The 57,671-nt window shown below is 73.7% G+C and carries 46 protein-coding genes (2 of these 46 only partly in view); 18 read left to right on the plus strand and 28 right to left on the minus strand.

Annotated elements, in window-relative coordinates; all coding sequences use genetic code 11:
- The 3 genes from FHX32_RS03730 to FHX32_RS03740 form a co-directional block, all read left to right on the plus strand.
- Positions 1 to 238: the 3' portion of a carbohydrate ABC transporter permease gene (locus tag FHX32_RS03730; RefSeq protein ID WP_167179467.1), read on the plus strand. The gene continues 728 nt to the left of window position 1, outside the view; only the last 238 of its 966 coding nucleotides appear in the window; its start codon lies beyond the left edge, outside the window; its stop codon occupies positions 236 to 238.
- Between the two features lie 66 nt (positions 239 to 304).
- A complete protein-coding gene (locus tag FHX32_RS03735) occupies positions 305 to 1,354 on the plus strand; it encodes a LacI family DNA-binding transcriptional regulator (RefSeq protein WP_167179468.1) in 1,050 nt (349 codons plus the stop codon).
- A 68-nt stretch (positions 1,355 to 1,422) separates the two neighbouring features.
- Positions 1,423 to 3,087 carry a glycoside hydrolase family 13 protein gene (locus FHX32_RS03740; protein WP_167182185.1) on the plus strand — a complete coding sequence of 555 codons (1,665 nt, stop codon included), beginning with the start codon at positions 1,423 to 1,425 and terminating at the stop codon, positions 3,085 to 3,087.
- Positions 3,088 to 3,256: 169 nt separating this feature from the next.
- On the opposite strand, the gene FHX32_RS03745 is transcribed toward FHX32_RS03740, so the two are convergent.
- From FHX32_RS03745 to xylA, 4 genes are all read right to left on the minus strand, one after another.
- Complete coding sequence (locus FHX32_RS03745) at positions 3,257 to 4,681, minus strand: MFS transporter (RefSeq protein ID WP_167179469.1); 1,425 nt, start codon at positions 4,679 to 4,681, stop codon at positions 3,257 to 3,259.
- A 19-nt stretch (positions 4,682 to 4,700) separates the two neighbouring features.
- Entirely contained in the window at positions 4,701 to 5,099 is a 399-nt protein-coding gene (locus tag FHX32_RS34860) for a DUF5925 domain-containing protein (RefSeq protein ID WP_486480897.1), read from the minus strand.
- A 78-nt stretch (positions 5,100 to 5,177) separates the two neighbouring features.
- On the minus strand, positions 5,178 to 6,674 hold the full coding sequence (locus tag FHX32_RS03750) for an FGGY family carbohydrate kinase (RefSeq protein WP_167179470.1): 1,497 nt from the start codon (positions 6,672 to 6,674) through the stop codon (positions 5,178 to 5,180).
- Between the two features lie 10 nt (positions 6,675 to 6,684).
- Entirely contained in the window at positions 6,685 to 7,872 is a 1,188-nt protein-coding gene (gene xylA, locus FHX32_RS03755; protein ID WP_167179471.1) for a xylose isomerase, read from the minus strand.
- Between the two features lie 48 nt (positions 7,873 to 7,920).
- On the opposite strand from xylA, the gene FHX32_RS03760 reads away from it, so the two are divergent.
- Both FHX32_RS03760 and FHX32_RS03765 read left to right on the plus strand, forming a co-directional pair.
- On the plus strand, positions 7,921 to 9,186 hold the full coding sequence (locus tag FHX32_RS03760; RefSeq protein WP_167179472.1) for an ROK family transcriptional regulator: 1,266 nt from the start codon (positions 7,921 to 7,923) through the stop codon (positions 9,184 to 9,186).
- Positions 9,187 to 9,314: 128 nt separating this feature from the next.
- Complete coding sequence (locus FHX32_RS03765) at positions 9,315 to 9,494, plus strand: hypothetical protein (RefSeq protein WP_167179473.1); 180 nt, start codon at positions 9,315 to 9,317, stop codon at positions 9,492 to 9,494.
- 47 nt (positions 9,495 to 9,541) lie between these two features.
- Here FHX32_RS03765 and FHX32_RS03770 read toward each other — a convergent pair whose 3' ends face one another.
- Complete coding sequence (locus FHX32_RS03770) at positions 9,542 to 10,108, minus strand: MarR family transcriptional regulator (RefSeq protein WP_208417936.1); 567 nt, start codon at positions 10,106 to 10,108, stop codon at positions 9,542 to 9,544.
- Between the two features lie 57 nt (positions 10,109 to 10,165).
- On the opposite strand from FHX32_RS03770, the gene FHX32_RS03775 reads away from it, so the two are divergent.
- The gene (locus FHX32_RS03775) at positions 10,166 to 11,296 is read left to right on the plus strand and encodes a PP2C family protein-serine/threonine phosphatase (RefSeq protein WP_167179474.1); all 1,131 of its coding nucleotides are present in this window, start codon (positions 10,166 to 10,168) and stop codon (positions 11,294 to 11,296) included.
- A 15-nt stretch (positions 11,297 to 11,311) separates the two neighbouring features.
- Here FHX32_RS03775 and FHX32_RS03780 read toward each other — a convergent pair whose 3' ends face one another.
- From FHX32_RS03780 to FHX32_RS03815, 8 genes are all read right to left on the minus strand, one after another.
- Positions 11,312 to 12,796, minus strand: a complete 1,485-nt coding sequence (locus tag FHX32_RS03780) for a sugar transferase (protein WP_167179475.1) — start codon at positions 12,794 to 12,796, stop codon at positions 11,312 to 11,314.
- Between the two features lie 220 nt (positions 12,797 to 13,016).
- The gene (locus FHX32_RS03785) at positions 13,017 to 14,777 is read right to left on the minus strand and encodes a VWA domain-containing protein (RefSeq protein ID WP_167179476.1); all 1,761 of its coding nucleotides are present in this window, start codon (positions 14,775 to 14,777) and stop codon (positions 13,017 to 13,019) included.
- A gap of 143 nt (positions 14,778 to 14,920) precedes the next feature.
- Complete coding sequence (locus FHX32_RS03790) at positions 14,921 to 15,958, minus strand: lactonase family protein (protein ID WP_167179477.1); 1,038 nt, start codon at positions 15,956 to 15,958, stop codon at positions 14,921 to 14,923.
- Between the two features lie 143 nt (positions 15,959 to 16,101).
- The gene (locus FHX32_RS03795) at positions 16,102 to 16,698 is read right to left on the minus strand and encodes an ATP/GTP-binding protein (protein ID WP_167179478.1); all 597 of its coding nucleotides are present in this window, start codon (positions 16,696 to 16,698) and stop codon (positions 16,102 to 16,104) included.
- A complete protein-coding gene (locus tag FHX32_RS03800) occupies positions 16,679 to 17,068 on the minus strand; it encodes a DUF742 domain-containing protein (protein WP_109899572.1) in 390 nt (129 codons plus the stop codon). Before FHX32_RS03800 ends, FHX32_RS03795 begins: the two co-directional genes overlap by 20 nt.
- Positions 17,058 to 17,483: a roadblock/LC7 domain-containing protein gene (locus FHX32_RS03805; protein WP_208418281.1), complete on the minus strand. Its 426-nt coding sequence runs from the start codon at positions 17,481 to 17,483 to the stop codon at positions 17,058 to 17,060. Before FHX32_RS03805 ends, FHX32_RS03800 begins: the two co-directional genes overlap by 11 nt.
- Positions 17,480 to 20,065: a nitrate- and nitrite sensing domain-containing protein gene (locus FHX32_RS03810; RefSeq protein WP_167179480.1), complete on the minus strand. Its 2,586-nt coding sequence runs from the start codon at positions 20,063 to 20,065 to the stop codon at positions 17,480 to 17,482. The genes FHX32_RS03805 and FHX32_RS03810 overlap by 4 nt, the downstream gene beginning before the upstream one ends.
- 217 nt (positions 20,066 to 20,282) lie before the next feature.
- Positions 20,283 to 21,389 (minus strand): catalase, encoded by a 1,107-nt coding sequence (locus FHX32_RS03815; protein ID WP_486481074.1) that lies wholly within the window; start codon positions 21,387 to 21,389, stop codon positions 20,283 to 20,285.
- A 227-nt stretch (positions 21,390 to 21,616) separates the two neighbouring features.
- Here FHX32_RS03815 and FHX32_RS03825 point away from each other — a divergent pair, with 227 nt between their 5' ends.
- The 3 genes from FHX32_RS03825 (at position 21,617) to FHX32_RS03835 (ending at position 23,872) form a co-directional block, all read left to right on the plus strand.
- Entirely contained in the window at positions 21,617 to 22,210 is a 594-nt protein-coding gene (locus FHX32_RS03825; protein ID WP_167179482.1) for a hypothetical protein, read from the plus strand.
- Between the two features lie 10 nt (positions 22,211 to 22,220).
- Entirely contained in the window at positions 22,221 to 23,177 is a 957-nt protein-coding gene (locus tag FHX32_RS03830) for a hypothetical protein (protein ID WP_167179483.1), read from the plus strand.
- 314 nt (positions 23,178 to 23,491) lie between these two features.
- A complete protein-coding gene (locus FHX32_RS03835) occupies positions 23,492 to 23,872 on the plus strand; it encodes a hypothetical protein (RefSeq protein WP_167179484.1) in 381 nt (126 codons plus the stop codon).
- 227 nt (positions 23,873 to 24,099) lie between these two features.
- Here FHX32_RS03835 and FHX32_RS03840 read toward each other — a convergent pair whose 3' ends face one another.
- Positions 24,100 to 25,881 (minus strand): glycoside hydrolase family 6 protein, encoded by a 1,782-nt coding sequence (locus FHX32_RS03840; protein ID WP_167179485.1) that lies wholly within the window; start codon positions 25,879 to 25,881, stop codon positions 24,100 to 24,102.
- 579 nt (positions 25,882 to 26,460) lie between these two features.
- On the opposite strand from FHX32_RS03840, the gene FHX32_RS03845 reads away from it, so the two are divergent.
- Together FHX32_RS03845 and FHX32_RS03850 are read left to right on the plus strand one after the other, a co-directional pair.
- On the plus strand, positions 26,461 to 27,507 hold the full coding sequence (locus FHX32_RS03845; protein WP_167179486.1) for a putative sodium/potassium/calcium exchanger: 1,047 nt from the start codon (positions 26,461 to 26,463) through the stop codon (positions 27,505 to 27,507).
- A 1-nt stretch (position 27,508) separates the two neighbouring features.
- Positions 27,509 to 28,186 carry a class F sortase gene (locus tag FHX32_RS03850; protein WP_167182191.1) on the plus strand — a complete coding sequence of 226 codons (678 nt, stop codon included), beginning with the start codon at positions 27,509 to 27,511 and terminating at the stop codon, positions 28,184 to 28,186.
- Positions 28,187 to 28,252: 66 nt separating this feature from the next.
- Here FHX32_RS03850 and FHX32_RS03855 read toward each other — a convergent pair whose 3' ends face one another.
- Positions 28,253 to 33,310: an NAD-glutamate dehydrogenase gene (locus tag FHX32_RS03855; RefSeq protein ID WP_167179487.1), complete on the minus strand. Its 5,058-nt coding sequence runs from the start codon at positions 33,308 to 33,310 to the stop codon at positions 28,253 to 28,255.
- Between the two features lie 289 nt (positions 33,311 to 33,599).
- Here FHX32_RS03855 and FHX32_RS03860 point away from each other — a divergent pair, with 289 nt between their 5' ends.
- Complete coding sequence (locus tag FHX32_RS03860) at positions 33,600 to 35,549, plus strand: penicillin-binding transpeptidase domain-containing protein (protein WP_167179488.1); 1,950 nt, start codon at positions 33,600 to 33,602, stop codon at positions 35,547 to 35,549.
- A 534-nt stretch (positions 35,550 to 36,083) separates the two neighbouring features.
- On the opposite strand, the gene FHX32_RS03870 is transcribed toward FHX32_RS03860, so the two are convergent.
- From FHX32_RS03870 to FHX32_RS03895, 6 genes are all read right to left on the minus strand, one after another.
- Entirely contained in the window at positions 36,084 to 37,307 is a 1,224-nt protein-coding gene (locus FHX32_RS03870; RefSeq protein ID WP_486480898.1) for an arginase family protein, read from the minus strand.
- A 66-nt stretch (positions 37,308 to 37,373) separates the two neighbouring features.
- Complete coding sequence (locus tag FHX32_RS03875; RefSeq protein WP_167179489.1) at positions 37,374 to 38,282, minus strand: tetratricopeptide repeat protein; 909 nt, start codon at positions 38,280 to 38,282, stop codon at positions 37,374 to 37,376.
- Between the two features lie 199 nt (positions 38,283 to 38,481).
- The gene (icmA, locus tag FHX32_RS03880; RefSeq protein ID WP_167179490.1) at positions 38,482 to 40,170 is read right to left on the minus strand and encodes a coenzyme B12-dependent isobutyryl-CoA mutase large subunit; all 1,689 of its coding nucleotides are present in this window, start codon (positions 40,168 to 40,170) and stop codon (positions 38,482 to 38,484) included.
- A 108-nt stretch (positions 40,171 to 40,278) separates the two neighbouring features.
- Complete coding sequence (locus tag FHX32_RS03885; RefSeq protein WP_167179491.1) at positions 40,279 to 40,692, minus strand: Asp23/Gls24 family envelope stress response protein; 414 nt, start codon at positions 40,690 to 40,692, stop codon at positions 40,279 to 40,281.
- 210 nt (positions 40,693 to 40,902) lie between these two features.
- Positions 40,903 to 41,838 carry a methylmalonyl Co-A mutase-associated GTPase MeaB gene (meaB, locus tag FHX32_RS03890; RefSeq protein ID WP_208418282.1) on the minus strand — a complete coding sequence of 312 codons (936 nt, stop codon included), beginning with the start codon at positions 41,836 to 41,838 and terminating at the stop codon, positions 40,903 to 40,905.
- Positions 41,839 to 41,918: 80 nt separating this feature from the next.
- Positions 41,919 to 43,118, minus strand: a complete 1,200-nt coding sequence (locus tag FHX32_RS03895) for an acetyl-CoA C-acetyltransferase (RefSeq protein WP_167179492.1) — start codon at positions 43,116 to 43,118, stop codon at positions 41,919 to 41,921.
- A 62-nt stretch (positions 43,119 to 43,180) separates the two neighbouring features.
- Between FHX32_RS03895 and mce the strand changes: the two genes are divergently transcribed.
- The 5 genes from mce to FHX32_RS03920 all read left to right on the plus strand — a co-directional run bounded on the left by mce (position 43,181) and on the right by FHX32_RS03920 (position 50,810).
- Positions 43,181 to 43,651 carry a methylmalonyl-CoA epimerase gene (gene mce / locus FHX32_RS03900; protein ID WP_167179493.1) on the plus strand — a complete coding sequence of 157 codons (471 nt, stop codon included), beginning with the start codon at positions 43,181 to 43,183 and terminating at the stop codon, positions 43,649 to 43,651.
- Positions 43,652 to 43,991: 340 nt separating this feature from the next.
- Complete coding sequence (gene ccrA / locus FHX32_RS03905; RefSeq protein WP_167182197.1) at positions 43,992 to 45,347, plus strand: crotonyl-CoA carboxylase/reductase; 1,356 nt, start codon at positions 43,992 to 43,994, stop codon at positions 45,345 to 45,347.
- Positions 45,348 to 45,636: 289 nt separating this feature from the next.
- Positions 45,637 to 46,893, plus strand: a complete 1,257-nt coding sequence (locus FHX32_RS03910; protein WP_167179494.1) for a cell division protein DivIVA — start codon at positions 45,637 to 45,639, stop codon at positions 46,891 to 46,893.
- 173 nt (positions 46,894 to 47,066) lie between these two features.
- Positions 47,067 to 49,274: a hypothetical protein gene (locus FHX32_RS03915; RefSeq protein ID WP_167179495.1), complete on the plus strand. Its 2,208-nt coding sequence runs from the start codon at positions 47,067 to 47,069 to the stop codon at positions 49,272 to 49,274.
- Between the two features lie 285 nt (positions 49,275 to 49,559).
- Entirely contained in the window at positions 49,560 to 50,810 is a 1,251-nt protein-coding gene (locus FHX32_RS03920) for an AI-2E family transporter (RefSeq protein ID WP_486480899.1), read from the plus strand.
- Between the two features lie 61 nt (positions 50,811 to 50,871).
- Here FHX32_RS03920 and FHX32_RS03925 read toward each other — a convergent pair whose 3' ends face one another.
- The 7 genes from FHX32_RS03925 to FHX32_RS03955 all read right to left on the minus strand — a co-directional run bounded on the left by FHX32_RS03925 (position 50,872) and on the right by FHX32_RS03955 (position 57,333).
- Complete coding sequence (locus FHX32_RS03925) at positions 50,872 to 51,681, minus strand: alpha/beta hydrolase family protein (protein ID WP_167179496.1); 810 nt, start codon at positions 51,679 to 51,681, stop codon at positions 50,872 to 50,874.
- A gap of 66 nt (positions 51,682 to 51,747) precedes the next feature.
- A complete protein-coding gene (locus FHX32_RS03930) occupies positions 51,748 to 52,080 on the minus strand; it encodes a hypothetical protein (RefSeq protein ID WP_167179497.1) in 333 nt (110 codons plus the stop codon).
- A gap of 61 nt (positions 52,081 to 52,141) precedes the next feature.
- Positions 52,142 to 53,209 (minus strand): hypothetical protein, encoded by a 1,068-nt coding sequence (locus FHX32_RS03935; protein ID WP_167179498.1) that lies wholly within the window; start codon positions 53,207 to 53,209, stop codon positions 52,142 to 52,144.
- The gene (locus FHX32_RS03940; RefSeq protein ID WP_167179499.1) at positions 53,206 to 53,700 is read right to left on the minus strand and encodes a SigE family RNA polymerase sigma factor; all 495 of its coding nucleotides are present in this window, start codon (positions 53,698 to 53,700) and stop codon (positions 53,206 to 53,208) included. The genes FHX32_RS03935 and FHX32_RS03940 overlap by 4 nt, the downstream gene beginning before the upstream one ends.
- Before the next feature lie 40 nt (positions 53,701 to 53,740).
- Positions 53,741 to 55,531 (minus strand): 3-hydroxybutyryl-CoA dehydrogenase, encoded by a 1,791-nt coding sequence (locus FHX32_RS03945; RefSeq protein ID WP_167179500.1) that lies wholly within the window; start codon positions 55,529 to 55,531, stop codon positions 53,741 to 53,743.
- A 160-nt stretch (positions 55,532 to 55,691) separates the two neighbouring features.
- Entirely contained in the window at positions 55,692 to 56,753 is a 1,062-nt protein-coding gene (locus tag FHX32_RS03950; protein WP_167179501.1) for an alpha/beta fold hydrolase, read from the minus strand.
- 85 nt (positions 56,754 to 56,838) lie between these two features.
- Entirely contained in the window at positions 56,839 to 57,333 is a 495-nt protein-coding gene (locus FHX32_RS03955; protein ID WP_486480900.1) for an FHA domain-containing protein, read from the minus strand.
- A 324-nt stretch (positions 57,334 to 57,657) separates the two neighbouring features.
- Between FHX32_RS03955 and FHX32_RS03960 the strand changes: the two genes are divergently transcribed.
- Positions 57,658 to 57,671, plus strand: partial view of an aldehyde dehydrogenase family protein gene (locus FHX32_RS03960; RefSeq protein WP_167179503.1) — the 5' end (the start) only. It continues 1,483 nt past the right edge of the window; 14 of the gene's 1,497 nt are visible here — the first part of the coding sequence; the start codon lies at positions 57,658 to 57,660; its stop codon lies off the right edge, out of view.

The following is a 57,671-nucleotide window of genomic DNA, read 5'->3' on the forward strand; positions in this document are numbered from 1 at the left end:
CATCTTCCAGTTCCTCTGGGTCTGGAACGACCTGCTGGTCGCGCTGATCTTCGCCGGTGGCACCGACGAGACCGCCCCGCTCACCGTCCGGCTGGCCGAGCTGGCCGGCACCCGGGGCAACGAGTGGCAGCGGTTGACCGCCGGCGCGTTCGTCTCGATCGTCGTACCGCTGCTGGTCTTCCTCTCCCTGCAGCGCTATTTCGTGCGAGGCCTGCTCGCCGGCAGCGTCAAGGGCTGACCCGCGGCCGCGCCGCCGCCGGGTGACCGGCGGCGGCGCGCGTGGGTGGGTGGGGAGCGCGGAACCATGACGAAGATCGACGATGTCGCCCGGTTGGCCGGGGTCTCCACGGCCACCGTCTCGCGGGCGTTGCGGGGCCTGCCGACGGTCTCGGCGGCGACCCGCCGCCGGGTGCTGGCCGCCGCCGAGCAACTGGAGTATGCGGTCTCCCCCAGCGCCTCCCGGCTGGCCGGCGGCCGGACCGGAACGGTCGCCGTGGTGGTCCCCCGGATCACCCGGTGGTTCTTCGGCGTCATCGTCGAGACGGTCGAGGAGTTCCTCCACCAGGCCGGCTACGACCTGCTGCTGTACAACCTCGGCGGGCGGGAGCGGATCCGCCAGCGGGTGCTGCGGACGGCCAACCTGCACAAGCGGGTGGACGGCATCATGCTGGTCGCCACCCCGCTGCGGGCGCCCGACCTGACCGCCCTGGCCGCGCTGGACCTCCCCGGGGTGATCGTCAGCTCCGGCACCGGCGTGCCCGGCTGGCCGTCCGTACGCATCGACGACGTGGCCGCCGCGCGGACCGCCACCCGGCACCTGCTCGACCTCGGCCACCGCCGGATCGCGCACATCTCCGGCGACCCCGACGACGAACTCGCCTTCACCACCCACCTGGACCGGCGCCGCGGCTATCAGGACGCGCTGCGAGCGGCCGGGCTGCGCCCGGACCCGAGCCTGGACGTCGAGTCGCAGTTCACCATCGACGGCGGCACCCGGGCCGCGGAGGAACTGCTGCGCCGGGGCGACCCGCCGACGGCGATCTTCGCGGCCTGCGACGAGATGGCGATGGGTGCCATGACCGCGCTGCGCGAGGCCGGGCTGCGGGTGCCGCAGGACGTGAGCGTGGTCGGCATCGACGACCACGACCTGGCCGGCGCGCTCGGGCTGACCACGATCGCGCAGCCCGCGGCGGAGCAGGCCCGGCTCGCCGCACGGCTGCTGCTCGACCCGCTCGGCGGCCGGGTCCTCGATCCGCTCGCCGCCCCGCCCGGCGACGGCCCGCCGGGATCTCCGGTGATCCTGCCCACTCGGCTGGTCGTCCGCGAATCGACCGCGCCACCCCGGGCACACTGAACGGCAGCCGTCCCGCCCCGGCGGGCGTCCACCGCACCGACGACCGGCTCGACGCACAGGAGAAGACCCTGAACAACAACCCGACGCAGCAGGAACCGTCCACCCCCGGCTGGTGGACCGAGGCCGTCATCTACCAGGTCTACCCGCGCTCCTTCGCCGACTCGGACGGCGACGGGATCGGCGACCTGCCGGGCATCACCGGCCGCCTCGACCACCTGGTCGAACTGGGCGTGGACGCGCTCTGGCTGTCGCCGTTCTACCCGTCGCCGCAGGCCGACGCCGGGTACGACGTGGCCGACTACCGGGACGTGGACCCGCTCTTCGGCACGCTCGGCGACGCCGACAAGCTGATCGCCGAGGCGCACGCCCGCGGGCTGCGGGTGATCGTCGACCTGGTGCCCAACCACACCTCGTCGGCGCACCGCTGGTTCTCCGCCGCGCTGGCGGCCGGGCCGGGCAGCCCCGAGCGCGACCGGTACGTCTTCCGCGACGGCCTCGGCCCGGACGGCGACCGACCGCCGAACGACTGGCAGAGCGTCTTCGGCGGGCCGGCCTGGACCCGGGTCACCGAGGCCGACGGCCGCCCGGGCCAGTGGTACCTGCACCTGTTCGACACCGGGCAGCCGGACCTGAACTGGGACAACCCGGAGGTGCGTGCCGAGTTCCTGGACGTGCTGCGGTTCTGGCTGGACCGCGGGGTGGACGGCTTCCGGGTCGACGTGGCGCACGGCCTGATCAAGCAGGCCGACCTGGCGGACTGGCAGGAGCCCCAGGAGATCCTCTCCGGCAACGAGATCGACAAGCCGCGGCCGCCGATGTGGGACCAGGACGGCGTGCACGAGATCTACCGGGAGTGGCGCCGGGTGCTGGACGGCTACCCGGGTGGGCGGATCCTGGTCGCCGAGGCCTGGGTCGAGCCGGCCGAGCGGCTGGCCCGCTACGTCCGCCCGGACGAGATGCACCAGGCGTTCAACTTCGAGTACCTGCTCGCCTCCTGGACCGCGCCGGCCCAGTACGCGGTGATCACCCGCTCGCTGGAGGCCACCGACTCGGTGGGCGCCCCGACCACCTGGGTGCTCTCCAACCACGACGTGGTGCGGCACGCCTCCCGGCTCGGCCTGCCGGTCGGCAACCCCCGGCCGAACGGCATCGGCATCGGCGACCCGCAGCCGGACGCCGCGCTCGGCCTGCGCCGGGCCCGGGCGGCCACCCTGCTGATGCTCGCCCTGCCCGGCTCGGCGTACCTCTACCAGGGCGAGGAGCTGGGGCTGCCGGAGCACACCACGATGCCCGACGAGGCCCGGCAGGACCCGACCTGGGAGCGCAGCGGCCACACCCAGCGCGGCCGGGACGGCTGTCGGGTGCCGATCCCGTGGGAGGCCGACGCCCCGTCGTACGGCTTCGGGCCGACCGACGTCAGTTGGCTGCCGCAGCCGCCGACCTGGGCCGAGCACGCGCTGGACCGCCAGCGCGGCGTCACCGGCTCCACCTACGAGCTGTACCGCTCGGCGCTGCGGCTGCGCCGCGCGCACGGACTGGGCCGGGGGCCGCTGACCTGGCTCGCCTCCGGCGACGAGGTGCTCTCCTTCCGCACCGGCGGGCTGACCGTGCTGACCAACTTCGGCGCCGCCCCGGTGCCGCTGCCGGCCGGTGGCGAGCTGGTGCTGGCCAGCGCTCCGCTGACCGAGGACGGCGCGGTGCCCACCGACGTCACGGTCTGGGTCCGCGGCTGACCAACGCCCCCGGCCGGGCCGCGCCAGCCGGTGAGCCGGTGCCTCTGGAGCTGATGTCGTAGCCGATTCACCACGGTGCGTCGGTGACGACATCAGCTCCAGCGGGCGTGGCGCCACGAGGGTGCGGTGACCGGTCGGCGGCAGCGCGGAGCCCGGCGGCCGGTGCCCCTCACAGCCGTTCGGCGCGGGCGGCCAGCACCTCGTGCACCTCGGCGATGTCCTCCGGCGAGGTGCGGGACGCCAGCCAGTACATGATCCCGGTCGGGATGAAGAACAGCTGGAACGCGGCCAGCCCGACGGCGTAGTTCAGCGGCGGCGGGAACGCCGCCCGCAGCACCTGGAAGGCCACGCCGACGAGATAGTTGCCGCCGGCCCGGCCAACTCCGTTGACCAGGTTGCCGAGGCTGTAGACGGTGCCCCGGTGCTCGGGCGGGTTGACGTCGGCGATCAGGGCGAACCAGTTCGGCGAGTTGGCCGAGGTGAGCGCGAGCGCGAACACCGCGGCGAGCAGGCTCAGCCCGACGGTCGGCTCGGTGAACACACTGCCCAGCACCGCCCGCACCACCGCACCGTTGGCGGCGCCGTCGGGCACGTCGATGCGGATCGGCACGAAGAAGAGCACCAGGTAGAACGGCAGCGCCGCGAGGATGCCGATCGCCGCCACCAGGGCCCGGCCCCGCGGCGTACGCCGGTGCAACGCGTCGCCGGCCAGCCCGCCGACGATGGAGAACACCCCGCCGAGCTGGAACAGGGTGGCGAAGACGCTGCCCACCACCACCGCCGTCGGGCCGGAGTAGCCCTGCGCCTCGGCCCGTTCGCGGAAGAGCACCGGCAGCCAGACCAGCGACCCGAAGGCCGCCTGCGCGGTGAGGCCCTGCAGGATCAGCCAGCGGTTGGTCCGCCGGTCGAGAATCCGGGGCAGGTCGGCCCGGCTGATCCGGTAGTCGTACTCGGCGCCGGTGGCCAGCGCGTCGGCCAGCTCCGGCTGGCTCTCGCCGCGCCGGATGTCGTAGGTGAACAGGTACGCCGCGGTGGCGGCCAGCCCGACCACGGTCAGCAACAGGAACGGCCGCCGCCAGTCGGCGGCCCCGAGCAGCCCGCCGACCAGCGTGCCGGCCAGCGTGCCGACGCCCTGCGAGAGCCCCCAGAAGCTCATCACCAGCCCCCGGCGGCGGGGCGAGATCAGGTCGGTGACCACCGAGAAGCCGACCGAACCGACCGCGCCGAGACCGACCGCGGCGAGCAGTTGCGCGGCCAGGAAGGCCGGGTAGTTACCGGCGACCCCGCTGCCGGCGGTGCCCAGCGCCCAGATCAGGGTGCCGACCATGAGCAGCGGCTTGCGGTTGCCGCGGTCGCCGACGTACGCCCAGGCCACCGCGGCCACCGCGCTGACCAGGAAGCTCACCGCGGTGACCAGGCCGAGCGACCGCTGCGGCACGTCGAACGCCTCGGCGATCGACCCGTACAGCGGGGGCACCAGGCCGATCGCCACGTTGTCCAGTGAGGCCAGCAGCACGAAGACCACCACGCTGTAGAACCGGTGCGCGGCCGTACCGCCCCAGGCCCGCGCCGGGCCGCCCCTGGTCAAGGTCATGTGCGGCAGCCAACCAGGGTCAGATCACGACCGGGTGAAGGCTCGCCGTCGGGCCGACCGGCTCACAGGTAGCCACCGATGGCCACCGGCGGGTCCGCGACGACGGGTGCGCCGGCCCGGTGCGCGTAGCTCGGCGAGGGTGGTGCCGCCGACCGGCACGCCGGGCGCGCCGCCCAGCCAGGTGGTCGCCTCGGCGTACGACAGCGGCCCGACCTCGATCCGCCCCGGGACGGAGCTTGGCCAGCCGCGCGGTACGCGCCCACGGATGCCGCCCGCTGACGAAGTCGGCGAGCAGCAGGGCGTCCACCACGTCGGTGGGACTGTCGACGTCGTCGTACGCATCACCGGCAACGGGGCGACGCCGGCCGGGTCGGCAGGCGGCACTGGCGAGGGTGGCACGTCGAATGATCATCCCCATCCGGCGGAGCCCGCGTACAGCGGTTTACCAACCGCCGCCGGGCCGGGACAGGACGCTCCCCCGGCCGGCGACGGCCGGTCAGCGCTCGATGACGTGCTCCCGGGCGGCGGCGTACCGCTCCCGGACAGCCGGGACGGGCTCTGCCTCGTACTCCTCGATGCCCTCGACCGCCCACTCGGGCGCCGCCGCACCGCCCAGGGCGACCCAGGCGGCCTGGCGGGCCGCGCCGTCGGCGACGTACTCGCCGGGCGGGGGCACCACCACGGGACAGCCGAAGACCTGCGGCGCGATCCGGCGCACCGCGGCCGATCGGGCGCCACCGCCCACCAGGATCACCCGGCGCGGGGTCACGCCCTGCGCGACGATGGCGTCCAGGCCGTCGGCGAGGGCGCAGAGCATGCCCTCGACGGCCGCCCGGGCGAGGTGCGCCGCGGTGGAGGTACGCAGGGTCAACCCGTGCACCGCGCCGGTGGCGGTCGGCCGGTTCGGCGTCCGCTCGCCCTCCAGGTAGGGCACCATGACCAGCCCGTCGGCACCGGCCGGGGCGGCGAGCGCCAGCTCCGCGAGCTCGTCCAGGCCGACCCGGAGCATCGCCGCCGCGGCGTCGAGCACCCGGGCCGCGTTGAGCGTACAGACCAGCGGCAGGTGGCGGCCGGTGGCGTCGGCGAACCCGGCGACGATCCCGGTGGGGTCGGCGGCCGGGGTGTCGGCGACGCTGAACACCGTCCCGGAGGTGCCGATCGAGACCACCACGTCGCCGGGGCCGGCGCCGACGCCGAGCGCGGCGGCGGCGTTGTCCCCGGTGCCGGGGCCGAGCAGCGGGGCGTCACCGGTCCGCGCCCGGCCGGGCCCGGGCGGCCATGGCAGCCCGGACGGCTCGCCGGACGAGATGGCCGGCGCCACCCGGAACGCCGCCGGGTGCAGGACGCCCGCCGGTTCCGCCGGCCCGAGCACCGTCGGCACCTGCAGCCGCCGGCCGAAGGCCCGCTCCAGCAGGTCGAACCGGTACTCACCGGTCGCCGGCGACCAGTAGCCGGTGCCGCTGGCGTCGCCCCGGTCGGTGCGCAGGGCGGCCAACCCGGCCGCGCCGGCCAGCCGCCAGGTCAGCCAGTCGTGCGGCAGGCAGACCGCCGCCACCTGGCCCGCCTGCGCCGGCTCGTGCCGGGCCAGCCAGCGCAACTTGGTGACGGTGAAGCTGGCCACCGGCACGCTGCCCACCGCGTCCGCCCAGAACCGCCCGCCGGCCTCGCCGCCGCCGGCCTCCTCGACCAGCTCGGCGGCAGCCCCGGCGGAGCGGGTGTCGTTCCACAGCAGCGCCGGCCGGACCGTCCGGCCCGCCTCGTCGAGGGCGACCATGCCGTGCTGCTGGCCGGCGACCGAGACGGCCGCGACGTCGGCCAATCCGCCGGCCGCCTCGACGGCCGCGCCCAGGGCCCGCCACCAGGCCTCGGGGTCGACCTCGGTGCCGTCCGGGTGTGGCGCCCGGCCCTGCCGCAGCAGCGCGCCGGTCTCCGCGTCCCGGACGACCACCTTGCAGGACTGGGTGGAGGAGTCCACCCCGGCGACGAGGGTCACCGCCGCCGCCTCAGCGGGCGCCGAGCAGGTGCTCGACGGCGAGCTGGTTGAGCCGGACGAAGCCGAAGCCCCGGGCGGCCACCGCGTCGACGTCCAGCTCCTCGAAGGCGGACCGGTCGGCGAGCAGGTCGGCGTACGTCTCGCCGGGGGCGAGCGTCGGCGTGCTCAGCTCGCCCACCTTCGCGGTGGCCAGCGCCTCGGCCACCTCCGGGTCGGCGCGGAACGCCGCGGCCCGCTCCTTGAGCAACAGGTAGGTGCGCATGTTGGCGGCGGCCGAGGCCCAGACCCCGGTGAAGTCCTCGGTGCGCGACGGCTTGTAGTCGAAGTGCCGGGGGCCGTCGTAGGCGGGCGTGCCGCCGGGGCCGCCGTTCTCCAGCAGGTCGACCAGGGCGAACGCGTTGAGCAGGTCGCCGTGGCCGAAGACCAGGTCCTGGTCGTACTTGACGCCGCGCTGGCCGTTGAGGTCGATGTGGAACAGCTTGCCCTGCCAGAGCGCCTGGGCGATGCCGTGGGCGAAGTTCAGCCCGGCCATCTGCTCGTGCCCCACCTCGGGGTTGAGGCCGACCAGCTCCGGGTGGGCCAGGGTGGAGATGAAGGCGAGCGCGTGCCCGACGGTGGGCAGCAGGATGTCGCCCCGCGGCTCGTTCGGCTTGGGCTCCAGCGCGAACCGCAGGTCGTAGCCGCGGTCGATGACGTACTGGGTGAGCAGGTCGACCGCCTCGCGGTAGCGGTCCAGCGCGGCCCGGACGTCCTTGGCCACGTCGTACTCGGAGCCCTCGCGGCCACCCCACATGACGAAGGTCTTGGCGCCGAGTTCGGCGGCCAGGTCGACGTTGCGCAGCACCTTGCGCAGCGCGTAGCGCCGGACGTCGCGGTCGTTGCTGGTGAAGCCGCCGTCCTTGAAGACCGGGTGGTTGAAGAGGTTGGTGGTCACCATCGGCACCACCAGGCCGGTCTCGTCGAGGGCCTTGCGGAACCGGGCGATGTGCTGGTCGCGGGTGGCCGCGTCGGCGCCGAACGGCACCAGGTCGTCGTCGTGGAAGGTGATCCCGTACGCGCCGAGCTCGGCGAGCCGGTGCACCGCCTCGACCGGGTCGAGCGCCGGCCGGGTGGCGTCGCCGAACGGGTCGCGGGCCGGCCAGCCCACCGTCCAGAGGCCGAAGGAGAACTTGTCGGCGGGGGTGGGACGGGGTGCCATGGCAGACCTCCGGGGTGTCGTCCGCTATTTGTTCAGTGGTTGAATTAAATGCCCCACCTGTGGCAGTGTCAAGGGGTGCGCCGACCCGACACGACCGCCGGGGCGGTCCGGCAGGGCAGCCTGCGCGAGCTGAACCTCGCCGTGGTGCTGGGCCGGATCGCCGCCGCCGAGCGCCCCCCGTCCCGGGCCGAGCTGGCCGCCGAGACCGGGCTGACCCGGGCCACCGTCTCCGCCGTGGTGGAGGACCTGGTCACCGGGCGGCTGGTCGCCGAGGCGGAGCCGACGCCGCGTACCGGGGCCGGCCGGCCCGCCCGCGGCCTGGTGCTCGCCGACGACGGCCCGGCCGGGCTCGGCCTGGAGATCAACGTCGACTACCTGGCCGCCTGCGTGGTCGACCTCGCCGGCCGGGTCCGGCACCACACGGTGCGCCGGGCCGACCTGCGGCCGGTCTCCCCCGCCGAGACCCTCGCCCGGCTGGTCGAGCTGGCCGCCCAGGCCCGCGCCGACGCGGCCGACCAGGGGCTCACCCTGGCCGGCGCGGCCCTCGCCGTGCCCGGCCTGGTCGACGACGCCGGGTTGGTCCGCCTCGCGCCCAACCTCGGCTGGCGGGGCGTGCCGGTCCCGGCGCTGCTCGCCGGGCACCCACCGCTGACCGAACGGATCGACGGGGTGCCGCCCCTGGTGGTCGACAACGAGGCGAACCTCGCCGCGCTCGGCGAACTGCACGCCGGGCCACCCGGGCCGGCCAGCTTCCTGCACATCTCCGGCGAGGTCGGCATCGGCGCCGGGATCGTGCTGGACGGCGATCTCTTCCGCGGCGCACGCGGCTGGAGCGGCGAGATCGGGCACATCCCGGTCCGCCCCGAGGGCCAGCCGTGCCGGTGCGGCGGCCGCGGCTGCCTGGAGCGGTACGCCGGCCAGGAGGCCATCCTGGCCGCGGCCGGGCTGGCCGGGGCGGACCTGCCGGCGGACACCGCCGCGGCCCGGCTGGCGGAGCTGGCCGGCGCGGGCGACCCGGCCGCCCTGCGCGCCCTGCACGACGCCGGCACCGCCCTCGGCGTGGCGGTCGCGGCCGTGGTGAACCTGCTGGACCTGGACACGGTGGTGCTCGGTGGCGGCTACGCCCCGCTGGCCCGCTGGTTGTGCCCGCCGGTGCTCACCGAGATCTCCGCGCGGGTGCTGACCGCCGCCTGGTCACCGGTCACCGTCCGGCCGGCGACCCTCGGCGCGGCCGCCGCGGCGGTCGGCGCCGCCGGTTCGGTGGTCCGCCGGATCGTCGCCCGCCCCGGCGGCTGGCTGGCCCGGCCGAGCTGACCCGGCATCGCGCCACCGGCGCCCCGCCACCCGCCTCGGTACGCTTGCCGCAGGCAGCGACCTCCAGGCGAGGAGTGCCCGACCAGCATGACCACAGGTCGACAGGCCGCAGGGCCCGGCGATCGGCGGTGACCACGACCCGACCGGCCGGCGCGGACGGCGCGCCGGTCTCCTCCGCCGGCCGCCGCCGCGGTGGCGGTGGCGGGATCCCGGCCGACCCCCGGCTGGCCCGTGAACTGCTCGACGGGCTGGCCGGGCGGAGCCAGGACGACATCGCGATGCTCGCCGTCACGGCGGCGGCGGGCTGACCCCGCGCGCCCGGCGGGGCCGGTAGCGGAGTCGGCGGGTCAGCCGGTCAGGCGGTCCGGGCCACCGACTGTTCGCCCGGCCACTCGGGCGGCACCCCGAGCGGGCGCTCCGCCGCGGCGGCCTCGGACGACCAGGGGCCGACCGGCTCGACGGAGCGGACCTCCCGCCGGCGGGCCGCCTCGTCGAACTCCCGCATCCCGTCCAGCAGGGCCTGCCGGCCCGCGGGGGTCATGTCGGCCAGGATCGCGGCGAGTTGCTGGCGGCGGTCGTCCCGCAGCTCGGCGAGGAGCCGGCGGGCCTCCGGGGTGAGGTGCAGCGAGATCTCCCGGCGGTCGAACCGGCCGGGTTCCCGCTCCAGCAGCCCGGCGGCGACCAGCCGGTCGCAGAGCCGGCTCGCCGAGGAGAGCAGCATGTCCAGGCCGGTGGCCAGCCGGCGCAGGTTGATCCCGTCCTGCTGCTCGACCACCATCACGGCGCGCAACTGGGCACCGGAGATCCGGCTGGTCGTGCGTTCCCGCGCCGCCTCCCATACGGTCAGCAGGGCACCCGCCGCCGCGTCCAGTTCGGCAGCGATACTCGTGTCGGGTCCCGGTGGACCATGCAGTTCCGCCATGGTGGGCCCGAGACTACTCCGCCTCAGCTGGTCTTTGGGCTTGTGATTGGAGCTCCGATGAGCGAACCCGTCGACCAGGCCCGGCGCGCCCTCGTCCACTCCCCGGCCGACCTGCTGGTGGATCGTGTCGCCGCCGTGCTCGCCGGGTCGTACGGCGTGACCGGCACCGAGCTGTTCCAGGTCGACTACCGGCTCTCCGCGCTGCTGCCGCTGCACGACGGCGAGCCGGTCACCGCGCCGGGGCATCCGGCCTGGCGTTGCTTCGACCACCAGGCGCCGATCGTCGCCGACCAGGTGGGTTACCTGCCGGTCTCCATGCGCGGGGAACGGCGCGGGGTGCTCCGGGTCACCCCGGTGCCGGCCGGCCCGGCGGCGCTGGACGGGCTGGCCGAGATCGCCACCGCGCTGGCCCACGAGCTGGCCGCCGTCTCCGCCGGCACGGACGTCTACCGGGCCGCCCGGCGCAGCCGGCGGCTCACCCTCGCCGCCGAGATGCAGTGGGAGATGCTGCCCGGCCGCAGCCGTACCCGCCCGACCTTCCGGCTGGCCGGCCAGCTGGAGCCGGCGTACGCGGTGCGCGGCGACAGCTTCGACTGGGCCGACGACGGCGACCGGCTCTGGCTGTCCACGATCAACGGCTCGGGCGAGGGCGTCGAGGCGGCGATGCTCACCACGCTCGCCACCCACGCGCTGCGCAACGCCCGGCGGGCCGGCCTGAGCCTGGCCGATCAGGCCGCCCTGGCCGACCAGGCCGTCTACGACCTGCACCGGGGCAGTCAGCACCTGGCCGCCCTGCTGATGCAGCTGGAGCTGCGCACCGGCATGCTGACCGTGGTCGACGCCGGCTCGCCCCGGCTGGTGCTGCTCCGCGACGGCGAGGTGACCGAACAGCCGCTGGAGGAGCAGTTCCCACTCGGCATGTTCGAGGCGACCGACTACCGGGAGCAGCACCTCACGCTGCGCCCCGGCGACCGGCTCTTCGTGGTCAGCGACGGCGTGATCGACGCCACCGGGCAGAACGTCCGGTACGGCGAGACCGCGCTGGACCGCTTCCTGCGCCGGACCGGCCCGATGGAGCCGCTGGACGCCGTCCGCTCGTTGATCGGCGACCTGCGCGCGTTCGTCGCCGGCGACCTGGTGGACGACGCAGTGGTGGTCTGCCTGGACTGGACCGGCCCGCGGTCGTGACCCGCGGCCCGGCGGTCAGTACGCCCCGCGGCTGCGCAGCACCGCGCCGAAGGTCTTCCACAGGATGGTCAGGTCGGCCGCGAGCGACCAGTTCTCCACGTAGTAGAGGTCCAGCCGGATGCCGTCCTCCCAGCTCAGGTCGGACCGGCCGCTGACCTGCCAGAGCCCGGTCATGCCCGGCTTCACCAGCAGCCGGCGGGCCACGTCGCCCTCGTAGCGGGCCACCTCGGCGGGCAGCGGCGGCCGGGGACCGACCAGGCTCATCTGCCCGAGCAGGACGTTGACCAGCTGCGGCAGCTCGTCCAGCGACCACTTGCGCAGCAGCCGGCCGATCCGGGTGACCCGGGGGTCGTCGCGCATCTTGAACATCAGGCCGTCGGTCTCGTTGCGGGCGGCCAGTTCGGCCAGCAGCTCGTCCGCGTTCACCACCATGGTGCGGAACTTGAACACCCCGAACTCGCGGCCGCCCTGACCGACCCGGATCTGCCGGAACAGCGCCGGCCCCCGGCTGTCCAGCCGGATGGCCAGCGCGATCAGCGCCAGTACCGGCAGCAGCAGCGCCACGGCCAGCGCGGCGGCGGACCGGTCGACGAGGCCCTTGACCAGCTTCCGGACACCCCGGAACTCGGGGGCCTCGACGTGGATCAGCGGCAGCCCGGCCACCGGCCGGGTGTGGATGCGCGGGCCGGCCACGTCGGTCAGCGCCGGGGCGACCACCAGGTCGATGCCGGTGCCCTCCAGCTGCCACCCCAGCCGGCGCAGCCGGGTGGCGGTCAGCTCGCCGGAGGCGGTGACGGCGACGGTGTCCGCGCCGATCGCGGTGGCCGCCTCAGGGATGCCCCGGAACGAGCCGACCACCGGCACGTCGCCCAGCCGCTGCGCCACCGGGGCCAGCAGCGCGTCCGGGATGCACGCGCCGACCACGTGGTAGCCGGCGTACGGCTCCCGGCGCAGCGTGTGCACCAGTTCCAGCACGTGCGCGGTGTCGCCCACCACCAGCACCTTGCGCGACCAGCCGGCGCCCCGGGACCGGGCCCGGTGCAGCCGCTTGCGGGCGGCGAACCGGGCCACCTCGAGCCCGAGCGTGCCGACGGCGAAGGAGACGGCCAGGAAGCCCCGGGAGATGCCGACGTCGGCGACATAGCCGGCGATCGCCACCCCGCCGGCCAGCCGCAGGCTCGCGGCGCTGACCCGGCGGTACTCGTCCGCCCCGTAGCCGAGCACCCGGTCGTCGTAGCAGCCCAGCGCCTTGAGCGAGACCAGCCAGGCGAGCACCACCCCGGGCGCCACCAGCACGTACGGGATCCGGGAGCCGGTCGGGACGTCCTCGCCGAACCGGGCGACGTAGCCGATCAGCACGGCGACGGTCAGGACGCTGGCGTCCAGCACCACCAGCACGCGGACGTAGGCCCGCTCGTCGGCGCGGGCCACCAGGCCGGAGGGCGAGCCGTCCGGTGCCGTCGGCGCCCGTGCGGGGGTCAACAGCGTCGCCGAGGTCACCGAACCTCCCACATCGGTCGCCGGCGGCCCCCGGGTGACGGCCGGCCCGGATCGCGGGACCGACGGTGCGGGAGCACGAACGACATCCTGCCCCGACAACTATGGTGGCCGATTGCTTCGGACGTATTGCCGTCACTTTTCCCGACCAGGCGGCGACGGGAAAGGGCCCGGCGTACCGGATGCAGCGGTACGTCGGGCCCTTTTCAGGCTGTCCGAAGGCTCAGGCGGGCGCCTTGCGCAGCGCGATCGCCTTCAGGAAGATCTCGCCGATCTTGGTCGGGTCCTCGGTGACGAACGCGCCGCCGCCGGTGACCTTGGTGATCGACTCCAGCTCGGCCTTGCTGACCGCGTTGCCGATACCGATGATCACGACCTGGATCGGCCGCTCCGGGTCCTTGATCTTGTTGAGCTCGGAGAGCAGCTTCTGCTGGGAGATGCCGTTGGCGTCGTCGTTCTTGCCGTCGGTGAAGAGCACGATCGAGTTGACCCGGCCGGCCTCCCAGCCCTCCTGGACGTTCTTGTAGGCGGCGAGCATGGTGTCGTAGAGGCCGGTGTCACCGCTGGAGGACCGGATGCCGCCGAGCGCCTGCTCCAGCTGCCCGCGCTTGCTGGAGAGCCGGCCGATGGACACCAGTTGCCGGTAGTCGCGGCTGCCGTCGAGGTTGGTGGAGAAGGTCCAGAGCCCGATCGCCCAGGAGTCGTCGAAGAGGGTCAGGCCGCGGCGGGCCGCCTCGACGGTGACCTGCTGCCGGGTGGCGTTGTTGGCGGTGGGCACCTCGGCCTTCATCGAACCGGAGACGTCGATGACGGCCAGCATCCGGCCGGACTGGGTGGCGATCGCCCAACTGGAGACCGCGCTGCCGATCGCGGCGGCGTCCAGCCCACCGGCCGCGGTACCGCCCGCGGTCGGCGGCGCCGGCGCGCCACCCGCCGGGCTGGGCGCGCCCACCGGCGCCTCGAAGCCGTCGCCCCAGTTGCCGTCCGGGGCGCGCAGCGACTGGACCGCCAGCCGATTGCGGAAGGTGGCGGTGGTGAGCACCTCGAAGAGCACCCGGGCCGCGGACGCCTTGGCCGGCTCGATACCGGGCAGCACCGCGTACGGGTAGTCCAGCGGCATCGGCGCCGGCTCCAGGTAGAGCGCGGCCAGCGGGACCGGCGGCTTCTTGCTGTTGTACTCGATCACGTCCTCTTCGGAGAGCGGCGCGGCGCCGAGGCCGCTGGCGATCGTGGTGGGATCCGGCGAGGTCGGGAACCGGGCCAGCAGGTCCTGGCGCAGCCTTGAGCGGCTGTTGGCCAGGGCGCGCAGCGCACCGACGGTGTCCTTCTGCGCTTCCGGGCCGCCGGCGGCCGCGGCGGCGGCGGTCAGCGACAGCAGCCCGGAGAGCCCGGCCGCGTCCTTGGTCGGCTCGACGATCCCGGTGTTCAGCGGCTTGTCGCTCTTCAGCGCGCCGAGCAGGTTGTTCCAGGTCAGCTTCTTCTCCGGCCAGCCGAGCCGGGTGGAGGCGATCGGCTCGGGCACCGCCACGACCACCGGGCTGCGCGCGATCGACGCCCCGTTGGCCGGGTCGAAGGCGGTCGCGCCGCCGTCCTTCAGCCGGGCCAGCCAGGTGGACGAATCCGGGATCCAGACGTCCGGGCTGACCGCCGTGCCGCTGGCCTGGCCGACGCCGGCCAGCACGGCGCCGTGCTTGGCGGCCACCGTGGCGGCCACCTCGACCGGGTCGGAGGCCGACACCGTCACCGCGATGCAGGTGCCGCCAACCGCCGCCCCGTCCTTGACCCACTGGTCGGCGGCCCCGCTGACGGCGGGAGCCAGCTCCGTGGCGACCGCGACGGAGAGCTCCACCTTGCCCGAGCAGTCCGGGCCGGCGAGCTGCTGATAGCCGAACCAGCCCCCCGCGGTGACGACGAGAACGCCGACCGCTGCTGCGGCGGCGGCTCCGTTGAGATTCGAACGCATGCGATGGCGGCCTGCTGACACGCAGACCATCTTGCGTATCCGAAGGGTGGACTGCCATAACCGAACGGACGAAAGTTACGGAGGAGAAACAGTTGATCACTGTTTAGCGACGTTGAGTGACTGGTCAGCCTCAAGGCGTTGCCGAACAAGGCTTTCCGGCTCGGTCAGGGCAGCACGCAGGTGGGGCTCGGCAGCGGCACCGGCTCGCCCACCGGGGCCGGCACGCCGGTGGCCGGATCGACCCGGAACACCCGGACCATGTCGGCCCGCTCGTCGGCCACGTAGAGGTGCGCCCCGATCAGCGCGAAGTGCCGCGGCCACTCCCCACCGGTGTCCACCTCGGCGACCAGCTCCGGCAGCTGGCCGGCGAGGGAGAAGACCGAGACGGTGCCCACCCCGCGGTTGGCCACGTACAGGAAGCGCCCGTCCGGCCCGACCGCGATCTCGGACGGCTGCACGTGCCCGGCCCGCTCGCTGGCGTCGACCCGGCCCCGCTGGTGCAGCGCGCCGTCGGCGGTCAGCTCGTACGCGGTGACCGAGGCGTCCAGTTCGCCGGCCAGATAGCAGCGCGCGCCGTCCGGGTGCCGGGCCAGGTGCCGGGGGCCGGTCCCGGCGTGGGTACGCACCCGGGGCGCCCGGGGCACCAGCCGGCCGGTGGCGGCGTCCAGGTCGTACCGGTAGACCGAGTCGGTGCCCAGGTCGACCGCGAGCAGCGGCCCGCTCCCCGGGTCCGGCGAGACCATGTGGCCGTGCGCCCGGTCCTGGCGCTCGGGGTCGGCGCCGTGCCCCTCGTGCTGTACCAGGTCGGTGCGCTCGCCGGGCACCCCCTGCGGGTCGAGCGGGAGTACCGCCACGCTGCCGTCGCCGTAGTTGGCCACGAACAGGTGCCGCCCGTCCGGGGCGACCGCCAGGTGGCAGGGCTCGACACCGCCGCTGAGCTGGGCGCCGAGCGCGGTGAGCCCGCCGTCCGGCGCGACCCGCCAGGCGCTGACCTCACCGGTGGAGAGCTCGTTGACGGCGTAGAGCACCGGCAGGGCGGGGTGCCGGGCGAGGAACGACGGCGACGGGGTGACCGCTACCGTGCCCAGCGGGGTGAGTTCGCCGGAGTCCGGGTCCCGCCGGGCCGCCACGATGCCCGTGGCGCGGCCGCCGCTGTGCTCCGTGTAGCCGCCGACGTGGACGATCGTGCCCTGATCTGTCACCGATCCACCCTCCGCGCGCTCCTGCGTCGATCCAACCAGAGGGTTCCCGGAACGCCCGACCGTTAGCCTCGATTCGCCGCACCGATTCCCGCCGGCTCGGCCGGTCGCTTCCCGGGTCGCCGCCGGACCGCCGCACCACGCGCTCAGGCCGCCGGCACCGGCTGGCCGCGCTGCCGGGCCACGTGCTCGACCAGCTCGATCAGCACCAGCTTGCCGGACTGCCGGTCCCGGGCGTCGCAGAGCACCAACGGCACCTCGGGGTCCAGGTCGAGGGCCTGGCGTACGGTCTCCAGGCTGAACCGGCGGGCGCCGTCGAAGCAGTTCACCCCGACCACGAACGGGATGCCGCGCTGCTCGAAGTAGTCGATCGAGGGAAAGCAGTCGGCCAGTCGCCGGGTGTCGGCGAGCACCACCGCGCCGAGCGCGCCGAAGGCCAGCTCGTCCCAGAGGAACCAGAAGCGGTCCTGGCCGGGGGTGCCGAAGAGGTAGACTTGGAGGTCCTCGTTGATGGTGATCCGACCGAAGTCCATCGCCACCGTGGTGGTCGACTTGGTCTCCACTCCCGAGAGATCGTCGGTGCCGACCCCGGCCCCGGTCAGCACCTCCTCGGTCTGCAGCGGCCGGACCTCGCTCAGCGCGCTGACCAGCGTCGTCTTGCCAGCTCCGAAACCCCCGGCGATGAGGATCTTCAGGGCGAGCGGGATCCGGGCCCGCTCACCGTCATAGCGCACGGAGTCCACTGACCACCGCCTTGAGGATGTCGTTGTCGGGCAGGTAGGTGGTGCGCGGCGGCTGGTGCACGGCGACCACGCCCCGGGCCAGCAGGTCACCGAGCAGCACCCGGACCACGCCGACCGCGAGGTCGAGGTCGGCCGCCAGCTCGGCCACCGGGACCGGCCGGCCGGCCAGCTCGACCAGTCGGCGGTGCTCCGGTTGCAGCTCCGGATGGGCGGCCAGATCGGCGCCGGGCTCGGCCAGCACGAACGCGACCAGGTCGAAGCCGTCGACGGCCGACCGGACCCGCCCGCCGGTGAGCGTGTAGGGCCGCACCACGGGGCCGGCGTCGCCGTCCAGCCACTCGTGCTGCGGCCCGGGCGACTCAGTCCGCATCGGCCGCTCCCACCGCCGACCGGGCCGGGGCTGTCAGGTTCTCGCCCACCCGGGTCACCAGCATCGCCATCTCGTACGCCACCAGGCCGATGTCGGCGTCGGCCTCGCTGACCACGGCCAGGCAGGCCCCCTGCCCGGCCGCCGTGACGAGCAGGTACGCCGACTCCATCTCCACCACGGTCTGCCGGACCGGTCCGCCCGCGACGTGCCGGCTCGCCCCCCGGGCCAGGCTGGACAGGCCGGAGGCGAGCGCACACAGGTGCTCCGCGTCCGCCCGCTCCAGCCCGGCGGACGCGCCGAGCAGGAGCCCGTCCGCCGACAGCACCACCGCCTCGCGGGCGGGTGGCACCCGGTCCACCAACTCGTCGAGCAACCAGTCGAGATCGGCACTCTGCCTCGTCGGCTGCAGCATCAGGCGTCCCTCTCAGTCGCGGTCAGGGATTCGGTGGCCGCCGGCAGGACGGCTGTGCGGTCGTCGTCCTCCGCGGCAGCGTCAACGGCGGGCTCGGCAGGTTCGGCCTGACCGGCGGGTTCGGCGGCCGGTCGGCCGGCCGGTGCCGGTCCGGTTTGATTCGCGTCCCGGCTCGGGGTGGCGCCCTCGGTCGCCGCCCGACGGCCCCGGGCGGTGCCGGCCTGCAGCGCCGACATGAACCGGCGCGCCTCCTCCGGGGTGCGCGACCGGGGCGCCTCGACCACCGGTTGCGGCAGGGTCGGCGCGTCCACGACCGGTTGCCGCACGGGCAGGGCGTCCACCGCCGGCCGGCCCGCGGACGTCGTCGGGCTCGCCGCGGCCTCCGCCGCCGAGCCGACCGCGGCCGACTCCGTCGTCGGGCGGGTGGTCGTCCCCGCTCCCGGGCGGGCGGGCGGCCGCCGGCGCACCCGCCGGGGCAGCCCGTCGATCTCGCCGGCCGGGGCGGCGGGCAGCGGACCGCCGCCGGGCCCGGACGGCTCGGCCGTCCCGTCGGGCGCGGTCGGCGTGGGACGCGGCCGGGTCGTCCGGCCGGTCCGGGGACGGGGCAGGCTGGCCAGCCGGTCGGCCCGGTCCAACTGGCGTCGCCCAGGCGTCGCCCCGGCCGGCGCCGGCTCGGCGTCGGCCGGCCAGGGCAGCGGGGACGGCTCGGCGGTGACCAGGTCGGCCGGCAGCAGCACCACGGCGGTCAGGCCGGTGGGGTCGGCCGGGCGCAGCCGTACCCGGACCCCGTGCCGGGCGGCAAGCCGGGCCACCACGAACAGCCCGAGGCGGGCGGTCTCGCTGGGATCGAACTCGGGCGAGCGGGCCAGCCGCCGGTTCGCGTCCTCGATCGCCGCGGCCGACATGCCCAGCCCCCGGTCGGTGATCTCGATGGCATAGCCCTTGGCCACCCGCTCCCCGGTCACCTCCACCCGGCTGTCCGGCGGGGAGAACGCGGTGGCGTTCTCGATCAGCTCGGCGAGCAGGTGGATCACGTCACCCACCGCCCGGCCGAGGATGCCGGCGGGCTGCACGGTGGCGATGTCGACCCGGTCGTACGACTCGACCTCGGAGATCGCGCCGCGGATCAGGTCGACCATGGCGACCGGGTTGCGCCAGCCTCGACCCGGCGCCGCGCCGGCCAGGATGACCAGGTCCTCGGCGTGCCGGCGCAGCCGGGTGGCGAGGTGGTCGACCCGGAACAGCTCGGCCAGCTCGTCCGGGTCCTCGGTGTGCCGCTCCATCCGGTCGAGCAGGGCGAGCTGCCGGTGCACCAGCCCCTGGCTGCGCCGGGCGATGTTCAGGAAGACCTCGTTCAGGCCGCGGCGCAGGGTCACCTCGTCCACCGCGGCCTGCACCGCCGTCCGCTGCACCTCGTTGAAGGCCCGACCCACCTGGCCGATCTCGTCCGCGCCGTACTCCAGCGGGGGCGCCTCCCGGGTCACGTCCACCTGCTCGCCGCGGCGCAGCCGGGCCACCACGTCCGGCAGCCGGCGCTCGGCCACTTCCAGCGCGGCCGTGCGTACGCCGGTGAGCCGTTGCGCGAGGGAACGACCGACCCGCAGCGCCACCACCACCGCGACCACGACGGCGGTCAGCCCCAGCAGGCCGGCGGCGACGAGCCGGACCAGGACCCGCACCGCCAGCGGCACCGACCGCTCGGCCAGGCCGTCGGCCTGGGCCAGCTCGAAGTCCCGCAGCGCCTGGTGGACGGCCTCGTAGCTGGCCTGCCACGCCGGCCCGTCGACCGGCGGGCGGGCGGACCGGTCGGCGGCCAGCAGGGCGTCCTGCATGGCGCGGAGCCGGCCGAACGCCTCCTGCTCGATGAGCCGCTGGTAGCCGGCGCGGTCGGCGTCGGGCAGGTCCGCCACCGCGGTCTCGGCCAGGAACCGCTGGTTGCCGATGGTCTGCACCAGCTGGGCGTGCTCGCCGTCGGCGAACCGGCCGGCGGCCAGCGCCCCGGCCAGCAGCGCGTCGGTCTGGCCGAGCAGCTCGCGGGAGCGGCCGAGCGCGGTGACGGCCAGCGCCTGCCGGTTGAGTTGCTGGTCGGGCAGGGTCGCCATGGCGGCGAAGGTCTGGAAGGCCGACGAGATCATCCCGCTGTAGAGGTTGAGCGCGCCGACCCGGTCCACCGCCCGCCGATCGATGAACCCGCGGCCGAGCGGCAACCCCTCCAGGGCGCTGACCAGCTGGTCCAGTCGGGCGTCGAGGTGGTCGTCGGCGGCGTCCCGCAGGTCGTCGCCGGAGATCCGGCGGCGCAGCTCCGCCACCGCCCGGTCGGTACGCGCCCGCTGCTCGGCCAGCGCCGGCAGCGACTCGGACCCGGCGAGCTGGATCACCGAGAGGCGGCGTTCCCGCTGCAACTCGGCCACCACGACCTCGCCGGGGCGGCCCAGGTCGTAGAGGAGGGTCCGGGCGGAGAGCAGATCGAGGGCGGGCCCGAAGGTGAGCGTGGTGGCGAAGATCCAGAGCGCCAGCAGTGCGGTGACCGGGACGACGACCAGCGCGGTCAGCTTGGACCGGATCGGCCAGTCGCGGGTGTTCAATCAGACCTCGCCGGGAAGGATGGCGGCAGGGGCAACCGACGCCGACCGGGTGGCTTCCGGCCGGCCGGGGCCCGGCCGCGGCGCCGGCAGGGCGCCTTCGGCAGGATACGTAATCCGCGCCCGAAGCACTACCGTCCGTCGCGCCCTCCACCGTGGACCCGGACGGACGACGAGCGCCCCGCCGGTCGGTCGGCGGGGCGCTCGGAAGCGGACGGGTTCAGAGGTTGACGGCGAGGCCGGGCCCCTCGGCGACCCGCCGGCCGTAGTCGGAGTCGCACTGGCTGAAGTGCCAGACCATCTTCTCCTGGATGTGCTTGTCGCACCGGGCCAGGTTGGTGACCAGGTTGAGGATCAGGTCGTCCCGCTCCCAGTCGGCCATCTCGGGTAGCGGCGGCCGGCCTGCGAGTAGTTGTTCTGCCGCTCGATCGGGGCCTTCATGATCTGCCCCGAGGCGAACGGGCGGTACTCGCGGTAGGACTCGTCGGCCTCCTGAAGCCCGGCGACCGAGGACGGCTCGAAGTTGATGTGCGGGTCGGCGCCGCGGTTGTCCACCCAGTACGACATCGAGCCACCGGTCTGGTTGGTGCTGACCACCACGTCCTCGCGGGGCCGGTTGACCGCCGACCGGCAGGTAGGGGAAGTCCTCCTCGGGCCAGAGCTTGGTGTCGTCGAGCGGGTCGAAGTCCAGCTCCGGGTGCTCGTCGTCGCTCATGACCTGCACGTTGAGCTCCCACCGCGGGTAGTCGCCGCGCTCGATCGCCTCGTAGAGGTCCTTGGACGCGTGGCCCAGGTCGGTGGCCTGGATGGCGTTCGCCTCGGCCTGGGTCAGGTTGTGCTCGCCCTGCTGGGACAGCCAGTGGAACTTGACCAGCACGCCCTCGCCCTCGGCGTTGACGAAGCGGTAGGTGTTCACCCCGGAGCCGCGCATGATCCGGTAGTTCTTCGGGATGCCGTACGGGGAGAGGAGCCAGGTCAGCATGTGCATCGACTCGGGCGTGTTCGACATGAAGTCGAAGATCGGGTTCGGCTCCTGCCGGAAGGTCACCGGGTCCGGCTTCAGCGCGTGGATCACGTCCGGGAACTTGATCGCGTCGCGGATGAAGAAGACCTGGCGGTTGTTGCCCACCATGTCCCAGTTGCCGTCCTCGGTGCGGAACTTCACCGCGAAGCCGCGCGGGTCGCGGGCCGCCTCGGAGGAGTCCCGGCCGCCGATGACGGTGGAGAACCGGATGGTGACCTGGGTCTTCCTGCACCTGGTCTGGAAGAGCCTGGCCCGGGTGTACGTCGACGCCGGCTGGTCGCCGATGGTCCGGACTGCTGGCAGCCGGGGGCGGCGGGGCGCTCAGGGTCGGATCCGACCCGCCTCACCCGGCCAAGCGCGGCTTCTGGAATGAGTCAAGTTCTGGCGAACCGTCACTCTGTGTGACTCGTCATGTCCGCGCGGGGGCGCGCCGGCGCGCCGGGATCCCGCCGGATCGGTCAGGAAAGTGCCGCGCAACGGGATTGGCGATCAGTGAGCCGAGGGAATACCACCGGGCGAAGGAGGAGGCCATGTCGCCCACGCAGGTAATCGTCACAGTCCTCGTCGTCCTGGTGATCGTGGCGCTGGTCGCGGGCGCCCTGGTGGCCGGCCGGCGCCGGGCGCTGCGGCGCCGCTTCGGGCCGGAGTACTACCGCACGGTCGCCGAGCGGGACAGCCGCACCGCCGCCGAGCGGGAACTGCGGGACCGGGAGCGCCGGCACGCCGAGCTCACCCTCACCCCGCTCTCCATCGAGTCCCGGGCCCGGTACGCGGCCGCCTGGGAGGAACTCCAGGTCCGTTTCGTCGACGCGCCGGGTGAGACGGTGGGCGACGCGGACGAACTTCTCACCCGACTCATCGCCGAACGCGGCTACCCCACCGGCGACTTCTCCGACCAGATCGCCCACCTCTCCGTCGAGCACGCCGGGACGCTCACCCGGTACCGGGACGCGCACGAGATCCACCTGCGCCACTCCCGCGGTGAGGCCAGCACCGAGGAACTGCGCCAGGCCGTGGTGCACTACCGGGCCCTCTTCGCCGAGCTGCTCGGCGAGGACCCGGTCGCGCCCCGGCCGCCCGAGCAGCGCCACCCGGACACCCCGCACGACGTCACGAACCGCTGAGGAGACCACCATGCGCCAGGAAGAGCAGCGGGTGAGCACGGAGCACCCCGAGGCCGTCCGGTCCACGCCGGTACCGGTTCCGCCGGGCGAGGACCGGGCCGACGTGCCGGAGGACGTGCTCTCCGACCGCGGCACCTTCGACGACCCGACGGTCGGCGGCGAGCGCGCCGCGGGCCGTACCGCCGACCGGCCGGACGGCGACCGCGCGGCCGACCGGCACGCTGACGCGGCCGACGAACAGACCGAGTTCCACGAGCCGGGCCCGGTGCCGACCGCGTTCGGGGCCACCAGCGTGGGTGGCGCGGTCGCCGCGTCCGCCCTGGCCAGCCCACGGCCGGAGGACGAGCCGGACCCCCGCACGGAGTGGACCGCCCGACCCGGCGACGGCGCCGCCGACGGCCCGCGCGAGGGCCGGCGCGCCGACCCGACGGCCGAGTTCCACGGGCCGCGCGGCGCGGCGGAACAGCGGCCCGGCGGCGACCCCGAGGAGCCGTCCGGCGCCCGGACCGTGCTGCCGCCGGACGCCACCGAGGGCGCCCCGCAGCGGCGCGCCGACCTGACCGACTGGGCCGGGAACCCGGACGCGACCGGGGCGGCCGGGTACGGCAGCGCCACGCCGGCCATGGTCGACCCGGACACCGCGAGCCGGCAGGCCGAAACCACGATCGGCGGGCAACCCGCGACCACCGTGCCCGCCGAGCCGGCCACCCTCTTCGAGGCGGACGTCGCGCAGCGGTTCCGGGACCGCTGGCGCGACGTCCAGCTGCGCTTCGTGGACGACCCCCGGGCGGCCGCCGGCGAGGCGCAGGCGCTGGTGGACGAGGCCATCCAGGCGCTCGCCTCGGCGCTGTCGGCGCAGAAGAGCCGGCTCGGCGCGTGGCAGGACGCCGGCTCGACGGACACCGAGCAGTTGCGGATGGCGGTCCGCCAGTACCGCGACTTCCTGGACCGGGTCCTCGGCCGCTGACCGACCCCACGGGTGCCCCCGACCGGACCGGCCGGGGCACCCGTGTGCCGGGTGCCGCCGCCATGGCGAATCCGAGGGGGTGTGGATCAACCTCTGGGCCGGCTCGGCATGCTCGTGTTCGGGGTGCTGATGCTGCTCTGGCAGTGGCGCAACCCGGCCGAGCCACCCGGGTCGCAGGAGGAGAAGCCGCCCTCCTGACCGGGACGTACCGCCCAGCCCGGGCCGGACGAGTGCGGTCTGGCGGGCATGGCACCCGCCCTGCCGGGGTAGGCCAGGGGGATCAGGGAACGCGCCTGGGACAGGAGGGCAGCGACATGACCGACCGTGACCGTGACCGCCCGCTGGAGGAGAGCCCGGAAGTGGCCGCGGCGGTGGAGGACGACACCGGCATCCCGCAGCTGATGACCGGGGGCGGCGCCGACCGGGACAATCCCACCTTCGCAGGGCCCGGTGACCGCGGCGAACGGAGCGCCGGCGAGAACCTGATCGGTGACCCGTACGCGGCCGGCACCGGGGCGACCGGGACCGGCACCGGCGCCGCCCCGGACAACATCCGCACCGGCGGCGAGCAGCCGTGGGACCCGGAGGACCTGGTGCTGGCCCGGGGCCAGGACATGACCCCGGAGAACCTGGAACGGGCCCGCCGCGACCTCGCCGAACTGGGCCGCGCCGCCATCGAGAAGACCGTGCCCTGACCACCGCCCTGGGGGCGCCCCGAGGGCGGCCCAAGATCCGCGCAGGAACAGGGAAAGAGTGGCCTCCGGGCGGCGGAAGGCCACTCTTTCCGTGGAAGTGCGCGAGCCGGGTGGGCGGGGTGGGTGGGCGGTGAGGGGCCCCCGGTCGACCGGTGGCGGTCGGCCGGGGGCCGGGGAACCTGCCGCTGGAGCGCCTCACCTACTGCCAGCGGCCGGTGGGCGTCGGCTCAGGAGAGCGGCGGGTAGGCGTTCTGCATGAGCTGAGCGAACTGCGCGGGGAACCAGGCACCGGAGATCGGCGCGTCCGGCAGGGCACCGGTCGGGTTGTTGCCGTTGCGCTCGTTGCCGCCGTACGTGGGGTCGCACATCCGGTCGAAGCCCTTGCCCTCGTTGTTCGGGATCTCCTTGCTGGAGCCGTCCGACTCACCCGGCGGCTTGACCCAGACGTACGCGTCGATGCCGGGCTCCGGCGCCGCCTTCGGGCGCTCGCCCAGACCGGCCCCGGACTGGTTGCACCAGTTGCCGGCGTGGATCCGGCGGTCCACCCGGCCACCGTTGACGTAGTCGTTGACGCTGGTCATCGGGCCCGGGCCGGAGGGCCGGGCGGAGCCGCCCCAACCGTTGCGGGAGGTGTCGATCAGCATGCCGATGTTGCTGTCGAAGCCGACCTGGACCAGCTTGTTGCGGAAGGCCTGGGCGAAGGACAGCTCGTCGACGTACTGGTTCCAGTCGATCCAGGTGGACTGCCGCACGGTCTGCCCGTTCACCGTGTCGGTGACCTTGACGTACGGCTCGCGCAGGGCGGAGTAGTTGGCCGTGTTCACGATGAAGCCGTGCACGTTCGCCACCGTGCTTCCGGAGGCGACCGCGGCGCTCTTCAGCATGTCGGCGGTCGGACCGAAGTTGCTGTCCCAGCCGATCCAGCCGTGGTGCGCGGCGTCGATGTAGTTGTAGACGTTGCCGATCGCGCCCAGCTTGGCCAGCGCGTAGCCGACCCCGTTGACGTACGCCCCGTTGGCCTTCACCGTGTCGCACATCGCGGTGCCGCCGGGCTGCCCGGAGGTGTTGGTCACCAGGTTCGGCAGTGAGTCGATCTCGATGATGTTGATGATCCGCAGGTTGGCGTACTTCGGGTCGCCCTGGATCGCGGCGATCGGGTCGATGTACTCGGCCTTGTACTTCGGCAGCTCGTCCGGGCCGAGCTCACCGTTGGAGGCGAGCGCCGCACAGTCCCGGCCGGGCAGGTTGTAGATGACGAACTGGATGTAGTCGGCGCCCTGGCGCAACGCCTCGTCCAGGTGGTCGCGTACCCCCATGGCGCCGTTGGAGCTGCTGTCCGGCGTGCCGTTGATGGCCGCGATCCGGTCCAGCCAGACGGCGGTGGGGTTGTTGGAGACCCGGTTGCCGCCGGCGACGGACTCGGCCTTGGCCTTCCACTCCGGGTTCACGTAACCCTGCGCGTTCAGGTACGGGTTGTCGACCTTGGTGCCGGGCGGCGGCGGGGTGGTGGGGGGCGGGGTGGTCGGCGGCGGGGTGGTCGGCGGCGGCGTGGTGGTGGGCGGCGGGGTGGTCGGGTTCGTGCCGCCGTTGCAGGTCACCCCGTTCAGGGTGAACGAGGTCGGCTTCGGGTTGCTGCCGCTCCAGGCCCCGTTGAAGCCGATGCTGACGGTCGCCCCGCTGGCCAGCGAGCCGTTGTAGGACTCGTTCTGCGCGGTGACGTTCTGGCCGGACTGGGCCCACCGGGCCGACCAGCCCTGCTGCACGCGCTGGCCACCGTCCGGGAAGGTGAAGCCGAGGGTCCACCCGTTGAGCGCGTCACCGATGTTCCTGATGTTGACGGTGGCGGTGAACCCGCCCGGCCAGTCGTTGGTCGTGTACGTCACCGCGCACTGGGTCGCGGCGTGGGCGACGGTGACCGGAAGCGTCACCAGCCCGCCCGCGACCAGGGTGCCCGCGCCGGCGAGCGCGAGGGCCCGGCGTGGGCCGGACATCCTTCTCCACACGTTCATGCCACTGATCTCCTTGGGCGAGACCGGACCCGCGAACGGCCCGGCACGGTGGCCCGATGGGCGTCCCTGCGCGGACGACCGCCGGCGCCAACGGGATTCTTCGGGGGTGCCCGACCCGGACGGGCGGTGGTGGTACGACGGCCGGCGACGGCCGGCCCGGCGGGACGTCGTCCGGCGGACCGGTGCCCTCGACTCCTGCCTGGTGCGCGGTGTGGCTCCCCGAACCGCGTGCGCCGATTCTTGCATGGGAGCGCTTCCATGGCAATGCCTCTATGTCCCGCTCGCCCGACCCGGGCATCGGAGCGAGCCCCCGCCGCCCGAGGCGCGACCCGGACGATCCCGCCGAGTCACCCCGCCGAACGCCGGACGGCGCCGACCGCGCCGGGGGTCGGCAACCCCTCGAGGCCCACCAAGCCGGTGACACTTGCCATTAAAGCCGCGTAGCACTCCTAGCGACTACTTCGTCGTCAAACTCTTAAACACGAATCTTTCCTCTCATAGCTCGTGAAAAGGTCTAACGTCGGTCCTAGCTCGGATGTCGCCGAGCCGAGGACAACAGGGGATGGAGTGACGCAGGTCATGGCTAAGAAGATGCTCGGGAAGGTCGTCGCGGGCGCCGCCCTCGGCGGTGCCTCGCTGCTGGTGTTCACGCCGGCGATCGCGTACGCCGACGGCGGCCACCACGACAAGGACGGCAAGGTTTTCGCCAAGCCGCACGTCGTGAAGCCCGGGGACAAGGTCAAGCTGCTCGAGGTCTGCGACGAGCCGCAGAAGCACGCGTTCGTGTGGTCGAAGGTCACCGGCAAGGTCAAGCTCAAGCCGGTCGACGGGCGCGGCGAGGACCACCGTGACTGGCGTGACGGAGGGGAGGACCGTCGCGACGAGCACGGCAAGGGCCACGACAAGGGCAAGGACCACGAGGACAAGGGCAAGGACCACGGCGACAAGGGCAAGGACCACGACAAGGGCAAGGACCACGAGGACAAGGGCAAGGACCACGGCGGCTACGGGGACGAGACCGGCAAGCCGCGGCCGCCGGCGGTGAACGGCCAGGGCGGCGGCGCCGCCGACTCCGGCCGCGAGGAGGACCGCAAGGACTGGAAGGGCGACGAGCACGGCCAGGACGCGGAGCACGACAGCGACTGGAAGGACCGCGAGGAGTCCGGCCGCGACAGCGACAAGAAGGACCACGGCGACTACGGCGACGAGTCCGAGCGGGGCGACCACGGCTCGGACTGGAAGGGCCACGACGAGTACGGCAAGGACCACGAGGACAAGGGCAAGGACCACAAGGACGGCAAGGACCACGAGAACGGCTGGTCCGACGAGGAGTACGGCGACCACGGCAAGGGCGAGGACCGCTGGGAGCACAAGCGTGACTTCGTCTACTACGGCGAGGCCAAGGTCGACCGGCACGCCAAGCCGGGCCGCTACAAGCTCGAAGGTTCCTGCGGCAAGGGCGAACTGGTCGTCCTGCCGCGCGGTGGGGTCGACGGCGGTGACGGCGGCGCCGGCACCGGCACCGACCGCGAGCTGGCCGCCGCGGGGGCGAGCCTGATCGGCGCCTCCGCCCTCGGCGGCATCGTGCTGCTGCGTCGCCGTCGGACCGATGCGTCCTACGCGTGACGTGACGGCGACCTGGGCCGGCGGCCGTCACGGGATTCCGTGGCGCGCCGCCGGCGCGGCCGTCGTCGTCCTGCTCGCCATGGTGGGCGCCGGCCTGGTCGGTGCGTCGCTCAAGGGCACGCCCGCTCCCCGCCCACCCCAGCCGCTGGCCCAGGCGGCGGCCACGCCGAGCGCCACGCCGTCGTTCGACACGTACGACGAGGCGCCGGCCGCCGTCGGACTGCCCCGCTCCACCCCCACCACGATCACCATCCCCCGGATCGGGGTCGACGCCAGCATCATCTCGCTGGGCACCAACCCGGACGGCACCGTCCAGGTCCCACCGCTGGAGCAGGCCGAGCTGGCCGGCTGGTACCAGCCGGGACCGAGCCCGGGCGAGGTCGGCAACGCGGTGATCGTCGGGCACGTCGACTCGGCCAAGATCGGGCCGGCGGTCTTCTTCTCGCTCGGCGCGCTGCAACCCGGTGACGCCATCACCGTCGCCCGTGAGGACGGCCAGGCGGCCACCTTCACCGTCGAGTCGGTCCAGCGGCACCCGAAGGACGCGTTCCCCACCGAGCTGGTGTACGGCCCCAGCGACAAGCCCGGCCTGCGGGTGGTGACCTGCGGCGGGGTCTTCGACCAGGCCGCCGGCAGCTACCCCGACAACGTGATCGTCCTCGCCACCCTGGCGGAGTGATCCGCCAGCACCGGAACGGTCCGGCCGGTCGGTGAACCCGACCGGCCGGACCGCTGTCTGGACCGCTCAGGCGGCGGCGGAGGTCCGCACCAGGGTGCGGATCTGGCGCAGCAGCACCGACAGGGCGGCCAGGTCCGCCCGGGACTCGTCGAACTCGCCCATCGCCCGCTCGGCCCGGTGGATCGAGGTGGCGTTGGACTGCTCCCACTGCAACACCCGCTCGTGCGGGGGCAGCGTGTCCGGCGTGGAGTCGAGCACCTCCGCGGTCAGCGCGGCCAGCGCGGCGTACAGGTCGTACCGCAGCGCCATCCGGGCCAGCGTCTGCCAGCGGTCCTCCCGCGGCAGCAGGGAGATCTTCGACAGCAGCGAGTCCACCCGGAACCGGTCGGAGAGCACGAAGTAGACCGAGGCGACCTCGCCCACGTCGCGTCCGCTGCTCGCCGCCGTCTCCACCACGTCGAGCAGCCCGAAGCTGTACATCAGCCGGGTCGCCTGCTCGGCCAGGTCGCGCGGCAGCCCCCGCTCGGTCATCGAGTCGATGTGCGCCGCGATGGCCTCCCGCTCGCTGCCGTAGAAGAGGTTCTCCAGCCCCGGCAGCAGCCGGGCAACCCCGTCCCGGAGCCGGGCGACCTCCGCCGGCACGTCGATCGGCGAGCGGCGGTTGGTCACCAGCCACCGCACCGCCCGGTCGAGCAGCCGCCGGGTGTCCAGGTAGACGTTGGTCTGCAGCTCCGGAGCGATCTTGTTGTCCAGCGCCTCCACCGCGTCCCAGAGCTCGCCCAGGCCGAACACCTCACGGACCACGACGTACGCCCGGATCACGTCCGCCGCGCTGGCCGCGGTCTCCTCGACCACCCGGAACACGAACGAGATGCCGCCCCGGTTGATCGCCTCGTTGACCAGCACCGTGGTGACGATGTCCCGGCGCAGCCGGTGCCGGCCCATCCGGTCGGCGAACCGCTCCCGCATCGGGGTCGGGAAGTAGTTGACCAGGACCTCGGTGGTCCAGTCCTCGTCCGCCAGCCCCTCGTTAAGGATCTCCTTCTCCAGGACGATCTTGACGTACGCGAGCAGCACGGCGAACTCCGGCGCGGTGAGCCCGGACTCGCTGCGCACCGCCAGTTCCTCGTCCGGCGGCAGCGCCTCCAGCGCCCGGTCCAGCGCGCCGGAGCGCTCCAGCTCGGTGATCATCCGGCGGTGCACCGGGAGCAGCGAGGCGGCCTGCGCCTGGGCGTTGTTCAGCGCCCGGGCCTGGTCGTAGTTGTCCCGCAGCACCAGCTCGGCGACCTCGTCGGTCATCTCGGCGAGCAGCTCGTCCCGCTCCGGTACGGTCAGCTCGCCGTCGGCGACCGCCGTGTTCAGCAGGATCTTGATGTTCACCTCGTGGTCGGAGCAGTCCACCCCGGCCGCGTTGTCGATGAAGTCGGTGTAGATCCGGCCGCCGGTCAGGGCGTACTCGATCCGGCCGAGCTGGGTCCAGCCCAGGTTGCCGCCCTCGCCGGCGACCCGGCAGCGCAGGTTCTTGCCGTCCACCCGGATCGCGTCGTTGGACTTGTCCCCCACCTCGGCGTTGGTCTGGCTGGACGCCTTCACGTAGGTGCCGATGCCGCCGTTCCAGAACAGGTCGACCGGCGCGGTGAGGATCGCCTTCATCAGCTCCTGCGGGGACAGCTGCGCCACGTCGTCGTCCAGGCCGAGCCGCTCGCGCACCTGCGGCGAGATCGGCACCGACTTGGCGGTACGCGGGTAGACGCCACCACCGGCCGAGATCAACTCCGCGTTGTAGTCCTCCCACGACGACCGGGGCAGCTCGAACAGCCGCTTCCGCTCCGCGTACGAGGTGGCGGCGTCCGGGTCCGGGTCGAGGAAGATGTGCCGGTGGTCGAAGGCGGCCACCAGCCGGATGTGCTCGGAGAGCAGCATCCCGTTGCCGAACACGTCGCCGGACATGTCGCCGACGCCGACCACCGTGAAGTCCTGGGTCTGGGTGTCGTGGCCCAACTCGCGGAAGTGCCGCTTGACCGACTCCCACGCGCCGCGGGCGGTGATGCCCATCTTCTTGTGGTCGTAGCCCGCGGAGCCGCCGGAGGCGAACGCGTCGCCGAGCCAGAAGTTGTGCGCCGCGGAGATCTCGTTGGCGATGTCGGAGAAGGTGGCGGTGCCCTTGTCCGCCGCCACCACCATGTACGGGTCGTCGCCGTCGTGCCGGACCACGTCCTCCGGCGGCACGATCTCGCCGCTGAGGATGTTGTCGGTGACGTCCAGCAGCGCCGAGACGAACTCCTTGTAGCAGGCCACCGCCTCGTCCCGGTCGCCCGGCTTCTGCTTCAGCACGAAGCCGCCCTTGGCGCCGACCGGCACGATCACGGCGTTCTTCACCATCTGCGCCTTGACCAGGCCGAGCACCTCGGTACGGAAGTCCTCCCGCCGGTCCGACCAGCGCAGCCCGCCCCGGGCCACCGGCCCGAACCGCAGGTGCACGCCCTCGAAGCGGGGCGAGTACACGAAGATCTCGAACTTCGGCCGGGGTGCCGGCAGGTCCGGGATCGCCTGCGGGTCCAGCTTGAACGCCACGTACGCCTTCGGCCGCCCGTCGGAGCGCTTCTGGTAGAAGCTGGTGCGCAGGGTGGCCTGCATCAGCGTCAGGTACGAGCGCAGGATGCGGTCCTGGTCGAGGCTGGCCACGTCGTCCAGCGCGGCCCGGATCTCGGCGACCAGCTCACCGCTGCGCTGCTGCCGCTGCGCGGTGTCCGTCGCGCCCGGCACGAACCGGACCTCGAAGAGCTCGACCAGCAGCTGCGCGATCCGCGGGTAGGCGATGAAGGTCGACTCCATGTAGTCCTGGGAGAAGACCGTGCCGGCCTGGCGCAGGTACTTCGCGTACGCCCGGAGCACCACTACCTGGCGCCAGGTGAGGCCGGCGCGCAGCACCAGCTCGTTGAAGCCGTCGACCTCGGCCTCGCCCCGCCACGCCGCCGCGAAGGCGTTCTCCACGTGCGGGCGCACCTCGGCCAACTCCTGGTGCCCCTCCGGCAGCCGGAGCCCGAAGTCGTACAGCCAGATCCGGCCGTCGACCCGCTCCACCTCGTACGGGTGCTCGTCGACCACCCGGACGCCGAGCGAGTGCAGCACCGGCAGCACGGCGGAGAGCATCATCGGCTCGCCGTAGCGGTAGACCTTGAACCGCACGTCCATCGGCTCGGCCTGCTCGGCCTCGGCCACGCGGCCCCCGGGACGGGGCGCCAGCTGCTTGCGGAACAGGTGCATCTCCAGCTGGCCGGGTTCCTCCAGCAGCTCCAGCTTGGCCAGGTCCTTCATCGCCTCGTACGGCGTGTGCCCGTCCTTGTAGCCCTCCGGGAACGCGTCGGCGTACCGGGCGAACAGGTGCTTGGCCTGCTCGTCGCCGAGCTTGCGCTCCAGCACCAGCCGGTAGTCGTCGTCCCAGAGCCGGGTGGCGTCGGCCAGTTCCTCGGCGAGCAGGTCGGCGTCGATGTCGCCGGGCGGCCGGTTCGGGTCGGTCCGGACGATGAAGTGCACCCGGGCCAGCATCGACTCGGTCACCCGGGTGGTGTAGTCGACGCCCACCCCGTTCAGCTCGCGCAACAGGATGTCCTGCATGCGCAGCCGGTTCTGCGTGGTGAACCGGTCCCGCGGCAGGTAGATCAGGCAGGAGATGAACCGCCCGTACGCATCCCGGCGGAGGAAGACCCGCAGCTGCCGGCGGCCGGCCATGCGCAGCACGCCGATCACCGCGTGGTAGAGGTCGTCGGTCTTGATCTGGAACAGCTCGTCGCGCGGGTAGGTCTCCAGGATCTGGAGCAGGTCCTTGCCGGAATGGCTGCGCTGGCTCAGGCCCGAGCGATCGAGCACCTCGGCCACCTTGCGGCGGACCACCGGCAGCTCCCGCACGCTGGTGCGGTACGCGGCGGTGGAGAACAGGCCCAGGAAGCGCCGCTCCCCGACCACCTCGCCGGCGGAGTCGAACACCTTGAAGCCGATGTAGTCGAGGTAGGCCGAGCGGTGCACGGTGGCCCGGGAGTTCGCCTTCGTGATGATCAGCAGGCGCTTCTCGGTGACCCGCTCGTGCGCCTCGGGCGTCATCGACGACAGCGACCGGGCCTCCGGCGAGTCCTGGCGCAGGATGCCCAGCCCGGTGCCGAGCACCGCCTCCAGCGCCTGGCCGCCGTCCGCGGCCCGGGTCAGCCGGTACTCCCGGTAGCCGAGGAAGGTGAAGTGGTCGTGCGCCAGCCAGCGCAGCAGCTCGACCGAGTCGGTGATGTCCTTCTCCGGCACCGGCGGCCGGTTGTCGCTGGTGCGGGCGGCGGCCAGCTCGTCGGCGAGGGAGAGCGCCCGCTGGCGCATTTTCGGCCAGTCCTCGACGGCCTCCCGCACGTCGGTGAGCACCCGCTGCAACTCCCGGCGCAGCGTGTCCCGTTCGGCGACGTCGCGGACCGGGTCGATCTCGATGTGCATCCAGCTCTCGACCAGGTCACCGGCGATCGCGTCGTCGGGCTCGACGTCCGCGCAGACCTCGGTCAGCCGGCCGAGCGGCTCCCGCCGCACCACCACCAGCGGGTGGACCAGCAGATGCACGTCGAGGTGGTGCGAGTTGAGCAGGGCGGTCACCGAGTCGACCAGGAACGGCATGTCGTCGGTGACGATCTCGATGACGGTGTGGTGCTGGTCGGCGTCGGGCTCGTGGATCCGCAGCTTCAGCTCGCCCGGGACGCGCTGCCGGGCCAGGTCGCGGTGGGCCTGGGCCGCGGCGAGCATCTCCTCGGCGGTGAAGCCGATCAGCTCCTCGTCCGGGGCGAACCGCCAGAAGCGGCTGACCAGGGTCGCCGCGTCGTGGTCGTCCCCGGCGAGCGCGACCGCCTGGGCCACCAGGCGCTCCGCGTTCGGTACCGGTTCGTCGAGCTCGGCGTCCTCCGCGTCCGCGGCCAGCGAATCCGGCGGCAGGCCCAGGTCGTAGATGGTGTCGATGCTCGAACCGGTCATCCCGGTCACTCCTGTGTCGAGTCGGCCGAAACCGTCCCCGTCGGTCGCCGAATCGAAGCTGTCGTCCCGGCTGGTGTCATCCTGCCGGAGGTCGGGTCCCGGTTTGATCGCCGGACGCCGGTCCATCGGTGCCACTCCCCTCGACCCACCGCGTTGTGGGTCACTCTCCCGCCCAGCCTAGGCCCTCCCGCTCTGGTGCTTCCGCGGCGGACCTCCGGCCGGACGTCCGGATCCGGACTCTGTCCTTTCACCCGTTGCGGGTACGAGGTTGGCTGGCCCCAGGAGTACCCCGCCGCGCGATGTTCATCACACCGTCACGGGTCCGTCTTCCCGCCCGTCCGCCCCCAACCAGGGACGATGGGGACAGCGGAGGCGTACTAACGTGCAGGCAGTGGAAGATCCAAGGAGCTGCGCCATGCGTCCGTCGTACCCCCGTCGTCACAGCCGGTCACTCGCCGCGCTGGCCGCGATCCTGCTCGCTGCCGGCGGGCTCACCGCCTGCTCCGACAGCGACGGGCCGGAACGCAGCGTGGACGCGTTCCTCGCCGGCTGGCGCTCCGGCGACCTGCAGGCGGTCGGGTTCGTCGACCCGACCGGCGCCAAGGTGCCGGCGGTCGACGTCGCGCGGGAGATCAAGGAGCTCTCCGGCGAGCTGGCCGCGAATCCGCCGGCGCTGACCCGCCGGGGCGAGGCCAAGATCACCGCCGACACCGCCACCGCGACCGTCAAGGTCGAGTGGACCCTGCCGGGCGACACCCGCTGGGCGTACGACCGGACGGTCCGGATGACCCGCGGCGGCGACGACCAGTGGCAGGTGATCTGGGAGCCGAAGGTGGTGCAGGAGCAGCTCACCCGGGGCGACCGGCTCGGGCTGCGCCGGCAGACCGGACCGCGGGCCGCGGTGCTCGACGACGCCGGCCAGCCGATCGTGGCGCCGCGACCGGTGGTCCGGGTGGGGGTGCAGCCGAGCGAGGCGACCGACGTGCCGGGCCTGGTCCGGAAGCTGGACGCCGCGTTCCGGGCGATCCGGCCGACGATCACCCCACCGGTCGACCTCTCCGGCCTGCCCAAGCGCCTCGCCGACGCCGACCCGGGCGCGTTCGTCGAGGTGGTGACCCTGCGCGAGGAGGCGTACCGGCAGATCAAGCCGCGGATCTACGACCTGCCGGGCACCAAGTTCCGCTCCGACCGGCTCGACCTCGCGCCGACCCGCGAGTTCGCCCGGGCGGTGCTCGGCTCCGTCGACCCGGCGCAGGCCGACGACCTGACCCGGCACCCCGACCGGTACGCCGCCGGCGACCTGGTCGGCCACGGCGGTCTGCAGGGACGCTACGACGAGCGACTGCGCGGCGCGCCGGGGCTGAGCGTGCTCATCGAGCGGCCCGGGCCGGACGGCACCCTGGCGCCGACCGGCACCGAGGTGTTCCGCCGCGACCCGCAGCCCGGGACGCCGCTGAAGACCACCCTGGACGTGGCGACCCAGAACGCGGCCGACGCGGCGCTGCGCGGTGAGCGGCGGCGCTCAGCGCTGGTGGCGCTGCGGATCAGCGACGGCGCGGTGCTCGCCGCGGCGAACGGCCCGGGCGCGGCCGGGGAGAACCTCGCCTTCACCGCCCAGGTCCCGCCGGGGTCGACCTTCAAGATGGTCAGCGCGCTCGGGCTGCTGGACCGGGGCGCTGTCACCCTGGACGGGCCGGTCGACTGCCCGAAGACGTTCACCGTCGACGGGCGCGCGTTCAAGAACTCCGACAACTTCGTGCTCGGCTCGGTGCCGTTCCGCACCGATTTCGCGAAGTCGTGCAACACCGCCTTCACCGCGCTGGCTCCGAAGCTGGGCGCGGACGGGCTCGCGGTGACCGGTCGGTCGCTGGGCCTGGAGGGGCAGTGGGACGTCGGCCTGGATGCCTTCACCGGCAAGGTCTCCGCCAACGGCGGCGCGACCGAGCAGGCCGCCGCCGCGATCGGTCAGGGCACCACCCTGGTCAGCCCGCTGGCCATGGCGTCGGCCACCGCCGCGGTCGCCCGGGGTCGCTTCGAGCAGCCGAAACTGGTGCTGGACCCGGCCCCGGCCCAGCCGGCCGCCCCGGGCCAGCCGCTCAAGGCCGAATCGGTCGAGGCGGTGAAGACGATGATGCGGGAGGTGGTCACCGCCGGCACCGGCACCGCCCTCAAGGACGTGCCGGGCGACCCGGTGCACGGCAAGACCGGCACCGCCGAGTACGACAACAACCCGGCGCACACCCACGCCTGGTTCGTCGGCTGGCAGGGCGACATCGCGTTCGCGGTCTTCGTCGAGCAGGGCGGCGCCAGCACCGCCACGGCCGTCCCGATCGCCGAACGCTTCCTCCGCGCCCTCCCCCGCTGACCTCACCCACCCACCCACCCCACCCCCACCCCCCTTGCCCCCACCCCCCTTGCCCCCACCCCCCTTGCCCCCACCCCCCCCTTGCCCCCGACCCCCTTGCCCCGACGGGGCGCCACGGGGCGGCGCAGCGTTGATCAAGGGGTTTGCGTCAACCACTGACCAGGTTCTGACACAAACCCCTTGATCACCTTTTCGGAGGCAGCGGGTGGGGGCGGGCTGCGGGGTGGGGGCGCGTATGCGTGTCCCTGCCTCGTCGCTGCGCTCGTCCTCGGCGTTCGCGGCCTGGCCACGTCGCTCTCGTGGTCGGCTCCGGGAACTCCCGGGCTGATGGGTGGGAGCCTGTCGAGCTGCCCCGTCCATGGGAACACTAGCTGGCGATGGCCCTGGCCAGTGTCGGCGACGACGTCGGATCGGGCGGTGTTCGCGCTCGTGCTGCGCGGCCGGTCACCACCGCCGACGACGCCACGCAGGTGCCCCTGTAGACGGGGCAGCTCTGAAGCTTCTGCGGGAGTGGTGGGGCCGCCGTGCGGAGCGTCAGGCGATCCCGGCGCTGGGGTGGGCGGTGCCGTCCTCCGGTGCCGACAGGTCTTCGTCGGGGTCGGGGTGGGCAGGCGGTTCGGTGATGGCCAGCGGATTCCGGCGCAGCAGCCCAGGACCGGCGGCGGCGGGTGGCCCGACCGGCTCCCGGTCGGCCGGAGGAGCAGCGGCGTCCGGCTCGGTCGGCCGGTCGGCGTCGGCGGCGCCGCGCGGCGGGACGACCCGGGCACCGGACCGCCCGTTGCCCGACGACCGGCCGGCGCGGGTGCTCGACGGGCCGGGCAGCAGCCGGGGTGGCACCGCCTCGGGCGCGCTGACCGGGGCCAGCCCGGCCACCACGGTGTTGACGATCTCGGCGGCGTACGCGCCGTCCGGGTCGTAGTCGGGGTCGAAGACGGTCAGCTCGACGCCGAGGCAGTGCGGGGTGTCAACCAGCCCGGCCAGCAGGATCTCCAGCTCGGCGAAGGCGATCCCGCCCGGGTCGGGCGCGTCGACCGCCGGCATGACTGCCGGGTCCAGCACGTCCACGTCGATGTGCACCCAGTAGCCGGCGCAGTCGGCGAGCTGCTCGTGCGCCCACTGCGCGGTACGCGCCGCGCCCTCGGCGCGCAGCGCCGGCACCGGCCGGGTGATGATCCCGGCTGCCTGGAGGTCGAGCCGGTACTCGTCCTGGGCCCGGATACCGAGCACCACCACGTCGATGTCCCGGAAGTAGGGTCGGCGCCCCTCGATGGCCGCCAGGTCGGCCTGGCCCCGGCCGGTCGCCAGGGCGAGGTCCTCGCCCGCCGCGGCGCCCACGTAGGAGGCGTTGCCGGGGTGCCGGAAGTCGGAGTGGCCGTCGACGAAGACCAGCCCGATCCGGCCGCCGACCGCCTCGCCGAGCCGGTGCATGGCCAGCGCCGAGCCGAGCAGGATCGAGCAGTCCCCACCGAGGACGAGCGGGAACTCCCCCCGGTCGATGATCGAGCCGATCCGGTCGGCGAGCGCCACCGAGTAGTCCGAGATCTCCCGGGCGTGGCAGACCCCGTCGCCCGGCCGCCAGTCGCCCGGGTCGTAGCGCGGCGGGGTCAGGCAGCCGGCGTCGCGGGCCCGCAGCCGGGCGAGCAGATCGTGGTCGCGCAGCGCGCCGGGCGCCTTGGCGCAGCCCGGCACCGAGGTGGCCGTGGGCGGGCGCAGACCCAGGTTGGACGGCGCGTCGAGGACGGCGATCCGGCGCATCATGGGCTCCCGTCCTCGGTGGTCGGGCGGGCCGGCCGGGACGCCGGCCCGCGCTGGCGTGCTACGTGCTCAGAACAGGGCGCTGGCCAGGGCCCGGCGGGCCGAGGCCACCGCGGGGTCCTCCGGACCGGCGATGGTGAACAGTCCGACGAGGTGCTGGCGTACCTTCTCCCGGTCGTCGCCGGCGGTGCGCCGGACCACGCCGACCAGGCGCCGGTAGGCCTGCTCGGCCAGGCCGCTGAGCACCTCGATGTCGGCCGCCAGCAGTTGCGCGTCGACGTCGTCGGGGTTGGCCTCCGCGGCGGCGAGCGCCGCCTGCGGGTCGGCGCCGGCCACCCGGCGGGCCAGGCCGACCTGGGCCAGGCCGGCCTCGGCAGCGGCGTCGGCCGGCGAGTCGGCCAGGATCTTCCGGTACGCCCGCTCGGCGCCGTCCAGGTCGCCGCTCATCAGGGCGTCGTCGGCCTCGTCGAGGCGGGGGTCGGTCGGCTCCGCCACGGTCACGCCGCCGGCCTTGAGCACGGCCTGGATCCACTGCCGCAGCTGCGCCTCCGGCACCACCCCGGAGAAGGCGTCGATCGGCTGGCCGCCGACCACCGCGTAGACCATCGGGATGCCCTGCACCCGGAACATCTGGGCGATGCGCGGGTTGGCGTCCACGTCGATCTTGGCGAGCACCCAGGCGCCGCCACCCTCCACGGCCAGCCGCTCCAGCACCGGGGAGAGCTGCTTGCACGGCTCGCACCACTCGGCCCAGAAGTCCACCACGACCGGCGTGTTCAGCGAGCGTTCGAGGACCTCGGACTGGAAGGTCGCCTCGGTCACGTCGATGACGGTGACACCGCCGGCAACGGCGCCGCCGGGCGCACCGGCGGGCGGTCCGGCCTGGGCCGGGGTCGGGCTCGGGGCAGGGGTGCGCAGCGCGCTGAGGTCGACCGCGCCGCGGGTGAAGATCGACGAGGTGATCCGTGGGTCGCTCATGGTTATCTAGTCTCGCACGCGCGCGGCCCAACTCCGATCAACCGCGACGGCGACAGTTGCAGTTCTCACCCTGCTCACCGCCCCTCCCCACCTCCACCCCACCCCCCTCTCCGCGATCTTGCACTTTCGGCCCGCGGTACGCGGCATCCGCGGCATTTGCCGGGGCGGAAAGTGCAAGATCGCGGGGGTTGGCGGAGGGTCAGAAGCGGGCGGGCTCGCGGTAGACACCCCACTCGGTGCGGAGGGCGTCGCAGATCTCGCCGAGGGTGGCCTCGGCGCGGACGGCGTCGAGCATGGCCGGGATCATGTTCTCGCCGGTCCGGCTGACCTCGACCATCCGGGCCACGGCCGCCTTGACCGCGGCGTCGTCCCGGGCCGCCTTGCGCTCGGCCAGCACCCGGCGCTGCTCGAGCTCCACCTCGTGCGAGATCCGCAGGATCTCCAGGTCCTTGGCCACGGTGTTGGTGTGGCAGTTGACCCCGACGATCTTCTTCTCGCCCTTCTCCAGCGCCTGCTGGTAGGCGAACGCCGACTCGGCGATGTGGCCGGTGAACCAGCCGTCCTCGATGCCGCGCAGGATGCCGGAGGTCATCGGGCCGATCTGGTGCGGGCCCTCGCCGCCGAGCTGGCGGATCCGGGCGAAGATCTCCTCCGCCTCGGCCTCGATCTTGTCGGTGAGCGCCTCGACGTACCACGATCCGCCGAGCGGGTCAGCCACGTTGGTCACCCCGGTCTCCTCCATCAGCACCTGCTGGGTACGCAGGGCGATCTCGGCGGACTCGTCGGTGGGCAGCGCGAGCGTCTCGTCCAGGGCGTTGGTGTGCAGCGAGTTGGTGCCGCCGAGCACCGCCGCGAGGGCCTCGACGGCGGTCCGCACCACGTTGTTCACCGGCTGCTGGGCGGTCAGCGAGACCCCCGCGGTCTGCGTGTGGAACCGCAACCAGAGGGCCTTCTCGCTGGTGGCGCCGTAGACGTCGCGCAGCCACCGGGCCCAGATCCGGCGGGCGGCCCGGAACTTGGCGATCTCCTCGAAGAAGTCGACGTGCGAGTCGAAGAAGAAGCTCAGGCCGGGGGCGAAGACGTTCACGTCCAGCCCGCGGGACAGCCCCAGCTCGACGTAGCCGAACCCGTCGGCGAGGGTGTACGCCAGCTCCTGCGCGGCGGTCGAGCCGGCCTCCCGGATGTGGTAGCCGGAGACGGACAGCGGCTTGTAGCGCGGGATCTCCCGGGCGCAGTACTCCATCAGGTCGCCGATCAGGCGCAGGTGCGGCTCCGGGTCGAAGAGCCACTCCTTCTGCGCGATGTACTCCTTGAAGATGTCCGTCTGCAGGGTGCCGTCCAGGGTGGACAGGTCGGCGCCCTGCCGCTCGGCGGCCACCAGGTACATGCAGAACACCGGCACGGCCGGGCCGGAGATGGTCATCGAGGTGGTGACACCGGCCAGGTCGATGCCGTCGAAGAGCACCTCCATGTCGGCCGCGCTGTCCACCGCGACGCCGCAGTGCCCGACCTCGCCGAGCGCCTGCGGGTCGTCCGAGTCCCGCCCCATCAGGGTGGGCATGTCGAAGGCGACCGAGAGGCCGCCGCCGCCGGCGCCCAGGATCATCTTGTAGCGCTCGTTGGTCTGCCGGGCGTTGCCGAAGCCGGCGAACTGCCGGATGGTCCAGGTGCGCCCCCGGTAGCCGGTCGGGTAGAGGCCCCGGGTGTACGGGTACTCGCCCGGCCAGCCGATCCGCTCGAAGCCCGGGTAGGCGACGCCCTCCGGCGGCCCGTAGACCGGGTCGACGGCCATCCCGGAGAGCGTGGTGAAGTCGGCGTCCCGCTTGCGCGCGGCGTCGTACCGGGCCTGCCAGCGTGCCCGTCCGGCTGCGATCTCGTCGGCGTTCATCCCCGGGGCTCCTCCTCGAGCTCTCGACTGCACGTCGAGTGTAGGCCGGGAGCCTGAACGATCGCTAAGGGAAGTCGTACCGGCCGGTAACCAGGGACGCCCGGAGACTCAGGCGGTCGGCGCGGTGGGCTCGCCCATGGCCACGTCGTCGACCCGGATGTTGACCTCGTCCACCCGCAGCCCGTACGCCTCGACCGCCTCGGTCACCTTCGCCCGCACCGCCTCGGTCACCTCGGGCACCGTCCGGCCCGCCTCGATCACGATGACCAGGTTGACCACCGCCGCACCGTTGGTCACGTGCGCGGAGGCGCCGCGCGTGGCGTCGCCAACCTTGTCGAGCCCGACCCGGTCGAGCACAGCGTTGAAGAACCGCGCCACGTCGCCGCCCAGCTCGACCACTCCGGGCACCGACCGGGCGGCGGCCACCGCGATCTTCTCCACCACCTCGTCGGAGACGGAGGTCGTACCGCCCGCCACCGCGTCCGGCGTCACCGACAGTTCCCGCGTCGCCTCGTCGCTCACGCCGACACTCCGCTGCGCTCCGTGCCGTCCTGAGGCACCACCGCACCGCATTGATGATTCGCTCGCTGACGCTCGCTCATGCTCTCCCACCCGGCCGCACACCCCGCCCCACGCCGACCGTGGAGCGGTGCGAGCGTACTAGTTCCGGGCGGTCCGGGGTGGACACGGCACCGGCCGGTCCGGGCCGGCGGGGCGGAACCGGCGGGACGGTCAGGAAGCGAGCTGGCCGAGCAGCTCGTCCGCCGCCGCGTACGGGTCGAGCGCCCCCTCGGCCACCTTGGCGGCGAGCGCCGGCAGCTCCGTACCGTCGCGCAGCGAACCGATCCGGTCGCGCAGCGTGCCGAGCGCGATCGCCTCGATCTCGGCGGCGGCCCGCGTCTCCTGCCGACGGCGCAGCTCGCCGCGCTCGACCAGCCAGCCACGGTGCTTGTCGATCGCGGCCGCGATGTCGTCGATCCCCTCGCCGCGCGCGGCGACGGCGCGCACCACCTGCGGGCGCCACTGGCCCGGCCCGCGCTCGCCCAGCGCGATCATGCCCTGGATGTCGCGCACCGTGGCGTCGGCGCCGTCCCGGTCGGCCTTGTTGACCACGAACACGTCGGCGATCTCCAGGATGCCGGCCTTGACCGCCTGGATGGCGTCGCCCATCCCGGGGGCGAGCAGCACCAGCGTGGTGTCGGCCAGCGAGGCGACCTCCACCTCCGCCTGCCCGACGCCGACGGTCTCGACCAGCACCACGTCGCAGCCGGCGCCCTCCAGCACCCGGACCGCCTGCGGGGTCGCCGCCGAGAGCCCGCCGAGGTGGCCCCGGCTGGACATCGAGCGGATGTAGACGCCCGGATCGGTGGCGTGGTCCTGCATCCGCACCCGGTCGCCGAGGATCGCCCCGCCGGTGAACGGGCTGGACGGGTCGATGGCCAGCACGCCCACCCGGTGACCGCGGGCGCGCAACGCCCGGACCAGCTCGTTGGTGGTGGTGGACTTGCCCACACCGGGCGAACCGGTCAGCCCGACCACCTGGGCGTGGCCGGCGTACGGCGCGAGCGCCGCGGCGATCCGCGGCAGCGCCTCGTCGCCCGACTCGACCAGGGTGATCAGCCGGGCCACCGCGCGGGGGTCACCCGCGCGGGCCCGGTCGACCAGCATCGGCACGTCCCGGCTGCGGCGCACCGATCCGGTGCCCACCGCCGGGACGCTGTCGACGGTCTCGCTCACGGTCGCGTCGCTCACTGACCGCTCTCGCCGGCGGCCGGGACGTGGATGATCAGCGCGTCGCCCTGGCCACCGCCGCCGCAGAGGGCGGCCGCGCCGGTGCCGCCGCCCCGGCGCTTGAGCTCCAGCGCGAGGGTGAGCACCAGCCGGGCGCCGGACATGCCGATCGGGTGGCCCAGCGCGATCGCCCCGCCGTTGACGTTGACCTTCTCCGGGCCCACCCCGAGGTCCCGCATCGACTGGATGCCGACCTGGGCGAACGCCTCGTTGATCTCGATCAGGTCCAGGTCGTCGACGCTCAGCCCACCCTTGCGCAGCGCGTGCTGGATGGCGTTGGACGGCTGCGAGTGCAGGGAGTTGTCCGGGCCGGCGACGTTGCCGTGCGCGCCGATCTCGGCCAGCCAGGTCAGCCCCAGCTCCTTGGCCTTGGCCTTGCTCATCACGACCACCGCGGCGGCGCCGTCGGAGATCGGCGAGGAGCTGCCGGCGGTGATGGTCCCGTCCTTGGTGAACGCGGGACGCAGCTTGCCCAGCGTCTCGGCCGTGGTGTCCGGCCGGACGCCCTCGTCCTCGCTGATCACCAGCGGGTCGCCCTTGCGCTGCGGGATGACCACCGGCGTGATCTCCTCGGCGAAGTGCCCGTTCTTCTGCGCGGCGGCGGCCCGCTGGTGGCTGGCCGCGGCGAACTCGTCCTGCTCGGCGCGGCTGATGCCGTGCTTGGTGCCGAGCCGCTCGGTCGACTCGCCCATCGAGCAGCAGTCCCAGGCGTCGGTGAGACCGTCCAGCGCCATGTGGTCCTTGACCACCACGTCGCCGTACTTGTAGCCGCCGCGCTGGCCGAGCAGCAGGTGCGGGGCATTGGTCATCGACTCCATGCCGCCGGCCACCACGATGTCGAACTCGCCGGCCCGGATCAGCTGGTCGGCCAGGGCGATCGCGTCCAGGCCGGAGAGGCAGACCTTGTTGATGGTCAGGGCCGGTACGGACATCGGGATGCCCGCCTCGACCGCCGCCTGCCGGGCCGGGATCTGCCCGGCGCCGGCCTGGAGCACCTGACCCATGATCACGTACTGCACCTGCTCGGGGGCGACGCCGGCGCGCTCCAGCGCCGCCTTGATCGCCACGCCGCCGAGCTTGGTCGCCGGGAGGTCCTTGAGGTTGCCCAGCAGGCGCCCCATGGGGGTCCGCGCGCCGCTGACGATCACCGAAGCCATACCTGCCTCCGAGGGGGGTGCCGACCTGTACGCCTTAACGATTGTTCGGCCAGACTAGCGCCATGGCTGAGAACTCCCCCGTCGAGACCGCTGCCGACTATGTCACAGACATCGGGCTGCGCCGCATCGACCACGTCGGGATCGCCGTGGCCGACCTGGACGCCGCGATCGACTTCTACCGGCGGACGTTCGGGATGCGCTGCGTGCACACCGAGACCAACGCCGAGCAGGGCGTCCGCGAGGCGATGCTGGCGGTCGGGCCGACCACCGAGGGCGGCTGCGTGCAACTGCTCGCCCCGCTGACGCCCGAGTCGACCATCGCGAAGTTCCTGGACCGCAACGGCCCCGGGGTGCAGCAGGTGGCGTACACCGTGGCGGACATTGACGCGGCCTGCGCGGCGCTGCGCGAGCGCGGCGTCCGGCTGCTCTACGAGACCCCGAAGCGCGGCACCGCCGACTCCCGGATCAACTTCGTGCACCCGAAGGACGCCGGGGGTGTCCTGGTCGAGCTGGTCGAGCCGGCCGCGCACTGACCCCGCGGGACGCCCCGCCGCCCGGCGGGGCGTCCCTCGCCGGCGCCCCGCCCGAGGGGCCGGGTGGACCCACCCGATGCCGCCGGCAGGCGGCCCGCCGCACCGGCGCCCGAGCACGGCAGTGCGCGGTTCAACGTTCACCCGGGCACCTTCACGCATCGGTCGATGCGGTTTTTCACAGAGGACTTCCGGCCCTAGCTACCGTTCAGTAACGTCCGCCCCATCGGAACGCGGTCGGTCCCGGATGTGTCGTACGTCGACATGGTGGACGGCCGCACCGGCGCCGACGATGGCAGCACCCAGGCCCGTGCGCGCGGGTGCGGACGAACCGGAGGTCACCGTGCAGGACATCCTCGAAGCGATCATGTCGGCGGAAGGCTCCGCGCAACCGGAGCGGGAACTCGCCGGTCTCGCCGGGCTGCCCGTGCCCGAGTCCTACCGCGGCGTCGTGGTACGCGCCGACGAAACCCGGATGTTCGACGGCATGGCCACCCGCGACAAGGACCCCCGCAAGGCGCTGCACGTGCAGGAGGTGCCGACGCCGGAACTCGGCCCGGGCGAGGCGCTGATCGCGGTGATGGCCAGCGCCATCAACTACAACACCGTCTGGACCAGCATCTTCGAGCCGCTGTCCACCTTCAGGTTCCTCCAGCGCTACGGCCGGCTCTCGGAGCTGACCCGGCGACACGACCTGCCCTACCACGTGGTCGGGTCGGACGCCGCCGGCGTGGTGCTGCGGACCGGGCCGGGGGTGACCCGGTGGTCGGCCGGCGACGAGGTGGTGGCGCACTGCCTGTCGGTGGAGCTGGAGGACGCGGCCGGCCACGACGACACCATGCTCGACCCGCAGCAGCGGATCTGGGGCTTCGAGACCAACTTCGGCGGCCTCGCCGAGCTGGCCATCGTCAAGGCCAACCAGCTGATGCCCAAGCCGCGGCACCTGAGCTGGGAGGAGGCGGCCAGCCCCGGGCTGGTGAACTCCACCGCGTACCGGCAGCTGGTCTCGCACCACGGCGCGAACATGAAGCAGGGCGACGTGGTGCTGATCTGGGGCGCGTCCGGCGGGCTGGGCGGCTACGCCACCCAGATGGCGCTCAACGGCGGCGCCATCCCGGTCTGCGTGGTGTCCAGTCCGGACAAGGCCGAGCTGTGCCGCAAGATGGGCGCCGAGCTGGTCATCGACCGGGCCGCCGAGGGTTTCCGGTTCTGGAAGGACGAGCAGACCCAGGACCAGGACGAGTGGCGGCGCTTCGGCGAGCGGATCCGGGAGCTGACCGGCGGCGAGGACCCGGACATCGTCTTCGAGCACCCGGGCCGGGAGACCTTCGGCGCGAGCGTCTACGTGACCAAGCGCGGCGGCACCATCGTCACCTGCGCCTCCACCAGCGGATACCAGCACCAGTACGACAACCGCTACCTCTGGATGCACCTCAAGCGGATCGTCGGCAGCCACTTCGCCAACTACCGCGAGGCGTGGGAGGCCAACCGGCTGGTGGCGCTCGGCAAGATCCACCCCACGGTGTCGAAGACCTACCCGTTGGAGCAGACCGGCCAGGCCGCGTACGAGGTGCACCGCAACGCGCACCAGGGCAAGGTCGGCGTCCGCTGCCTCGCCCCGACCGACGGGCTCGGCGTACGCGACCCGGAACTGCGGTCCCGGCACGAGGACGCGATCAACCGGTTCCGCGGCCACTGACCCGACAGGGGCCGCCGGCGACGATTGCCGCAACGGTCGATCGCCATTTCGCACCGGTCGCGGGCACCGATTCGAGTGCCCGCGACCCGGCGGCGACAAAGGGCCGCGGGCGCTTGCCCCGCGGCCCTTTTCCGGGTTCCCGGACCGGGCCGTCCGACCCGCCCGGGACCTGCCAAGATCGCCGATTGGTCCGGTCTCCGGCGAACGCCGAAGTTGACCATGTAAACAGGACACCAAAGCTCGGCACCGCTCTTGCGAAGGACCCTGGGGCGTCTGCGAGTATGTCCCAATGCCCCAGCAGCAGTCCTCCCCTCTCGCGTTCTTCGATAACGCGAACTCGCAGCCAGATTTCACCGTTGGCCTGCGCGGATACAACACTCACCAGGTCGATGACTTCATCGGCCGGATGACCGCCGCGCTGACCCAGTCCGAGCAGGCCCGCGCCGAGGCCGAGCAGCGGATGAACGACGCGCAGCGTCGGCTCCGCCAGGCCGAGCAGCGCATGGCCGCGCTGGAGCAGAAGCTCACGGACACCAACAAGCAGCTCGAGGAGAACAGCCGGCCGACCCTCTCCGGCCTCGGCACCCGCGTCGAGCAGATCCTCCGCCTCGCCGAGGAGCAGGCCAACGACCACCGCAACGAGGCCAAGCGCGAGTCGGAGGGCATCCTCTCCGCCGCCCGCCTCGAGGCGCGGGAGATCACCGACAAGGCCCGCGCCGAGGCGGCCGCGATGAAGGCCACCGCCGAGCGGGAGGCGGGCAACGTCCGCACCGCCGCCGAGCGGGAGGCCGCCGAGGTCCGGGTGCAGGCCCGCCGCGAGGCCGACACGCTGCGCGCGGACGCCGACCGCGAGACCAAGCAGCTGCGCACGGTCACCGCGCACGAGGTGGCCGAGCTGAAGTCCACCGTCGAGCGGGAGGTCGCCACGCTGCGCGCCACCGCCGAGCGGGAGATCACCCAGCAGCGCGCCAAGGCGGCCCGCGAGGCCGAGGAGAAGCGCGCCGAGGCGACCAAGCTGCTCACCGACGCCCGCGACAAGCGCGACAAGGACCTCCAGGCCCTGGAGCTGCAGCTCGCCGAGCGCCGCGAGAAGGCCGAGCGCGAGGAGTCCGAGCGGCACGCCGCCCAGGTGGCGCAGACCCAGAAGCTGGTCAGCGAGGCCGAGCAGCGGGCCCGGGCCGCCCAGGAGCGGGCCAAGGAGATCGAGCAGCGCGCCGAGGCCCGCCGGGTCGAGTCGGAGCGCACCGCGAACGAGACGGTGGAGAAGGCCAAGGCGCTGGCCGAGAAGACGCTCAACGAGGCGCGGGCCGAGTCGCAGCGGCTGCTCAGCGAGGCACGCACCGAGGCCGAGCTGACTACCCAGGCGGCCCGCCGCGAGGTGGAGGATCTCACCCGCCAGAAGGACGCGGTCACCGCGCAGCTGGGCCAGATGCTCTCCGGTCTCGCCGGCATCGTGCCCGGCGTGCCGGGCTCGGCCGCGCAGGCCGAGGCGAAGAAGGCCGCCGGCGACAGCGGCGACAAGGTGGCCGCGGAGACCGCCGGCTGACCGGCCCGGCCGGGGCATGAGACGGCGCGGGGTGACACCGGGTGACCGGTGGCTCCCCGCGCCGTATGCGTTTCCCGGTCTCTGGGAGCCGCGCGCCGAAACGCAGTCAAACAGGTCCCATCAGGGGCGTCCGTATCGCCCCAGGAGGGGCCGATGCGTGTGAGGATGGGGGCATGTCGCACGGCGAGGAACTGTTTGCTCTCGGCGGGGACGTGACCACGGAGCCCAGCTTCGAGTCCGCTCTGCGGGGGTACGAGAAACGACAGGTCGACCGGTACGTCGCGCGTGCGGAGCACGAGATCGCGACCCTCGCGGCTGAGCGGGAGCAGGCCTACACACAGATCCACAAGCTGGCCGGCCAGGTCGAGGTGCTCCAGCGGGATCTCGCCCAGGTGCGCAAGCAGGTCGGGGTGGTCGACCGCGCCTCGTTCCGGCACCTCGGCCCCCGGGTCGAACAGATCCTCACCCTCGCCGAGGAGCAGGCCGAGGCGATCCTGCGCGAGGCCAACGAGGAGATCGAGGCCCGCCGCGCCGCCGCCGAGCACATCATCGAGGAGGCCCGCGCGGAGGCCGCCAAGGCGCTCAAGGACTTCGAGATCGCGCTGGCCGCCCGCCGGGCCGAGGAGGAGCGGCACACCGCCGCCCGCAAGGCCGAGGCGGACGCCGCCGTCAAGACCGCCAAGGCGGAGGCCGAGCGGCTGCGCAAGGCCGCCCAGGAGGCGCTCAGCAGGGCGCAGCAGGAGGCCACCCAGCTGCGCGACGCGGCGAAGGAGATCCACACCCGGGCCCAGCAGGAGGCGACCAAGCTGCGCGAGGCCGCCAAGGAGGCGCACGCCAAGGCCCAGCAGGAGGCGACCGAGCTGCGCGAGGCCGCCAAGGAGGTGCACGCCAAGGCCCAGCAGGAGGCCCGCCGCCTGGTCGAGCAGGCCACCGAGGCCGGCCGGGCCACCCACGCCAAGGCGCAGCGCGAGGCCAAGCAGATCATCGACGACGCCAGCACCGCCGGCCGGGCCACCCGGGAGAAGGCCCGCCAGGAGGCGGAGCGGCTGACCACGCAGGCGACCGAGTCCGCCCGACGCAGCCGGGCCGAGACCGAGGTGTACGTGCAGCGGATGCGCAGCGAGACCGAGGCGTACGTGCAGCACGCCCGGGCGCAGACGCAGCAGGAGCTGGGCGCCTGGCGGGCCGGCGTGGAGAAGGAGGTGAACGGCCGGCGCGAGGCGGCCGACCGGGAGCTGGCCCAGCGCCGGGCCGCCGCCGAGCAGGAGTTCACCACCCGCCGTACCGAGCTGGAGAAGCAGTACAAGACCCGGCACGCCGAGCTGGAGAAGCAGCACAAGACGCGGCAGGACGAGCTGGAGTCGACGTACACCAAGCGGCGCACGCAGCTGGAGTCGGAGTACCGCACCCGGAAGAACGAGATCGAGCAGGGCGCCGCCGCGGTCCGGGAGGCCGCCGAGCGGGACGCGCTCACCATGCGCCAGCAGGCCGAGGAGGAGGCCGCGACGCTGTTCGGCCGGGCCGAGTCGGAGGCGGCCGAGAAGCGGCGCACGGCCGACGAGTACGTGGCCACCTCCCGCCGGCAGTTCGAGGAGTACGCCGCCACCACCCAGCAGCACCTGGCCACCACCCAGCAGCACCTGGCCGCCACCCAGCAGGAGGCGGCCGCCGGCCGGCAGCAGCTCGCCCAGGTGATGCTGGAGATCGCCCAGGCCCAGCAGCAGCTCGCCGACCTGCGCCAGGAGACCTGGCAGTCCCGGCAGGAGTCCGACGAGCTCCAGCGGCAGGTGGCCGAGCTGCGGCTGCAACTGGCAACCGCCGGCGGCACCGACGGCGCCACCGTGGCCGCGCCGACGACCGGCCCGAAGGCCGGGAACGCGAAACGCCCCGACGGCCCGGCGAAGCCGCCCGGCGCGGGTGGCACGCCGGGGGCGGACGCCAAGCCGGCGTCCGGGATCCCGGCGGGCGCCGCGGCACGACCGGCCACCGAGGCGGAGGCGAGCGCGAAGCCGGCCAGCCGGCCGGCCACCGGCCAGATGCAGACCGTGGACGGCTCGAAGCCGGCCGGCGCGGCGGCGGTCTCCGGCGCGAGACCGGCGGGCGGGCCGGACGGGAAGCCGGCCGGCACCACGTCGGGCGGCAAGCCGGCCGGGGCCGGTCAGGCGGCGGCAGCCCCGGTCGCCGAACCGGTGACCACGGCGGACGGCGGCGGGGCCGGCGTGGACGGCGAGCCGACGGTGGCCGCGGTCCCGGGTGAGGGCGGCCGGGGCGCCACCCCGACGAAGATCACCAGCACCGGCGAGAACGGCAAGCGGCCCACCAAACCGACCACCGACGAGCGCAGCGCCACGCCCAGCACGGTCAGCGCCGACAAGGACTGACCGGGGCCGCGGCGTCCCGCCCGGCCGGAGCCGGCCGACCGCCCGGTGACGTGGCCGCGAAGGACCCGGATGAGCGCCCGGGACGCGACGGCCCATCGCCGACCGGCCGGCTGGGCAGCCACCACACCGGCCCGGTCGGCGCGGCGCCGCGCGCCGGCGTCACCCGGGCGGCCGCCGTAGCGCCGTACCTTCCCATGCGCCCGCTACGCTCCTGGCTGGAGCCCGCTCGCGCGGGCCGGCAGCGGTGTCCGGCGGATCCGCCGGACGTGACCGGAGGAGGTCCTGGTGGCGCAGGGCGAGCCGACGACGCCCGGACCGGACCCGGACCGGCCGGAGGCATCCCGTCCCAGCGAGCAACCGGGCCGGCCCGAGACCTCGGCGCCGGCCGCCACGGCGTCGGCGCGGCTCCCGGGCGGGCCGGACGCGACGACCGAGGAGGGCGCGCGAGCCGGGTCGGACGACGACGACCCGCCGGTCTTCACCGCGTCCGGGCGGTTCGGCCGGCCCGGGCGGCCGCTGCGCCGCAACAGCTTTTTGGTCGGCTTCACCGGCGCGCTCGGCGCGCTGCTCGCGTACACCGTCTACCTCGGGCTGCGCGACGCGGCCGGGATCCTGGTCCTGGTGGTCATCGCGCTCTTCCTGGCCGTCGGCCTGAATCCGGCGGTGCTCCGGCTGCGGCGGTTCGGGCTGCCGCGCGGCCTGGCGGTGGCGGTGGTCGCGCTGACCGTGCTGCTGCTGCTCTGCGGCGGCGTGGTGGCGCTGGTGCCGCCGATCGTCACCCAGTCCGGCCAGTTCATCGAGCAGCTGCCGAGCTACGTCGAGGCCCTGCGCCGCAACGAGGCCGTCAACGACCTCGTCGAGCGGTACGACGTGATGGAGCGGGTGCAGAGCGCCGCCAACGCGGAGACCGTCGGCCGGGCCCTGGGCGGCGTGCTCGGCGGCGCCCAGCTCATCTTCGGCACCATCTTCCGGACCCTCACCGTGCTCGTGCTGACCATCTACTTCCTGGTCTACTTCGACAAACTCCGGGCGCTCGGCTACGCGGTGGTGCCGGCGTCCCGCCGGGAGCGGGTGCGGCTGATCGGCGACGAGATCCTGACCAAGGTGGGCGCGTACATGGTCGGTGCGCTCAGCATCGCGGTGCTGGCCGGGGTGAGCACCTTCGTGTTCGCGCTGATCGCCGGGCTGCCGTACCCGTTCGCGCTGGCGGTGGTGGTCGCGGTGGCCGACCTGATCCCGCAGATCGGCGCCACCCTGGGCGCGGTCATCGTGAGCCTGGTCGGCTTCGCCACCGACCTGCCGGTCGGCATCGCCTGCGTGGTGTTCTTCGTGGTCTACCAGCAGGTGGAGAACTACCTCATCTACCCCAAGATCATGCGCCGGTCGGTGGAGGTCAACGAGGTCGCCGCGCTGGTCGCCGCGCTGCTCGGGGTGGCGCTGATGGGGGTGGTGGGCGCGCTGCTGGCCATCCCGCTGGTCGCGGCCGTCCAGCTGATCCTGCGCGAGGTGGTGCTCCCCCGGCAGGAGTCCCGCTGACCCGCGCCACGCGGGCCGGGTCAACCCGGGTCGGCCGCCCGACCGACCGGCGGAACGGGTCTCAGCCGGCCTGGCCCGCGGGCGGTCCGGGCACCGGGCGGTCGGCGAACGAGGCCACCGTGCGGTCGGCGTACGCGCTGACGTCGCCGGACTCCATCGGGCCGTCCCAGGTGGTCGGCAGCGGGACCGTGGCGGCCGGGTTGACCCGGCGGACCACCTCGTCCAGCGCGGTCTCGGCGTCACCGACCCAGAGGTGCTTGGCCCCCGGCACGCCGACCACCTCGGCCTGCGGCACCGCCGCGAAGCGCTGCCGGGCCTCGTCCGGGCGCAGGTAGTCGTCGAACTCGGGGACGAGCGCGACCAGCGGCTTGCCGGCGTCCGCCCACTGGGCCAGGTCGGCCGGGGTGGAGAAGCGCAGCGGCGGGGAGAGCAGGATGGCCCCGGTCACCGCCGGGTCGCAGCCGTACTTGAGGGTCAGGTCGGTGCCGAACGACCAGCCGAGCAGCCAGATGTCCGGCAGCTCGTGGAACTCGGCGTACTCGATGGCGGCGGCGACGTCGAAGCGCTCGCCGACCGCGTTGTCGAAGGCGCCCTCGCTGGTGCCCCGCAGGCTGCTGGTGCCCCGGGTGTTGAACCGCAGCACGGCCAGGTCGGCCAGGGCGGGCAGCCGCCACGCCGCCTTGCGGAAGACGTGGCTGTCCATCATCCCGCCGTGTGTGGGCAGCGGGTGCAGGCAGACCAGGGTGGCCACCGGCTCCCGGTCCACCGGGCGGGCCAGCTCGCCGACCAGCCGCAGACCGTCCGCGGTGTGCAGCTCGATGTCCTCACGGCGGCCGGGCAGGATCGACGACGCGCGGATCGGTGTGCTCACCGTCCCAGTCTCGCGCGCCGCCGGATCCGCCGCCCGGCGAGGCGGGAACCAGGTGATCCAGATCGCTCAGCCGTACCGGGGGGCGCCGCGTCCGCGCTGGAGGTTGGGGCCCCGCCGGTCCCGGGCCCGCCAGCAGCCGCTGTGCCAGTGCCGGCGGTCGGTCAGGTCACCGCGGCCGTCGGCCGGCCAGGCCACCACGTGCGCCACGCCCGGGCGGATCTCCTGGTCACAGCCGGGACAACGGTACGTCTTGACGGACGCCCCACCGGTGATCCCGCGTACCTGCCAGTCGCCGTCACGCCACTGCTGCACGGTCGGCACGCCCTGTCGGGCACGCTCGGTGTCCAGGCCGGCGGTCTCGTCCCGGCGGGGGCGGTTGCGACGGGGGCTCACGGTCACCAAGCGTACGGGCCGGCGGCCGGAGCGGCCCGGGTCGGGCCGTCCGGCCGACGGCGTACGCTCACTCCCAGGTGGTGGCGTCGGTCAGGTCCTTCGCCAGCTGCGCCCCGGCCAGCGCGCTCGTCGCGTCGGCCTCGCTGAAGCCCGGGTCGCCCTCGGGGCGCTCCGTCCCGGGCAACGGCGCACCGAAGTCGGCGGTCAGGTGCGCCTTCGGGATGCCGAGCAGTTCCAGCTTCGTGCCGTCCGGGTAGAGGTAGGCGGGACGGCCATCCACCACGCGGTTGCTCTCGGTGGTGCTGCCAGCGATCTGCGCCCCGTACAGCAGCCGCACCCACATGGTCGCCGACGGCTCCCGGTGGAGGGTGAGGTCGACCCGCAGGCCCGCCGGGAAGGCGGTGGTGTCGACCGAGCAGGCGGCCAGCGTGGCGCCCGCCGGCAGGGTGCTCAGCCGCAGCGGCGTCGTGCACCGTCGTGCCTCGTCCCAGCGGACGGCGTCCACGGCCGTGGCGAGGGCGCTCCGGTCGCCGCCGAACGTGCTCGCCCGGGCGTACAGGCCGGGAAGGGGCTGCCAGGCCGTGACCAGCCCGCGGGCCGTACCCCCGAATTCCTGGACGGCGCCGTCGAAGGTCAGCGGGATCACGGCCTCCTGGATGGGGACGCCATCGAGAAGGAATTCGTCGATCGCCTCCGCGGAGCCGCTCACCTCGACCAGGACGGGCCGGCCGCCTCCGACGCTGAGCTGGATCGACTCGACGCGGTTCGAGCTGTGGACGGCCCAGCGCAGGTAGCGGGCCCGGCTCGGGTCGACGCCGAGGTGCAGCACCTGCGGGTCGGTGCCCACCAGGTCCGGCCGCTGGGCCGCGCCGGGCACCCCGTCGACCCGGGGCGGCACCGGCGCGACCACTCTCGGCGTCGCCGCCGTCCAGGGCAGCCGGTTGGCGTCCGTCGCGGTCACGCCGGCGAAGCCGAGTACGCCGACCAGGGCCAGCGCGGTGCCGGCGGCGACCCGGCGACGCAGCTGCCGGCGCCGGCCCCGGGCCCGCGAGCCTCGCAGCAGCCGGTGGGTGTCGATCTCTCCCTCGGCGCGCTCCCGCAGCACCGAGGCGATCCGCTGGTCCAGGTCGGTCATTGCCGGCTTCCCTTCGTCGTCGGGACGCCGCAGCGTTCCCGGAGCTGGGCGAGCGCCCGCATCGCGTGGGTGCGGACGGTGACCGGCGAGCAGTCGAGGATCTGGGCGATGGTGCTGTCGTCCAGGTCCTCGTAGTAGCGCAGCACCAGCACGGCACGCTGGCGGTCGGGCAGGGCGAGGATCAGCCGCCACATCTCGTCCCGGTCGGCCGCCTCGCCGCCGAGGTCGCCCCGGTGCGCCCGCTCGGCGAAGGTGTCGACCGCCAGCTCGCGGCTGGACCGCCGGCGCCACCACGAGTTGTTGGCGTTGACCAGCATCCGGCGCACGTACACGTCGGGCCGGTCGGCCCGGGCGATCTTCCGCCAGTGCACGTACGCGCGCGCGAGCACGTCCTGGGTCAGGTCCTCGGCCCGGTGCGGGTCGCCGGTCAGCAGCCGGGCCAGCCGGATCAGGGCCGGGCCCCGGCTGCCGACGTACTCCTCGAAGGTCACACCCTCAAGACGCCGTCACCGGCGGCCGGTGTTGACCGGGTCAGCGGTTGGTGTGGTCGCGGAAGCCCCGGCCGCTCTTGCGGCCCAGGTAGCCGGCGGTCACCAGGTGCTCCAGCAGCGGCGCGGGCGCGAAGCCCGGCTCCCGCAGCTCCAGGTAGAGCTCGCGCTGGATGGCCAGCGAGACGTCCAGGCCGACCACGTCGAGCAGCTCGAACGGGCCCATCGGGTAACCGCAGCCCAGCTTCATCGCGTGGTCGATGTCGTCGGCGGTGGAGTAGCTCGCCTCCAGCATCTTCACCGCGTCGTTCAGGTACGGGAAGAGCAGCGCGTTGACGATGAAACCGGACCGGTCGCCGCAGACCACGCCGGTCTTGCCCAGCGCCGCGCAGACCGCGCGGGCGGTGGCGGTGGTCTCCGCCGAGGTGCGGATGGTCTGCACGATCTCCACCAGCGGCATGATCGGGGCCGGGTTGAAGAAGTGCAGCCCGACCACGTCGGCCGGCCGTTGGGTGGCCATCGCGACGTCGATCACCGGCAGCGACGACGTGGTGGTGGCCAGCACCACGCCCGGCTTGCAGATCTCGTCGAGGCTGGCGAAGAGGGCCTTCTTGACGCTCAGCTCCTCGACCACGGCCTCGACCACCAGGTCGACGTCGGCGAGGTGGTCCAGGGCGGCGGACCAGGTGACCCGGCTCAGCGCCGCGTCCCGGTCGGTCTCGCTGAGCTTGCCCCGCACCACGCCCTTGTTCAGCGAGGTCTTGACCGCCTCGCAGACCTTGGCCGACTTCTCCGCGCCCCGGGTCACCGAGACGACCTCGTAGCCGGCCTTGGCGAACACCTCGATGATCCCGGTCGCCATCGTCCCGGAGCCGACCACGCCGACCTTCGCGATGGCCCGGGCGCCGTCGGCGAGCGTCGACCCCGTCGCCACCGGCGTCTGCTCGTCGGGTACGACCACCGGCGAGCCCGGCCGCTCGTAGGTGTAGAAGCCCCGGCCGGACTTGCGGCCGAGCAGCCCCGCGGTGACCATCTGCTTGATCAGCGGCACCGGGGCGTGCCGGCGGTCCCGGCCGCCCCGCCGGTACATGGTGTCCAGGATCTCGTACGCGGTGTCCAGGCCGATCAGGTCCATCAGGGCCAGCGGGCCCATCGGCAGGCCGCAGCCGAGCTTCATCGCCGCGTCGATGTCCTCGCGGCTGGCGTAGTGCGACTCGAACATGCCGACCGCGTGGTTGAGGTAGCCGAAGAGCAGCGCGTTGGCGATGAAGCCGGCCCGGTCGTTGATGGTGACGTCGACCTTGCCCAGCCGCTCGCAGAGCGCCTCCACGTCGGCAACCACGTCGGCCGAGGTGACCACCGTCCGGACCACCTCGACCAGCTTCATGACCGGCGCCGGGTTGAAGAAGTGGATGCCGATGACCTGGTTGGGCCGGGTGGTGGCGACCGAGATCTCGGTGACGCTCAGCGACGAGGTGTTGGTGGCCAGGATGGCCTCGGGCTTGCAGACCCGGTCCAGCTCGGCGAAGATCCGCTGCTTCAGGTCGAGGTGCTCGGGCACCGCCTCGATCACCAGGTCGACCGAGTGCAGCGCGTCCAGCCCCACCTGCCAGTCGACCCGGGCCAGCAGGGCGTCCCGGTCGGCCTCGGCGAGCTTGCCCTTGGCCACGGCCCGGTCCGTGGAGCCGGTCAGGGTGGCCCGGCCGCGTTCCAGCGCGGCATCGGAGATCTCGACCGCGACCACGTCGATGCCGTTGCGGGCGAAGACCTCGACGATGCCGGCACCCATGGTGCCCAGCCCCACCACGCCCACGCTGCTGAACTCGCGCGCCACGACCGGCCTCCCCAATGCTCCGCACGGCCGCATGAACGGCCACTAAGGTTATGCGCGCGAGTCTGCCACGTGACCGTCGGTTGTCGAGACGCCGTGGGATATTTCACCACCCTCGGCGCTGCCGTCGGTCGATGCGTGCGGGGGTCGGACCGGGGGCGGGTCAGGCCGCCGGGGCGGCGGTCAGGGCGAGCAGTTCGGCGACGAACTCGGCCGGCCGCTCCAGGTGTGGGCTGTGCCCGCAGCCGGGCAGCAGCACCTCGCGGTAGCTGCCGCCGGCGGCCGCGTACCGGTCGAGCACCGCCCGGGTCTGGCCGACCATCGGCTGCGGCGGGCAGTCCAGCTCGCCGGGCCAGCCGGGCACCGCGCCCAGCGATCCCAGGTACGCCAGGTCCATCAGCGCGGTGTCCGAGACGATCACGTCGGCGTCACCGTGGATCCAGGTGACCGGCGGCTTGTCAGCGACCCCGACCAGGGCGTCGGCGATCCGGAAGTGGGCCGGGGAGAGGGCGTTGAGCACGCCCCGACAACCAGGCGCGGTGCCCGGCCAGTTCGCCGAGGCGACCGCCGTGCCCGGGTAGTTGCCGTCGCCGGTGGCCGTGGACAGGACGCTGTCCAGCAGCAGTTCCTCGTCCTCGCCCAGGGACGCCGGGTCGGCCACGTAGGTGGCCCGCAGCACGTTGCGCGGACTGGTCGGGGCGTCCGCGCCGCGGTCGCCGGCGGCCAGCCGCTTGACGAAGTCCTGGTTGGCGGTGCCGCCGCCGGTGCCGGCGAAGTCGGCGGTGGTCGGGGAGCCGGCCAGGTCGCGGGTGCCGCCGTAACCGTAGGGCGAGACGGGAGCGGAGAGCAGCAGCGCGGCCACCCGGTCCGGGTGGTCGACCAGCAGCTGCATGGCCACTCCCCCGCCGAGCGAGTGGCCGGCCACCACCGGCCGGACACCGGCCGGGAACAGCGAACCCTCGTCCAGCAGGGCGGCCACGTCGTCGGCGAAGTCGCGCAGCCCCCGGGTGGCGTCCACCGGGGCGGTGTCCGTCTCGCCGTAGCCGCGCAGGTCGGGTGCGACCACCCGGAGCGTGGCCGGCAGCCGGCGAACCAGCGGCTCCCAGAACAGGGCCGACGAGCAGTTGCCGTGGATCAACAGCAACGGTACGCCGTCCGGCGGCCCGGCCACCCGTACCGCCTGGGTGATCCCGTTCGCCGTGACGACCTGCCGCACGCTCTCCATCCGCGGCATGCTGCCACCCGGCCGCCGGCGCGTCCATGTGTCCGGCCGCCACGACGGGCCGGCGGGAGGTGGCGGTTCGCCCGCCCTACGGCGCGCTCGGCAGCGCGGGCGCGGGCGGCACGGCCGGTTCCGCCGCCGCGCCCGGCCCGGCCGGCACCGCCGACTGGCCCGGCGCGTTCCATACGGCGGGCGCGGCCGGCACGGTGCGCTCCGCCGGCCGGGCGACGGCGGGCGGGGCGGCGACCGGCAGCGGCAGGGTCGGCCGATGGTCCCGCCGCGGGGTGCCGATCAGCAGGCCCACCGGGTCGGTGACGGCCACCCCCGGGTCGAAGAACCGCAGCTCGGTACGGCCGAGCCGGATCACGTCCCCGTCGCTGAGCCACTCCACGCCGGCGATCCGCCGGTCGTTCAACCAGGTGCCGTTCGTCGACCCCAGGTCCGCCAGCGACACCCCCTCCGGGGTCAGCCACACCTGGGCGTGCCGCCGGCTCAGGTGCAGGTCGTTCAGCACCACGTCGACGGTCGGCGCCCGGCCGATGACCAGCGGCGTCCGGCGGACCCGGAAACTCGCCCCGCGCATCGATCCACCGGCCACGGTCAACAGCGGCAAGAGATTCGGATGTTCCTCCATGGACAGTCAGCCCTCCACCCGCACGGTCACCCCGCGCGTCAGCCTGCCATCAGAAAGTAGTTGTCTCCACCGCCCACGCGGTCAACTCCGCCTCCCCGGGCGGTCATCCGTCCTTCGCCGGAACGGCAACCGCCGCTCGCGTGCCGGACGGTCCCCTCCGCCCGTTCAACGAGCCCGACGACCCGTCCGGTTCACCGGTGCGGCGGCCGGGTCCGGCCGGAGCGCCGGCGCCGACCCCTACCGGCGAGTAATCCTCGGGTCTAGACTTCCGCCATGACGGCAGTGCA

The organism is Micromonospora sp. CNZ280 (assembly GCF_011759515.1).

Coding starts and splice junctions, on each gene's coding strand:
- FHX32_RS03735 (WP_167179468.1), top strand. CDS start 305: ATGACGAAGATCGACGATGTCGCCCGGTTGGCCGGGGTCTCCACGGCC.
- FHX32_RS03745 (WP_167179469.1), bottom strand. CDS start 4,681: ATGACCTTGACCAGGGGCGGCCCGGCGCGGGCCTGGGGCGGTACGGCC.
- FHX32_RS34860 (WP_486480897.1), bottom strand. CDS start 5,099: ATGGGGATGATCATTCGACGTGCCACCCTCGCCAGTGCCGCCTGCCGA.
- xylA (WP_167179471.1), bottom strand. CDS start 7,872: ATGGCACCCCGTCCCACCCCCGCCGACAAGTTCTCCTTCGGCCTCTGG.
- FHX32_RS03760 (WP_167179472.1), top strand. CDS start 7,921: ATGCCCCACCTGTGGCAGTGTCAAGGGGTGCGCCGACCCGACACGACC.
- FHX32_RS03770 (WP_208417936.1), bottom strand. CDS start 10,108: ATGGCGGAACTGCATGGTCCACCGGGACCCGACACGAGTATCGCTGCC.
- FHX32_RS03775 (WP_167179474.1), top strand. CDS start 10,166: ATGAGCGAACCCGTCGACCAGGCCCGGCGCGCCCTCGTCCACTCCCCG.
- FHX32_RS03800 (WP_109899572.1), bottom strand. CDS start 17,068: ATGCGGACTGAGTCGCCCGGGCCGCAGCACGAGTGGCTGGACGGCGAC.
- FHX32_RS03825 (WP_167179482.1), top strand. CDS start 21,617: ATGTCGCCCACGCAGGTAATCGTCACAGTCCTCGTCGTCCTGGTGATC.
- FHX32_RS03830 (WP_167179483.1), top strand. CDS start 22,221: ATGCGCCAGGAAGAGCAGCGGGTGAGCACGGAGCACCCCGAGGCCGTC.
- FHX32_RS03835 (WP_167179484.1), top strand. CDS start 23,492: ATGACCGACCGTGACCGTGACCGCCCGCTGGAGGAGAGCCCGGAAGTG.
- FHX32_RS03840 (WP_167179485.1), bottom strand. CDS start 25,881: ATGAACGTGTGGAGAAGGATGTCCGGCCCACGCCGGGCCCTCGCGCTC.
- FHX32_RS03845 (WP_167179486.1), top strand. CDS start 26,461: ATGGCTAAGAAGATGCTCGGGAAGGTCGTCGCGGGCGCCGCCCTCGGC.
- FHX32_RS03855 (WP_167179487.1), bottom strand. CDS start 33,310: ATGGACCGGCGTCCGGCGATCAAACCGGGACCCGACCTCCGGCAGGAT.
- FHX32_RS03860 (WP_167179488.1), top strand. CDS start 33,600: ATGCGTCCGTCGTACCCCCGTCGTCACAGCCGGTCACTCGCCGCGCTG.
- FHX32_RS03870 (WP_486480898.1), bottom strand. CDS start 37,307: ATGATGCGCCGGATCGCCGTCCTCGACGCGCCGTCCAACCTGGGTCTG.
- FHX32_RS03875 (WP_167179489.1), bottom strand. CDS start 38,282: ATGAGCGACCCACGGATCACCTCGTCGATCTTCACCCGCGGCGCGGTC.
- icmA (WP_167179490.1), bottom strand. CDS start 40,170: ATGAACGCCGACGAGATCGCAGCCGGACGGGCACGCTGGCAGGCCCGG.
- meaB (WP_208418282.1), bottom strand. CDS start 41,838: ATGCTGGTCGACCGGGCCCGCGCGGGTGACCCCCGCGCGGTGGCCCGG.
- FHX32_RS03895 (WP_167179492.1), bottom strand. CDS start 43,118: ATGGCTTCGGTGATCGTCAGCGGCGCGCGGACCCCCATGGGGCGCCTG.
- mce (WP_167179493.1), top strand. CDS start 43,181: ATGGCTGAGAACTCCCCCGTCGAGACCGCTGCCGACTATGTCACAGAC.
- FHX32_RS03910 (WP_167179494.1), top strand. CDS start 45,637: ATGCCCCAGCAGCAGTCCTCCCCTCTCGCGTTCTTCGATAACGCGAAC.
- FHX32_RS03915 (WP_167179495.1), top strand. CDS start 47,067: ATGTCGCACGGCGAGGAACTGTTTGCTCTCGGCGGGGACGTGACCACG.
- FHX32_RS03935 (WP_167179498.1), bottom strand. CDS start 53,209: ATGACCGACCTGGACCAGCGGATCGCCTCGGTGCTGCGGGAGCGCGCC.
- FHX32_RS03950 (WP_167179501.1), bottom strand. CDS start 56,753: ATGGAGAGCGTGCGGCAGGTCGTCACGGCGAACGGGATCACCCAGGCG.
- FHX32_RS03955 (WP_486480900.1), bottom strand. CDS start 57,333: ATGCGCGGGGCGAGTTTCCGGGTCCGCCGGACGCCGCTGGTCATCGGC.